Raw genomic sequence first — 57,671 nt, forward strand, 5'->3', positions numbered from 1 at the left:
GTACGACGATCTGCGCCGCAAGCTCGTGGCGCGCGGCGTGCCCGAGGGCGAGGTGGCGTTCATCCACGACACCGACACCGAGGCGAAGAAGCTCGCCCTCTTCGGGAAGGTGAACGCCGGAGCCGTGCGCATCCTCATGGGGTCCACGCAGAAGATGGGCGCGGGCACCAACGTGCAGCGCAGGCTCGCCGCCATCCACGACCTCGACTGCCCGTGGCGCCCCGCCGACCTCCAGCAGCGCCTCGGGCGCATCGAGCGCCAGGGCAACATGAATGCCGAGGTGGAGGCGTACCGCTACGTCACCGAAGGCACCTTCGACGCGTACCTCTACCAGCTCGTAGAGGGAAAGCAGCGATTCATAGCGCAGGTCATGACCTCGAAGTCGCCCGTTCGCACAGCCGCCGACGTTGACGAGGCGGCGCTTTCCTACGCCGAGCTCAAAGCGCTCGCCACGGGAAACCCGCTCGTCAAGGAGCGCATGGGCCTCGATGTCGAGGTGTCCCGCCTGCGGATGCTGAAGGCCGACCACCTAGCGCAGAAGTACGCGCTGGAGGACAAGGCCGCCAAGGACTACCCGCAGCGCATGGCGTCGCTGTCGGCGCGCCTCGAATCGCTGGAGGCCGATGTCGCGAAGGCAAGGGCGAACCCGCCGCCGACGAAGGAGGCATTTTCGATGGAAGTGCGCGGCACCGCCTTCCGGGAGCGTGCGGCGGCAGGCGAGGCGGTGCTCGCGGCGCGCGGCGAGATGACCGAGACGGGGGCCATGCCGCTCGGGTCGTACCGGGGGTTCTCCCTGGAGTTGACGTTCGACCGCATGAGCGCGGCGTTCGAGATGCGCATCGTCGGCGAAGCCGAGCACAAATGCGAGCTGGGCGGTGATGCGGCAGGCGCCGTGACGAGGCTGGACAACGCCATCGCCAAGATGGGCGCGGAGGCTGACGAGTGCCGCGCGCGCCTCGAAGAAGCCCGCAGGCAGATGGAGGCTGCGCGCACCGAGGCCACCAAACCTTTTCCCCACGAAGGCGAGCTGAAAGAGAAGTCCGCCCGCCTCGCGGAGCTCGACGCCCTGCTCGACGTGGGAAAAAGCGGCCCCGAGCAGCTGTGCGACGACGGTCATGAGCCGGAACGTGCCGAAAAGAAAAAGGAGTTCGAACGGTGAGGGCGCACACCGCGCCGCGCGAGATGCGCCTCATCGCCGGCAAACCGGAATCGGTCGATGGAGCGCCTTGGCGGCAACGCCGGGGCATTCCTTTTCGCGAAGGGGGAATGTTTATGAAAGTGCTCGAACTGTTCAGCGGAACGCGCTCCATCGGCGAGGCGTTCGAAAAGCGGGGCCACGAGGTGTTCTCGGTGGAGTGGGACGAATCGCTGCCCGCCGACCTCCACGCCGACATCGAGTTCCTGAAAGCGCCGGACGTCCTGCGCGCATTCGGCCGGCCCGACGTGGTGTGGGCGTCGCCGGACTGCGCCACGTTCTCCATGGCGGGCATATCGCGCCACAGGCGCAAGAACGCCAACACCGGCAACCTGGACCCCGTGAGCGACTACGCGCTCAAATGCGACCGGGTGGATCTGGCGATGCTCCGCCTCATCCGCGATCTGAGGCCGGCGCTCTACTTCATAGAGAACCCGCGCGCGGGCCTGCGCAAGCAGGACATGATGGCGGTCATCCCCCGCCACACCGTCACCTACTGCCAATACGGCGCGAGGGCCATGAAGCCGACCGACATATTCACGAACGCCTCCGACCCGCGATTCTGCCCGCCGTGCCGCAACGGGGCGCCCTGCCACGAGTCGGCGCCGCGCGGGTCGAAGTCCGGCACGCAGGGCCTGGCGAACGCGCGCGAGCGCGGGCGCATCCCCGAGAGGCTGTGCCTGCACATCGTTGACGTGTGCGAGCGCGAGGTGCCCATCCGAAAGGCGGCGGGGCTATGCCGGTGAAAAGCGCGGCAGCAGCGCCGCCAGGCGGCTTCACCGGCGCCGGCGGGGCGGCCTTCTCGTCGGCGCGCGACGACTGGGAGACCCCCGCGTGGCTGTTCTCGGCGCTCGATTCCGAGTTCCACTTCACCCTTGACGCGGCGAGCTCGGACGCCAACGCCAAATGCGAAAGGCACCTCACCAAACGAGACGACGGGCTCGCGGCTGACTGGGGCGGCGAGAGAGTGTGGGTGAATCCGCCCTACGGCCGGGGCGTCGGGGCATGGGCGCGCAAGGCGGCAATCGAGGGCGCCAAGCCGCGCACGACGGTCGCGCTGCTGGTGGCGGCGCGCACGGACACCGAGTGGTTCCTCCGTTACATCCTCGGCCATGCAGAGATAAGGCTCGTTCGCGGCCGCATCAGGTTCGAGCTCGCCGGCGTCGCTCAGGGCCCCGCGCCCTTTCCGAGCATGGTCGCCGTGTTCGGGGAGGGCGCCGCCCCCGGCAAGGTGTCGTCAATAGCCAACGCCGCAGCGCGCGGCGGGAAGGGGGCTTCGTGAGGTACGTGAGCCTTTTCTCAGGCATAGAGGCGGCGAGCTGCGCGTGGGGGCCGCTCGGCTGGGAGGCGGTCGCCTTCAGCGAGATCGACCCGTTCTGCAACGCGGTTCTCGCTACTCGCTTCCCGAGCGTGCCCAACCTGGGAGATATATCGAAGGTCGAGTGGAAGGAGATGCGTGGCGAGATCGACGTTGTCATCGGCGGAAGCCCGTGCCAGAGCTTTTCCGTCGCCGGAAAGAGAACGGGGCTCAAAGGCGAGTCGGGCCTCATGCTCGAATTTATTCGAGCTGTACGTGAGGTCATGCCGAGATGCTTTGTCTGGGAGAACGTCCCGGGAGCGCTCTCGAGCGAGAACGGGGAGGCTTTCCGATGCCTGCTCCGGGCGATGGATGAGGTCGGGTACGGTCTGGCATGGAGAATTCTGGACGCGCAATTCTTCGGCTTGGCCCAGCGACGCGAGCGTGTCTTTCTTGTCGGAGTGCTTGGAAGCGCCGCCCGTGCCTGCGAGGTACTATTTGAGCCCCACTGCATGCGCTGGGATCATCCGCCGGGCAAGGAGAAGAGGGCGCTCCTTGCCGCCGCAGCTGGAGGAGGCGCTCGAACGGCAGGCTTCAAGTACTCCGCCGCCCCCGCCAGCGGGTCGGTAGGCCACGCCGCCGAGCAATCGCCCACCCTCACGGCCGACTGGCACGCGCCCGCCGTCTACGGCATCGTTGGCAACTCCATAGGCCGAAAGCCTGAAAACGGGGGCAATGGCGCGGGCTTCTGCGACCCCGACGAGAAAGGCATGTACACCCTCACCGCCGCCGACCGCCACGCCGTGGCCCTGCCTGCGGGCGGGCCGCCGCGCGAGGCCCTGTGCCTCGCGTCCACCCATGCGAACGCGCACGTGGGCGACGGCCTGTGCGGGTGCCTCACGGCGAACGCCGCCAAGGGGCCGCCCATGGCGTGCCTTTCGGGGGACGCGGCCAACGCGGCGTGCGACGTGGACCTGGCGGGCACGCTGAAGGTGGGCGGCTCCCCGTCGTGCGTGGGCCCCGTCGCGGCGTTCGCCCAGAACACGCGCGACGAGGTGCGCTTCGTCGGCGGGTCGGGCAGCCACGTGGGCGCGCTCGCCGCGCATCCCGGCGTCAAGCAGGCGAGCCACGTCCTGCAGGGTCCGGCGGTCAGGCGGCTCACGCCGTTGGAGTGCGAGAGGCTGCAAGGCTTCCCGGACAACTGGACGAACGTGGAGTTCCGCGGCAAGCCGGCTCCGGACGGCCGTCGTTACAAAGCCCTCGGAAACGCCATGGCCGTCCCGGTCGTCAAATGGATCGGCGAGAGGGTGGAGAAGGCCGTTTAGCCTCGGCGAAAGAGCGGGCCTCTTCCAGGGTCCGCCTGTCCTTCGCTACGACGAAGCGGACGAAGTCCGCCTCGAAGTAGGCGGCGTTGAGCCTGACGACATCGCGCGCGCCGAGCAGCTCGCAACCTCCCATCCCCCGACGGGGGCCGGGGCCGTAGATGACGGCCGCATTCGGGCTGATAGGGCAGTACAGAGAGGAGAGGCGATCCCGCCCCCCTGTTTCCCGAACAACGGGGAGGACGGGGAAAGACGCGGTGGCGAACGAGGCGCACCCGGGCGCGCGCAGGACGATCCCCTCCATTTCGAGCAGCTCTCCTACGATGAGCCCTTGGTAGGACCCGTCGCCCGTATCTAGCAGCAGGCGGCGCGTGACGCCTTCCGCCGCCACCCCCTCGAACGCGCCCTCGTGCCCCAGAGCCCTCATAAGGTCGCGATACGGAGAGAGGTCTTCTTCCGAAGCCGACAACATAAGCTCATTCCGGAGGGGCTTGAACACGCTGGGATGGCGAGCAATCGCATTCGCCACAAAAGACGCGATGATTCTCGCGTCGTCATCGCCGACGCACGTGAACGGGGCGTTCGGCACGCACAGGGCCGCCACCCTTTTCAGGACGGGGGCAAAAGCGCTCTCCAGTTCGCAGAGGCCGTCCTCAGTGTAGTTCGGATAGACGAATTTCCCCTTGTACCAGTTGGGGTCGTTCGATAGGGATTCGTACAGGTACCTCTCCGCACAGAAATCGCCAACCGAGGGTGTAAATATTCCCCCCGACTCCTTATCTAGCGCGAACACCGTGTCGCCGCTCCCGCAAAACCCACGCAAGTAGAACTTCGGAACGTAATGCTGCTTCTTCTTTTTCGGCCCTTTTGTGTTCATGGAAGTCACCGCCAAACCGAGCTCCGCCGTCGGGCAAACGAGGGCGATCTGCCGGACGTCGGTTCGGAAGACGCAGTTGAAGCGACGTGAGAGCCAACCAAGCCCAAAAAACTAGAGCCAATCCCAGCGGGATTGGCCCATACAAAACCCGAAGGTTTTTGAATCTGAGGTTATGGTGCCATCAGCCGAGCGCCTTGTCAATGAGATTCGCCAGAAACCTCAGGTACGACACGAACCCGTTCTGGACGCCGTAGCTCTCGCACGTGCCGAGAAGACTCGCGCGCAGCCCTTCCAGCAGCGCCGTCGAACGGGGACAGAGCGCCGGCCCTCCCAATCGGTCGAACATCACGAGCGTCTCGAGGAGCTGCTGCATACGACGGTTCCTTAACTTGGCGCGGCGCGTCTTGCTGTTGCCGACGCCTTTCTCGGCGAGCCAATCGTAGACCAGGCTGGAAAGCGCGTAATCGCACTCGTTGGAGCCGTCCATCCCGTTGACTATGCAGCTGCCGTGGGAACAGCAGTTCCTCACGGCCTTCACGCCCTTGAGGATGTAGTGCTCCTCCCGCATGACGGCGTCGTCCCATCGCTCGGAGCAGAACAGGCAGAAGGCCAGCGCCGTTCCGAACGTGACCACCTCCAAAAACGCCCATACGGGCATCGCGTCTCGGTAATGGCCGATGATGCGCCCGGTGTAAACGTCGCCGACGATGCCGGCGGACATGCGCGAGGAGAGATCCCGCTCGATGTAGCTGCGGTATCTCCTCTGTTGCGCCCTCATGAAATCGGCGACTATGCCGTAGCCGTCCTCGTCGTCGAGCCTGGAGGCGCGCGTCACCATGGAGGTCTTGGCCAGCCGCTCCACGTCTTGCGAGACAGCTAGGAACGCCTTGCGGAGCTCGTCGTCGAGCGCATCGAGAGCCAGCAGGTCGGCGAAGTCAAGCCTCACGTACTTCCCCCGGTCGTCGCCGGACGCGTGCTTCTGGAACAGCCTGCGGCATGACGCGAGGTGCACGAAGGTTCCCCGGCGGGCCAAAGCGTCCGCGGCTTGCTCCTCGCCGCATCGCTCGAACGAGACGCCTTTCGCCTTCAGAAGCGCAACCTGCTCCTCCGGGTTCAGCATCGGCTTGAGCCCCGTCACCTCGTGCGCGCCCTCCCCGATGCTCCATGCAGTGTATGTTTCACTCGGATTCACCATGCCCGCCATTCTACCCCTTTCAGCGTCTCTTGGGCACGCCGCGTTCCGCGCATCTCGAATCGGCATGGCGAAGCGAAGGCGAATGGGGGCACGCCGCGCCGCTCCGGCGGCCACAGGCAAATCCGAAGACAAGAAAAGGACGAAAACATGCCATACGTCGACCCTGAAATCATCGCTGAAGTGAAGCGGGTTGACCTGCTTACTTACCTGCAAGAGCGCGAACCCGACGAGCTGGTGCGCATTTCGCCCGGCGTCTACTGCACGAAGGAACACGACAGCCTTAAGATCTCCAACGGCAAGTGGTTCTGGTGGAGCCGGGATCTCGGCGGCAGGAGCGCGCTCGACTTCCTCGTCAAAGTGCGCGACATGGCCTTCCTCGACGCCGTGGAGCATCTGCGGGCCGACCGCCCTGCCGTTGCGAGAGCATCCCCGCCCGCGCATGCCGCCCCACCGGCGAGCGCGCCGCGCCCGGCGTTTCGCCTCCCACGCCGGTGCGCCGACGACGATGCGATGCGGTACCTCGAATCGCGCGGCATCTCGCGCAGCCTGCTGAAGGGCCTCGTGGATGCCGGAGACGTCTACGGCACCATGCGCGGCGGGGTCGCGTGCGCGGTGTTCGTCGGCAGGGACCGCACGGGCGTTCCGAGGTACGCGGCCTTGCGCTCGTGCGAGGGAGGCTTCAAGGGCGAGGCTCCCAGATCCGACAAGCGCTTCGCGTTCTCCCTGCAAAGCGTCCGAAACAACGGCGTGCTCCATGTTTTCGAGAGCGCCATAGACGCGCTTTCCTACGCGACCATCCTCGAGCACGAGGGCAAGCAGACGGCCAGCTTGGGGATGCTGTCCCTCGGCGGGGTGTCGGTCCCCCATGCGCGCAACGGAGCCCCGAAGCTGCCGCTCGCCCTCGCGCAGCATCTTGACGACCGCCCATACATCGCCTCGTTGGCCTTGCATCTCGACAACGACGAGGCGGGCAGGCGGGCCGCCCGCGAGATCGCGCGCGCAGCCGCTTCTCGCGGCGTGGCGGCGTCGATGGAGCCTCCCCCGGAGGGTAAGGACGTGAATGAGTTCCTCTTGGCCCGCCGCTCCAGAGGCCGAGCGCCCGACAGGGGAAGGTGATCTTTCTTTCGGCGGGTTGCGAAGTCCGCCGCCGAGGCGGCGGAAAACCGTCGCGTACCAGCAAGCAACGCCGAGCGCTGGCGCTCGGCAGACGCAGGGGGCACCCCCTGCAACCCCGCGAAGGGAGGCGGCGAATGGAAAGGCGCACGCGCAAGGCCACGGTGAGGCTCACGGAGGAAGAGCTGGCGCGGCTCAAAGAGGCGGCGCGCAGGGCGGGCTGGTCGCAGGAGGCGTACCTGCGCGCGCTCATAGGGGGCATCGACCCGAGGCCGAAGCCGCCGCCCGACTACCTGGCGATGACCCGCGAGCTGCACGCCATCGGGAACAACCTCAACCAGATCGCGCGCAAGGCCCACGCCCTCGGCACCGTGGACGCCGCCCGCTACGACGCCGAGGCGCGAAGGCTCGAAGCCGCGCTCCGCGAGATCGTGGCGGCGGTCAAAGAGCCGGGAAGGAGGCGATGAGGTGGCCGTCACGTCGATTTGGAAGGTCGAAGGGCGCCTGGCGCGCGTGCTCGGGTACGCCGGGAACCCGGACAAGGCCGAAGGCTCGCCCGACGAGTGGGAGCTCCAGGGCGTGGGCGCCGCCATCCTCTACGCCGCCGACCCCGGCAAGACTGAGCGGCAGCTGTACGTGACCGGCGTCAACTGCCTGCCCGCCACGGCGCTGGAAGAGATGAACGCGACCAAGCGCCAATACGGCAAGACGGGCGGCATCGTGGCCTTCCACGGATACCAGGCGTTCGCGCCCGGCGAGACCGACCCCGCCACGGCCCACGAGGTGGGCGTCGCCCTCGCCCAAGAGCTGTGGGGCGGCCGCTTCGAGGTTGTGGTGGCCACCCATCTGGACAAGGCCCACCTCCACAACCACTTCGTGGTCAACTCTGTGTCCTTCGCCGACGGCAGGCGCTTCCACCGAGACGCCGCCTGCTACCGCGCGATGCGCGAAGCGTCCGACGAACTGTGCCGGGAGCATGGTCTTTCGGTGGTGGAGAGCCCCGGGCGCGGCGGCGCGCGCCACCACGCCGAATGGCGCGCCGAGCGCGAGGGGCGCCCCACGTGGCGCTCGCTCGTGAAGGCCGACGTGGACGAGGCCGTAGGGCGTGCGGCGAGCATGCGCCAGTTCCACGCGAACCTGCGCGCGATGGGCTACGACGTGAAGGTGGGCAAGGACATATCGGTGCGCCCGCCCGGCAAGGAGCGTTTCGTGCGCCTGCGCCGCAATTTCGGGGACGCGTACTCGCAGGAGGGCATCGGCGCGCGCATCCTCGCCAACAGCCGCCAGCGCCTGCCCCTCGGCAGGCCGAGGCCCGCTCCCAAGGAGCGCCCGCCCGTGCCGAAGGGCACGCTCGTGAGCCTGTACCGCAGGTACATGGCGCTGCTCAACGGCGCGAAGAGGCAGAGGGCGCCAGGCGGGCGGGCGCATTTCCTGCTGCGCGAGGATCTGCGCGAACTCGAAGCCATATCGGGGGAGCTCGCGCTGCTCGCGCGCGAGGGGATAGAGACGCGATCCCAGCTGGCGGCATACGAAAGAGCCTTGGCCGACAAGTCCGAGGCGCTGCAGGCCGAACGCCGCGCGCTGCGCAACGAGGCGAGGCGCTCCAAGGCGGCGGGATCCCCCGCGCCCCCAAACCCCCGCATCGCCGAGATAGCGTCGGAGCTGCGGGGCGCAAGGCGCGAGGCGCGCGCCTGCGCGCGCATCCGGGCAAGAAGCGCCGAGCTGCCGGCCCGCATCGCGCAGATCGAGGGCGCCGAAGCGAACAGAGAGGAAAGGCAGGTGGAAGGTCATGGACGCATCGAGCGAGGCTGCTGAGCAGATCGTGAGGATGACGCTCGAGGGAACCGAGGTGGCGCTGCGCATCACGGGCGCCGGCGCGAAGAACGCGGCCGCCATGCTGCTGGCGGCCGCGGCGAGCAACGAGAAAACCAAGGGCAGGGCGCGGCTTTCGGCGATGCTCAAATCGGGCCGTGAGCTGCGCGTGTTCCCCATCCGCTTTGACGATCTGAAAGGGTTCGCGAAGGAGGCCCGACGCTACGGCATCGCATACGCCGTCGTGAAGCAGAAGGACGGCGAATCCGTCGATCTTCTGGTGCGGACCGAGGACGCGAGCAAGGTGAACCGCATCGCGGAGAGGCTCGGCCTGTGCCGCATGAGAGACGACGCCCGCGAAGCGCCCGAGCCGCGCGAGGGGAATCGGCACGATGGGCGCGCGCACGCCGCGCAGGCGCCGCGCGCACCCGAACAAGCTGCGGCGCTCCTCGATGATTTGCTGGCATCGCCGGGCGACAGCGACGCCTCCCCTTTAGCGCAAGCCCCGGCGGAAAGCCGTCCGTCAGGGCCTACATCCGCGAGAAAACGGCTCTCAGAAAAGGATGGTGAGGCAGCGCGCAAGCGCTGCGGCAGGCTGTCCGTGCGCGCGGAGATGCGCGCCATATCGGCGGCACGCGAAATGAGCGGCGAAGCGCATGCGACTCGCAAGCCCATGGCGCGCGCCCTGGAGAAAGGAAGGTAGAGCATGCAAGATATCTACCGGATGATGGAAGAACGCAGTAGCCGGGAATTCGCGCCGGAAGGCGAGTTCGACAAGCAAGCGTGGGCGGAGCGGAAGCAGAGCGAGCGCCAAGAGGCATTCGACCGCGCCGACGCCGCCGCGCTGCGCGCGAATTCGGATCCAGCGGCGCTGGAGACGTACATGCGGGTGGCGGCGCAGCTGCCCCACCATTCCGCCACGAACATCCTGCTCATAGCCGACCGCATACCGAACGCGACGCGCGTCGGCACGGCTGAGCATTGGCGCAGGCAGGGAGCGTCGGTGAGGCGCGGGCAGAAGGCGATCCCCATCATCGAACCCGTCAAGGAGTACGTGCGCGACGACGGCAGCATCGGCGTCTTGTACGACGTGCGCAAGGTGTTCGACGTGTCGCAGACCACCGCGCGGCCATGCCTGCCGCGCAGAGTGGACCCTCACGCCGCGCTCGCGGCGCTGGTCGCTCGCTCGCCGACGAGAATAGAGCCGGTTGACGACCTCGGCGGCGTCCCCGCCGAGTACGATCACGCCTCGGGGGCCATACGGGTGCAGCGAGGGCTCGATGAGCCGCAGCTGCTCTCGGCGCTGATAGTCGAGGCGGCGCATGCCAGCATGGCGCTCGGCCTCGATGCCTACGACAGGGAGACGCACGCCGCGAAGGCCGACCTCGCGGCGGGCATAGCCGCCCGCCGCCTGGGACTCGAATGTTCGGGAGCCGTCGCCGCGCCCGCGCCACCGGAAGCGAGCGCGCGCGAGGTGAGGGACGCCTTGGGCGAGATCGGCAAGGCCGCGCGCGACGTGTCGGAGCGCATGGCCCCGCCCGAAAGGCGGCGCGACAGGTCGGAGGGCAGATGAGGCCCCCGACGGCTGGCGAGGCGGCAGCCGCCGCGCTCGCCGCGCCGCTGGCGGCGTGGGCGGGGTTCGTCGCCGCCCCCGCCTTGGACGGCGGGGGGTCGCTCGCCTCGCTCATCGCGGCGTTCTCGGATCCCTTTTCGACGAAGCCCACGGCGGGCGGCGCGCGATGGGCGCTGCTGTTCCTGGTCCTGTATGCCGCCTGCGCGGCGGCGTGGCTGCTCACCCGGCGCAACCTGCGCCCCGGCGAGGAGCACGGCAGCGCCCGGTGGGGTGACGCCCGCCGCATCTGCCACCGCTACCGGGGGCGCGACCCCGCAGGCGACAAGCTGCTCACGCGCAATTTTCGCATGAGCTACGACACCCACGCCCACAGGCGCTCGATGAACACGCTCGTGGTGGGCGGCTCGGGCGCAGGCAAAACGCGCGGGTTCAGCCTGCCCAACGCCTGCCAGGCCAACACATCGATGGTGGTGCTCGACCCGAAGGGCGAGATCGTGCGCGCCGTGGGCGGGCTGCTCGAATCGAGGGGCTACGAGGTGCGCGTGCTCGACCTCGTGCGCATGGAGAGGTCCCACTGCTACAACCCGCTTTCCTACATCGAGTCGGACGCGGACGCGCAGCGGCTCAACACCAACCTGTTCAAGGCGACGACTCCCAAGGGCGCGCAGAGCCAGGATCCTTTCTGGGACACGGCCGCCGGGATGCTGCACCTGGCGCTTCTGCTTTACCTCGTGCACGAGGCACCGCCCGAGGAGCGCAACTACGCCACCCTCATGGAGATGCTGCGCGCCGGCGAGGTGCGCGAGGACGACGACGATTACGCCTCGGTGCTCGACGAGCTGTTCGACCGGCTGGAGATGAGGGACCCTGGCCACATCGCGCTCAAATACTACCGCAGCTACCGCTCCGGCTCGGCCAAGACGCTCAAATCCATCCAGGTGACGCTCGCCTCCAGGCTGGAGAAGTTCAACCTCGACGCCCTGGCGTCGCTCACCGCCACAGACGAGCTCGACCTGCCGTCGCTCGGGGAGCGCAAGGTGGCCCTGTTCGCAGTCATACCCGACAACGACACCAGTTTCAACTTCCTGGTGTCCGTCCTCTACACGCAGCTGTTCCAGCAGCTTTTCGCGCTCGCGGACGGAAAACACGGCGGGCAGCTGCCCGTGCACGTGCACTTCCTCATGGATGAGTTCGCCAACGTGAGCTTACCCAATGATTTTGAGAAGATACTCTCCACCATGCGCGGGCGCGGGGTGTCCGCGTCGATCATCATCCAGAACATGGCGCAGCTGCGGGCGCTGTTCGACAAGCAGTGGGAGTCCATCGTCGGCAACTGCGACGAGTTCCTGTACCTGGGCGGCAACGAGCAATCCACCCACAAGTACGTCAGCGAGCTTCTGGGCAAGGAGACCATCGACCTCGACACGCACGGCAGGACCACCGGGAGGGGCGGCAGCTGGTCCACCAACCAGCAGATCTCGGGGCGCGAGCTCATGACGCCCGACGAGGTGCGCATGCTCGACAACTCCCGCGCGCTGCTCTTCGTGCGCGGCGAGCGCCCCATCATCGACTTAAAGCTCGACATAGCGCGGCATCCCGCCGCGCGGCTCACCCCCGAGGGCGGCGCGCCGCCCTGCGAGCACGGCGCCTGCCCGCTGGCAAGCGCCGCCGTGGCGCCCTACGAAGGCGTTGCCCCCGCGAGCGCGCAGGCCGCGCCTGCGGGCTGCGTCGTGCTCGACGGGGAGGAGGCCGAGGCAGCGCTCGCGGCGGAGGCGGCGGGCGGGAAAGGAGAACCAACGCATGAGAAAGACCACTGAGGGGAAGAAGGCCCGCCCCGCAGCCCGCGCGCGGCTCATGGCGGCAATCGCCGTCTGCGCCGCTTCGGCCTTGGCGCTGGAGCCGCCCGCCGCGTTCGCGGCGACCGACCCGATAGCGGCGGTGGACAACCTCTCCACGTTCATCTTCGGGCTCATCAGGAGCGTCGGGCTCATCCTGCTCGGCTTCGGCGTGGTGCAGGTGGGCATGTCGCTCAAGAGCCACGACCCGTCCCAGCGCGCCAACGGCTTCCTGACCCTGGCGGGCGGCGTGGTCATCACGTTCGCGAAGGAAATCTTGGATATCATCGTCGGATAGGCCCGTCGCGCGGGCCCCGAAAGGAGGCGGGCCGTTGGATTCGGACAACTGGGTGGTCAGCAACCTCCAGGGAGCGCTCGACACGTGGAACGAGAAGATGGGCGAGATCGTGGGGTTGCTCACGGCGTCGCCCGCCGACTTCCGGGGCGGCGGGATATGGGACGCGGTGCTCTCCATCCACGGCGCCGTGCAGGCGGTGGCGCTCGCGCTCCTCGTGCTGTTCTTCCTGTCGGGCCTCGTGAAGACCTGCGGCTCGTTCGCCGAGGCCAAGCGCCCGGAGGTGGTGTTGAAGCTGTTCGTGCGGTTCGTGCTGGCGCACGCCGCCGTCGTCTACGGGCTTGAGCTCATGATGGCGTTCCTCGACGTGGTGCAGGGGCTCATCGGCGACATGATGGATGCTGCGGGCTTTGCGTCGGCCGCGCCCGCCGCGCTGCCTGGCGAGATGGTGGAGGCCATCGAGGACGTGGGCTTCCTCGACGCCATACCCCTGTGGGCGGTGACGTTGCTCGGCGGGCTGCTCGTCACGGTGCTCTCGTTCATCATGATACTGGCGGTGTACGGCAGGTTCTTCAAGATATACATGTACACCGCGCTCGCGCCCATACCCCTGTCCACCTTCGCGGGCGAGCCGAGTCAGTCGGTCGGCAAGGCGTTCCTCAAAAGCTACGGGGCCGTGTGCCTCGAGGGTGCGGTCATCCTGCTCGCATGCGTCATATTCTCGCTGTTCGCATCGGCGCCGCCGGTGGTGGATGCCGAGGCTCCCGTGGTCACGCAGGTGTGGTCGTACGTGGGAGAGCTTGCCTTCAACATGCTGGTGCTCACGGGCATGGTCAAGATGGCCGACCGCGTGGTGCGCGAGATGATGGGGCTTTGACGCCCCTCCCCTTTCCCGAAACAACCGAACGAACACATTGCCCGCGCCGCGCGCGGGGCGCTTTACGCGCCCGCTTCGCCGCGCAGGCAGAGAGGAGCAAGAAGTGGAAGTGAAGGTCAACCGAGAGATACGCGAGTATACCGAGGGGGTGTTCTTCGGCATGTCGCTTCGGCAGTGCGTCTTCGCGCTGCTCGCCTGCGTCGCCGCCGTGGGGCTCTACTTCGGGCTGTCGCCCTTCCTGAGACTGGACGAGCTCTCCTGGGCGTGCATCGCGGGAGCGGCCCCGTTCGCCGCGCTGGGGTTCGTCACCTGGCACGGCATGGCGGTCGAACGCGCGGCGTGGGCGTGGGCCAAATACGCGCTTTTGACCCCCAAGGAACTGCCCGCGCGCCCGCAGAACCTGTACTACGAGGCCGTCTGCACGCCGCATCGCGCGAAGGGCATCCGCCGCGAGAAAGGAGGGCATCATGGCCGCACTCGCAGCTAGGCGGCGCAAAGGCGGCACGCGGTTCGTCCCGCCGAAAACCGCCGAGGACGCCGTGCCCGTGCGCCGCATCTGGCCCGACGGCGTGTGCCTCACCGACGACGGCGAGTACGCGAAGACCTGGCGCGTGAGCGACGTGAACTACGCGGCGGCGTCAAAGGAGGATAAGGAGGCCATGTTCCTGGGCTACTCGGACCTGCTCAACTCTTTCGACTCCGACGCGCGGGCCAAGGTCACCGTGGCGGTGCGCAGGCTCGACGCCGAAGCCCTCGGGCGGCGCATCCTCATACCGCCCAAGGGCGACGGGCTCGACCGCTACCGCGAGGAGTACAACGCCATGCTCATAGAGAAGGCCACGGGGGCGAATTCCATGGTGCGCGAGATATACCTTACCATCGCCGTGGGAGGGAGAAGCATCCAGGAGGCCCGCTCCTACTTCAACCGCGCGTCGGCGGAGACGGCCGCGCACCTCGCGCGCCTCGGGGCGCACTGCGAGGAGCTCGACGCAGAGGGCAAGCTGCGGCTTCTGAGGGGCTTCTACCGGGGCGGCGCCGACGACCTGCCCATCGACGTGCGCGCCTCGATGCGCCGGGGGCACTCGTTCAAGGACGCCGTTGCGCCCGAGGGCGCGGGCATTGAGGCCGACCGCCTGCGGGTGGGCGGCCGCTGGGCGCGCGCCCTGTACCTGACCGACTACGCGTCCTACATCAAGGACGGCTTTCTGGCCGAGCTTACCGACGCGAGGCGCGCGATGGCGCTTTCCATAGACGTCGTCCCCGTGCCCACTGACGAGGCGGTGCGCGAGGTGGAGCGGCGACTGCTCGGTGTGGAGACGAACATCACCAACTGGACGCGCCGGCAGAACGCCAACATGAACTATAACGTGGCCGTGCCCTACGACATGGAGCAGCAGCGCAAGGAGAGCCGCGAGTTCCTGGACGACCTCATGTCGCGCGACCAGCGCATGATGTTCGCCACGGTGACGCTCGTCCACTTTGCCGACACGCCCGAGGAGCTCGACGCCGACACCGAGGCGCTGCTCTCGTGCGCGCGCAAGCACCTGTGCCGCCTCTCGGTCCTGCGCTTCCAGCAGCTCGACGGGCTGTCAACCGCGCTGCCCATAGGCGTGCGTCGCATCGAGGCGATGCGCACGCTCACCACCGAGAGCCTCGCCGTGCTCATGCCGTTCCGCGTGCAGGAGATCATGGAGGAGGGCGGCATGTACTTCGGCGAGAACGCCATATCGCGCAACCTCATCCTGTGCGACAAGTCGCGGCTCCTGAACCCCAACGCGTTCGTGCTGGGCGTGCCGGGCTCGGGCAAGAGCTTCTCGACCAAGGAGCTCATAGCTATGCTTGCGCTCTCGACCGACGACGACATAGTGATATGCGACCCCGAGCGCGAGTACGCCTCGCTCGCCGAGGCACTGGGCGGCGAGGTGGTGCGCATCGCGGCGGGCAGCCCCCACCACATCAACGCCATGGACATGGTGGAGGGCTACGGCGAGGGAGGCAACCCCGTGGCCGACAAGAGCGAGTTCGTGCTGTCACTGTTCGAGCAGCTCGACCGCCGGGGACTGGGGCCGCAGGCCAAGTCGGTCGTGGACCGCTGCACCTCGGCGGTGTACGCCGACTACCTGCGCGGCGGCGAGGCGCCCACGCTCGCCCACCTGCGCGACAAACTGCTCGCCCAGCCCGAGCCGCAGGCGCGTGACCTGGCGCTTTCGCTGGAGCTGTTCACCTCGGGCACGCTGGACGCGTTCGCGCACCCAACCAACGTGGACACCCGCAACAGGCTCCTCGTCTACGACATCATGGACCTGGGCCGCCAGCTCAAGACCATGGGGCTGCTCGTCATCACCGACGCGATGCTCAACCGCGTGACGGACAACTGGCGCGCGGGCAGGCGCACGCACATCTTCATAGACGAGTTCCACGTGGTGTTCGAGAACGAGTACTCCGGCGCGTTCTTCAACAGCGCGTGGCGCCGCTTCCGCAAGCGCAACGCCTACCCCACGGCCATCACGCAGAACGTGGAGTACCTGCTCGATTCGGTCTTGGCCTCCACGATGCTCTCCAACTCCGAGCTCATCGTCATGCTCAACCAGGCGGCCGCCGACCGCGGGAAACTGGGCGAACTCCTCAACATCAGCCGAGAGCAGATGGGCTACATCACCAACGCCGAGGCGGGCTGCGGCCTCCTGCGCTACGGCGGCGCCATCGTGCCGTTCGCCAACCGCTTCCCGAGGGACACCGAGCTCTACCGCCTCATGACCACTAAGCCCGGGGAGTGACGAAGCAGAAAGGAGGCCGCCTTGCCGAGCGACATCAAGGAGCGCGTCGTCGCCAGGAACGTGAAGACCCTCGACCGCGCGGCGCTTCTCCAAAAGGCGGCGCGGCCCGCAGCGCTGCGCGTCGGCGAAACGGCGAAGGCGGCAAACCCCGCACACACACGCGAACGAAGGGGCGATGAAGCCGAAGGCGGCTGGGCGGCGGCGCGCGGCGAATCGGAGCGAACGGCGCACGAGGGCTTCGCGGCCACAGCGAACGGTGCGCGGGTCGCCCGCGCAATCCGGCGGCGCAATGTCCCCAAGGAACGCGCGCGCACGACCTTCCCGTCCGCAGAGCGCGGCGAACGTCGCACGCCGAGGGGTTGCGCGGCATCCTGCGGGTCAAGCCGCGAAGCATCGAGCCCTTCGCCGAGGGCGCCCCGGCCGGCGAACGCGCGCGCCCGAGAAGCCATGCGCACGAGGGCGCAGGCGGCGTCGCGCGCACGCGCGGCCCGGGCATCCCGCAAAGCTACGGCGAAGGGCGCGAACGCCGCCGCGCGGCGGGCGGCAAGCAGCGCGGGCCGGTTCGCGCGCATGGCCGCGCTCCAGGCGCGGGCGGCAACTGCGGCGCTCACCGGTCTTGGGTCGTCCGCTGCCGCAGTGGTCGTGGTGACATGCCTCGCGGCGTTCGTCGCCACCTCGGCGTTCGGCATCTTCCTCATGGGCGGCGACATAGGCGACGGCAACCCCCCGCTCCGCGAGGTGGTGGCGGAGATAGACGCCGAGCACGCCGCCAAGGTGGAGGAGGCCAAGGCGTCGGCGGAATGCGACGAGGTTTCGGTTTCGGGCGGCAAGAGCCCGTGGAAGGAAACCCTCGCCGTGTTCGCGGTCAAGCTGGCGGCAGACGCCGAGAACCCGCTCGACGTTCTGACGCTCGACGCCGCGCGGCAGGGCGCGCTGCGCGCCGTGTTCTGGGACATGAACTCCATAGAAACCGAGATAGAGGAAGCCGAGCCGAGCGATTCCGACGGCGAAGACGCCCCGCCCGCCAAGGTGCTGCGCGTCACGCTCTCGGCCAAGACGGCGGAGCAGATGGCGTCGGCCTACGGGTTCGACGCGGGGCAACTCGAAACGCTGCGCGAGCTTCTGGACGAGCGCCACGACGCCGCATGGCGGGCCGTACTCCACGGGATCGCGGGCGGCGCCGCCGACATCGTGGAGATCGCCTCGAGCCAGCTGGGCAACGTGGGCGGCAGGCCGTACTGGTCATGGTACGGGTTCGAGAGCCGCGTGGAATGGTGCGCGTGCTTCGTGAGCTGGTGTGCGAACGAGTGCGGGTACATCGATTCGGGCGCGGTGCCCAAGTTCTCCTACTGCCCCACGGGCGTGCAGTGGTTCAAGGCCGCAGGCCGCTGGCTGCCGGGAGGCAGCGCGCCGGCGCCTGGGGACATCGTGTTCTTCGACTGGGACGGAGACGGCGTCTCCGACCACGTGGGCATCGTGGAGTCGTGCGACGGCTCCACCGTGCGCACCATCGAAGGCAATTCGGACGATGCGTGCAGGAGAAGCGCCTACGGCGTCGGAAGCCCTTTCATTATGGGGTATGGGGCGTGCTCTTTCTAAGAAATCTCTATCCATCTTGCCAATAAAGGCAGCTCCAAATGACGCAAAACATCGTTGCACTCGTAGATGGTTAGGCTGTCGTTCATGGACAGCAACTCTCTGTATGCCTCATGAAGCTTACACCCTCCAAGGTAATAACCCGCCGCATTGAAAAGATTCTCGGATTCTTCCAAAGAGAGTCCGAGGCCTACGCAAAATTGCATCACTGTTTCTGGTTTAGGACGATCTGCAAGTTGACCATATTTGATTCGCTCGTAAGTTTTCTCCGACAGCAAAGTACGTCTGCAGAACTCGCTTTTTGAAATGCCAAGCTTCAAGACGTACTTCGCAGAAAGCAGAGAAAATGGTGCTGTCTCTCTTTCTGACCCGCTGCTATCGTGTTCGATTGACGCTGGAGTGCCATAAGCTTTCCCCATCGTCTTCTTGAAGAGGCGGTCTCTTAGTCGATAGCAACACTCCGTTACTTTTTGAGTAATGGCATCCTCCTTCACGGCTGGGCACCTACCTCGGTTGGCGCTGCCAGCGCAATAAGCCCTGGGGGATTTAGTCTTCAAGGTCGAACTCCCTCAAGCCAACCTCCTTTTGGCGCCTGCGTTGTTTTGCTCTCAAACCGAATTGCTCCCGGGATGCATGCTTTTCACTGTCTCCATCAGAAAAAGAAGAGGGCGTAATCGCAAGCTATTTGCAAAGCGTGCCTTTCTGACCACATGGCTAAAAAATCTTTGCCACCTGCAAGCAAAAAAGCGCGTGCAGGGAGCTAGTGGGCTGGAGAGACCGATTTGATTCTGAGGATATCAGGAGACCCCCTTCGTCGCTTCAAATACACTTCTCTACTACTCGCTTACGACATATTGCCGAGCCGGGTATCAAACCAGTTTTTCTGTTAATCAAACTAAAACTGATTTGTAAAACACGGCTTTAAAAGAACGGTTGTGCAGGTTTCAATCGAAAGCCACCAACAAAAAAGTTAGACATAGAAACCTTTTATCTTTATAATGTCCTTGTTCTAATTGGACAGTGTCTATCTAAATATAAAGGAATAGATGCTGATGTACGGGATGATATGAAAAAATGATTGGAGCGGATATGTCACAAGATGAAACAATGCTGGGGAAAGGGGTTCTTTCTCGCCGTGACTGCGTGAAGCTGATGGGAGGCTTCGCCATCGCCATGGGCACGGGGTCGCTGCTTGCTGGCTGCTCGTCGGGCACCAGTGATTCCGGCGAGGGCGCTTCTCAGTCGGATGAGACGCCCAAGACGTTGCGGGTTGCCATGATGGGCAGCTCGACGGACACGTTGGATCCAGCCACCTTCAGCACGCTTCTTCCGTTGGCGATTGCGCTCAACGTGTACGACTCGCTTATCCTCCTGCGCAACGGCGTGGTGGAGAACTCGCTTGCCGAAAGCATCGAACCCAACGAGGATGCGAGCGCTTGGACCGTCACCCTTAAGGACGGTGTGAAGTATCATGACGGCGAGACCGTCACGGCTGAAGATGCGCTCTACAGCCTCCAGTACGCCGGCACCTCACCCATGTACTCGTCGTTCTACGCGAACGTCGATTGGGAGGGCAGCTCGGTTGTGGACGAGCGCACGTTCACGCTCCAGCTTCTCTCGCCGCAAGCCACCTTCTGGGACGAGGTCGTTTCCGCCGTCACCTTCGTGTTCCCGGCGGGCAGCGCCGGCGACGATTTCTCTGGCGACATCGGCAGCGGGCCCTTCAAGCTCGTTTCCTTCTCTCCCGACACTGGAGCCGTGCTTGAGAAGAACGCCGATTACTGGGGAGGCGCTCCGGCCATCGACACGGTTGAGATCGTCCCCATCACCGATCCCGAGACGAGGTACACGGCGCTCACGAGCGGCGAGGTCGACTTCGCCCACCAAATCTCGACGACGAACGCGGCCACGCTCGAAGGCCAGTCCGGCTTCAACGTTTTGAACGGCGGCATCGAGAATTCGAGTTCTTTCCGCTTCTGCCTCAACGCGTCCGCCGCGCCTTTCGATGATCCCGAGGTACGCGAGGCCCTCAAGCTTATCGTCGACCGCCAGACCATGAACGACACCATCTTCCGCTCTGCGGGTGTGGTTGGCAATGATGTGCTTGGCCAGGGTATGCCGGGCTACAATGATTCCCTCGAGCAGCGTGCTTACGACTTCGACACCGCCAAGAAGGTGCTCGAAGAAAAGGGCGTGACCGAGCTCGAGATCACGACCGCCGAAACCACCACCGGCGTCAACGATTCTGCAGAGATGCTCAAAGCCCAGCTGGAGAAGGCGGGCATCACGGTGTCGGTGAAGGAGATCGATCCGACGACGCTGTTCTCCGACATGAACAACATCTACGGAGCGCAGATTTTCGCAACCTATCTCATCAATCGCCCGTATATCGCTTCGGCCGTCATGTACACCGGTGGCAGCTCGCCGTACAACTTCAGCCAGTGGAAGGATGACGAGTACGATTCCCTCTTGGCCCAAGCAACCTCGGCAGTGGATGAGGCCGACCGGGCGGAACTCCTCAACCAAGCACAGGAGCGTCTCTGGGCCGAGGGCGGCGATATCGTTTGGGGATACTGCGCCGATCTGAGCGGGCAGGTAGATGGCCTCGACGGCATAGACATCACGCTCTCGGTGCCTCTGTTCGCCAAGGCAACCCTCTCCGCTTAGCGAATCGGACGAAGGGCATGTCACCGAACGCCGACCGTACGGGAGGGCACCGCGCACTGCGGATACTCTCCCGTATTCTCCTCTTCGCGATCTCGCTGATCTTCACGTGTCTGCTCGTGTTCCTCGCCCTTGAGGCTCTGCCCGGCGATGCCGCCACGCAGCGTCTCGGATTACAGGCGACTCCCGAGCGTGTGGCCGAGCTCACGCAGCAATACGGCCTCGACAAGCCGGTACTCTATCGTTTCGTTCTCTGGTGCGCTCATGCGCTGCAGGGCGACTTCGGAACCGTTCTTGCGTCGGGATTACCCGTAGCCGACGCTATGGTCGGCCCTCTTGCGCGAACTGGAGTGATTTTTGCGATCTCGCTTGTTTTGGTGATTGTGGTCGGCACGGCTGGTGGCATTTTCGCGGGTCTTCATGGCGGCAAGGCGGCAGACAAGATTGTGAGTACGCTTGCGCTTGCTGTTGTGGGAACACCCGAGTTCGTTGTCGGATTCTTTCTCATCTTGGTGTTCGCGACGCAGCTCGGGTGGTTTCCCGCCGTATCGCTTCTTCCCGTTGGGAGTGGCTCGATGTTCGACAAGCCCATCATCATGGTGCTTCCCATCGTCGCCATATCCCTCATCGGGGCTTGCACCCTTGTGCGCCCGGTGCGCGCCGTGGTCGAGCGGGAGAACCAAACGCTTCATGTCGAATCGGCCCGACTTTCTGGTCTGCCGGAAAGAAGGGTGATCGTCAAAAACCTCTTGCCCGGAATCGTCGCCCCCGTTGCGCAGTCGGCGGCTTCGGTCGTACCTTATCTTATTGGCGGCACGGTCATCATTGAATCCCTTTTCAGCTTTCCCGGCTTGGGCACGCTTCTTGTCAACGCCGTGCTCAACCGCGAGCCCGATTTGCTCATGGCTTGCTCGGCGGTTGTCATAGCGGTGTCGCTTGCGGCTTTCTGGATTGCCGACGGGTTGGGAAGGAGGCGGTCCCGTGAGATCGAAGCGTAGCATTAGCGAGAAGCTGCTCTCTTGGCCCGATCTTGTGCTTCTCGTCTTCTTCATCGCTTTTCTCGCTCTTGCGCTCGCCGGATCGCTTTCCCCGGCAGACGGGACAAGCACCGTGGGGGCCGCGTTCATGCCTCCGAGCGCCGAGCATCCTTTGGGCACCGACGGGCTTGGCCGCGATGTTTTGGCGCGCCTCATGCACGGCGGCGCGCACCTTATCGCCGTTGCCGCTGTTTCCACCGCCGTCGCCGCTGCCGTGGGCGTGGCTCTCGGGTTCGCCGTGAGTGCGAAGGGCAGGTTCGCCGATGTGTTATCGTACCTGCTCGATCTGCTGCTGGTCATTCCTTCGATACTCGTAGTCATGGTTCTTGTGTTCGGGCTTGGTTCGGGAGTGGGGACGATGATCGTGGTGACCACGGCGGTGTCGGCACCCTACATAGCTCGGTACACGCGCTCGCTCGTCCGTCCCGTGGCCGCATCGCCTTATGTGACGGCGGCGCGCCTTTCCGGCGATTCGGCGGCGAAGACGGCTGTGCGCGAGGTGCTTCCGAACTTGGCGGTTCCCTTGGCAACCACGGTGGGCATGAGGTTCATCAACTCCGTCTATCTTGTTGCGACGGCCGCTTTTCTCGGGTTCGACCCCCTCGGAACGGGCTCCGACTGGGGAACCATGATACAGACGGGCGTCACGGGCATCAGCCTGAACCCGTGGGCCGCGCTTGCTCCCACTATCGCGATTGCCTGCATCACCATATCGGGCAATCTTCTGCTTGATCGAATAGGGAAAAGGAGCAACCTGTGACGAACGGATCGGACGCGATTGTCGAGATAGCGGGCCTTTCGATTGCAACTCTCGGGGGTAAACGCGTTATCGACGATCTGTCGATAGAGATTTTGGCCGGAGAAAACCGCGCTCTCGTCGGAGAATCGGGGTCGGGCAAAACCACGCTCGCCCTCGCGCTCATGGGACGCATCCGCAGCGGCCTCGTCCACGAGGCCGGAACGATCTTCGTCGACGGGGCGAACGTGCTTTCTCTCAAAGGCTCATCGCTGAGGCGCTACCGGGCGGAAACGGTATCGTGGCTGTCGCAGGATCCCGCTCTCTCGCTCACGCCCCACATGACGGTGCGCGCGCTGCTGTCAGAATCCGTCCCGATGGACGACGAGGACGCGCTCGGCTTGCTTGGCAGGGTGGGCCTCTCGGGTGTCAAAGGGCTGCTCGACCGGAGGCCGCGCTCGCTTTCCGGAGGGCAGCGTCGACGTGTGGCCATCGCCAAGGCCATCGCGTCGAAACCTCGCGTGCTTATACTCGACGAGCCCACTGCCGGCCTCGACGGAGCCACCGCCGATGAGGTCGTGGCCACCATCAAGGGAATCTGCGCCGAATCGGGAATGAGCGTTGTCGCCATCACCCACGACCTTGATGTGGCCGGCAAGTTCGCCGAATCCGTCACCGTCCTCAAAGAGGGCTGCGTTCTCGAAACGGTTTCGCATTCCGAGCTGATGAACAACCCTGGAACCGATTACGCCCGCAAACTCGTTGACGCCCAGCGGCTTGAACGGCGTCCCGGCGATGAAATGGATTCATCCGCCGGTGCCCCTGTGTTTTCAGCATCAAGCTTCGATGTCGTGACGCCCGACGGCAAGGTTGCAACGAGGAATGCCGCGTTTTCGATCAATCATGGCCGGGGGCTTTCCCTTTTCGGGCCTTCGGGGTCGGGCAAGAGTACGATTGTCAGGGCCATCACGGGAGAGCGCCCTGCGGAAAGAGGTTCTGTGGCGCTCGATTTGGGCGATGGGGATATGCATGTTCTCGCGCGCTCGTTCAAGGATCGGTCGCAAACCGAGCTTGCCGCCGTGCAGATGGTGCCGCAGGATCCTGCGACAAGCCTCAATCCCGCGCTTTGCGTGGACACCCAGCTTTCTCGCGCCGTCAGGCGGGTGCATCCTCGCTGGTCGAGGAAAGAGGTGAGGGAGCGGGTCTCGGAGCTTTTGGCCTTGGTGCGTTTGCCCGACGAGATCAAACGCCAGCACCCCCGCTCGCTTTCGGGTGGACAGGCCCAGCGCGTTGCCATCGCCCGGGCCCTCGCCCATGAGCCCAAGGTGCTTGTTTGCGACGAATCGACCTCCGCCCTCGACCCCACCACTCAAAAGGACATCCTCGATACGTTGAACCAGCTGAAACGAGACGAGGGCTTGGCGCTTGTCGTTGTCACCCATGCGGAAAGAGTGGCGCGCTACACCTGCGAGGAGGAAATCGCCGTGCCTTTCGAGGGTTAGTGTGGCGATCTAGACGCTGGATTGTCTGTTGTTGTGCAGCGTTTCGACTAGAGCAGTGGCGACTTGGGAAACATCGTCCATGAAGTAAAAATGCCCTCCTTGGAAATGCCTCATCTCGAAGAAGCCTGTCGTAACGTTTGCCCAATCCCTCATTTCATTCTCCAGAGCTTCCGGATCGTCCTTCCCTAAGAAAGCCGTAACGGGACAGTCGATGCCCATCTCATAATTTTCTGTAGGAACGTACTCTTCTATCAGTTTGTAGTCGTTCCGAATGATCGGCAAAAATATATCGCAGAGTTCGTCTATCTCGAGCACCTCGGGAGATATTCCGCCTACGCGAAGCAATTCTTCCCTAAATTCGGCATCGTCATAGAGGTGGACGTGGGCCTCTCTGATGCTCGAAGGAGCTTCTCGGCTTGATACTATCAAATGCGAAGGGCCATGCAGTTTATCCAGCGCTGCGATTCGAGCTGCTTCATGGGCAAGGGAGGCCCCCATGCTGTGTCCGAAATAGGCAAAAGGTCGATCTTCAAAATATGCGGACGCTGCTTTGGCGATTCCCTCTGCTACAAACGAGAAATCGTCTACGAGAGGCTCCGATATTCTATTTTCATGACCTGGATAGCAAATAGCGTAGACAGGAAGTTTCCTGCGAATCTCGCGTGCGACAGATCTGAATGCATTGGGTCCTCCGCCCGCATGGGGCACAAATACCAAAGCTGTTCCTCTCGCTTGCTCTTTCTGATTGAGATCGACTATCCAATTGTTCACGCTTGTCCTCCTAGGAGCGATCCTACAAAACGTCTGCAAGAAAAAGCCAGCCAGTCACGAGTACCTGCTGAACAAGCGCAAGGCAAGTCATGGGAGCGCCAAGCTTCATTACGGTCTTTTCGCCGTACCCAGCAAGCTCCATGCCAGAGGCAATCGATGCCTGATGCATCGAAAGAAAAAACTGGCTGGCAATCATTTGGTATGCGATCAGAACAGCGCCCGCATCGCTTACGCCCAATCCCGCTACATCGCCGAACGATATCAGTATGGGAAAAATAACGACAGCGGTGGCCAACACTGATCCTATCAAAGTATGGATGGCCAATGATATTGCTGATATAAAAATGACGGTTGACAGAATATCGCTTGGTAAAGAAGCTGGGAGCGCCGTATCGGCAATCCACTGGCTCATACCTGTGGCTTCGCCTACAGATCCGATCGACAACGCACAGGTGAGGAATACAAGAGTTCCCACGGGAACGTCTGCAAAAGCTTTTGCGTCAAGTACTCCGATTCGAGGTAGGAACATAAGCGATGTGAGAAGCATAGTTCCCCACGCTATACCTATTCCCATGAAAGGGTAAAGCAACCAGAATGCAATCATCAGAGAGAGCCACAAAGCCATCTTCTTTTCTTTAGGGCTCAATCTGCCAAGGTCTTCTAACGAAGCGCGGCTTTTTACCCCATCTACAAAGACCTTTCCAGACGGCTTAAACACTCTTATAAACAGAACTGTCACTAAAAATAAGTAGATGATGTTGGGAATGCCTATAGTGCTGAACCAGCCAACCCAGCTCAACCCTAATTCGGAATATTCAACAACGAGTGTATTGAGGGCTGGTTCCGAAGTCAAAAAGATAAGTGTCGTGGGAACTGCAAGCGCAAAACATGCAAAATTGATTACAGCGGCATCCGTCTCAGATACGCTATTTTCTTTGCACACTTCTTTTGCAACTGCCAATATGACGAATGTTCTTGCAAAGGCGCTTGGAATGATCAGTGCGAACAACAGCTCTATGACGGCTATCGCTGCAATGAGCGATTGAAAACCTTTGACTTGACCGGATGCGCAAATACTCAGAGCTGCTCTTCTAGCAAGTCCAGACCTTTCAACTCCAGAAGCTATGAGAAACGCGCAAAGCACCAGCCATAGACCGCCTCCTTCGTTCGTCCAGCCAGAAAAAACTGTTAGCGGATCAGAGGAGTTCGTGATGAGCAGTAGCCCCATATACAGCATGCCCGTAATTGGGGCCGGCATCACTCCGCTTGCCCAAAACGATAAAGCACCGAGAGTGAGAGCAAGCTGAATACGTGCTGGGCTTTCCAACTCCGGCAATGGAAATATCAAAACGAGAAGCCCAGCGGTCAAACCTACCGAAGCAACAATGCCTTTTAAATGAAGCTTTCCAAATGACGCTGTTCGCTCGACTACCATTAACGACGTTGCCTCAATTCGCTTGGGGCACCTAAGGCCGAAGTAAACTCTTGCCAGGCTAGGCATGCGGAAATCTGGAATTGGGTTGTGGCAAGGGAGTTGCGCTCTCCAAGTCTCTCCGAGAGCATATTGGCAATCCCCTTCGGCCACTGTTCAGCGAGGATAGAATTATATGCCTCTGCTCTCCTATGAAGAACGTTAATACTTGCGCTTTCGACGGTTGAGAGATTCGAGCTGTCGGCTGCTGCCTTTCCGACATGAAACCGTGGCGTCCAAAGAACATCTCCGTAAACGTCGCATAGGGACAGAATGCCTTTATCCGAGCAAACATCCATCCGCATCAGGGCTATGGCATTATTGTCTGGGTCACTGGAATCCATTTCGTTTTGGAATCGAACGGAAAGGGGAACTCCTCCTACTTCTCCGACTAGGATGTCAAAAGGACCGGCATCTGCTATCTTCTCCAATCTGAAAGGATGCAAGCTTCCGGCCACTTTCCCAACCACCTCTACAAAAGGGTATGCTACTTGTACGCATGTAGTCACATCTATGCTTAGCAATTCGTGTTCCTTGCGAAGGGAAGCTGCGGCATCAATGAAGCGCTTAACCGAATCGAGATATGGATAGAAACCGTTAAGCATGAATTTGCAATCATGTTCTGCAGCGCATCTGGTCAGCTCAAGAACCTCGCTGCTATGCATGGGCTGCTCTTGGATTACGTGAATGCCCTTCTCGAGGAAGGAGCGAGATATTTCAACTCCATCTCCTCCAACCATGGCTGATCTTACCACGACACAAGCAAGATCTATGTTTGCCGGAACGGCATTAGCCCCTTGATACAGAGGAACTCCGTATGATGCAGCCAAGGCGGCGCTTCTCTTGCTCCCCCTGCCTACAATACCAGCCAGCTCTACATCGTCGGCAATCTTAATGCCCTCGGCATATACGCTTCCGAACGTGCTCCCCACAACCACGGCTTTCATAACTCGCCTTCCTCGACTTCAAACAAAGACTTTGACGGTGCAATTTCGATTCGAGCACTCTTAGACAAAGATAGAATTCCGTATATCGCCAGTTCTGGATCAAGCAGATCGGGCAAGTTGTATACGCCATTGGGGATGCTCCCAGCAAGGAAACTCTCTATGGCATAGCATGCCACTGCTGCAGTTAGCTCATAGCTGTCGGCCGATTTAACAATGTAGGCCATTTCTCCAGAAGTTGCAGCCAACGTATAAAATGCCTGTCTACCCATAGCATCGATGGATGCGGCTATGCTGATTTTCTTGCTTGCTTCTTCGAGGCTCTGGGTTTTCGACAACTGTGCGTCGACAAGAGCCTTGCAAAACAGATCACCTACAAATACGTTATACCATTCAAGTCTTGGAAGTGCCTCCTTCTCGGCTATGACTCTCGCCTCTTCTGACAAAAAGGCTCTGCAAAACGACCCTTCGGGAAAGCAAGAGGGGGCGGGGGTTGGATCGTGGTCAAGTTCGCGGACTGCGCCGCTACGCCACATGGAGCCATTGTTGCCATATCCCGACGTATCGGACATGCTCAAAACTAGATCCGCCGCAGCACCCAGAGAGATATCTTGGACTCCCCCGGCAAAGCCAACAATATCCTGTCCTTTGTTTGCGGAAATAGCCATCTTTAGTAGAAGACCCGAGAGCCCCGGCACCATTCCTGCAGAAAATACAACCGGTGTTTCCGCCGATTCGTCAGCTAGGGTTTTGCACAGGTTTTCGCAGCCGGCAACGTCAAAGTATGCAACGCCTGAGCTTATGGCGGTTCTTGCTGCTGGTTCGCTCAGTAGATACGCGGGGCCAGCGCAGTTGACCACCGCATCGCATCCATCGAGAAATCTTGACAAAGAACTAGGGTCTGTCATGTTGACGATGAATCCGGCCGAGCGAGAACCGAGGCGAAGCTCGTACCCCTTAGCTTTCAGCATGTCGGCAAGCAGTGATCCAACATGCCCGCTCGACCCAAGCACTCCGATCATCGAAGCCCCACTCTCTTTGCGACATCTTTTGCGTGTTCTCCGGATATGCAGGTAAAGTGATCTCCTTCTATATCTTGGGTGTCTATCCCCATGAGGGCGACGCTGTTCCAGAAAACCGTTTCATCACCACCGATGTTCTTGAATAGCCCCATTCTTCCACTGTCTCGCAAAAAGTGGATAGGGCCAAGATAGGGTTTTGATTCGTATTCCATTACTGCAATCAAATTATGTTTGAACGTCCTGTAAATTTGGGTCAATCTTTCTACGACGTTGCTATCGGCGGTCACGGTTGAAAGTATCCTACGCATGCGCTCGTTCGAATCTAGGGAGGCAATCTTCTTCAGTTTTTCGACAACAGGGCCTTCACCATCGAGAAGATCCAATACTCCGGGGTGTCGGATCTGGGCATCAGCGATTGCGTTGGCGAAGGCTTCGTCGTCTTTCGGATACCCGAGGTCTTCAGTTGGGGCATTAAGTACGCGAGCAAAAGCATACTCAATCATTACGTCTTCGGTGATTTTGAACGGGAACCCATATGAGCTGATGACAAAGAGATCGGCAACGGTTTCTCCCTGCTCCATCAGGTTTCTTGCAATCTCTGTTGCGATCAAACCTCCCATGCAGTATCCCACTATCCTAAAGCTGCATCCATTCCATTCCGAGAGGCGGTCGGCATACTCTCTTCCGAGGGTTTCTATAAGAGATCGGGTGTCATAATCCAAGGCTTTTTGCATGTCGGGCATTTGCACACCGATGATGAGTTTGTCACCCGAAGCGCTAATAAGGTCGCGGTATGGGTCAAGAGTGCCTGTTCCGTCATGCACCAATACGTTAACGACGCCATCTCCGTTTCCGTCTTTCAATACGACAACAGGCGCCATCTGCCCTTTGGGCGCGGCCTTTTCTGCTTCTTCTGTACTGGAGAGCGCGAGTGCGAGTGAGCTGACCGTTGGGCTTTCCATCATCTTTCTCAAAAGCCACTCCCATTCAAGCTCAGCCGCTTCGTCTACGTTCTTCTTTATCTGGGCTGCGAGTTTGGTGGCCAAAAGCGAATCGCCTCCAAGCTCAAAGAAGTCATCATCCCTCCTGACGCTATCTGCTCCGAGTACTTCAGAAAACTCTACAGCTAGGCGTGCTTCCAAATCGCTACGGTAGCTGTCTCTCTCATCTCCGATGCCCGCAGTTTTCGACTGCGTTCTTCCGAGCAGTGGTAGGCGTTTAAGCTCGGCTCTGTCAACCTTTCCGTTTCTCGAAAGGGGAAGGGTGTCGATTATCCCAATGGCTTCAGGAATCATGTATGAGGGAAGGGTTTCTTGTGCGGCTGATACCACATCATCGACCGAAAGCGCGGCTATATCAGCCTTTGCTTGTGCGACTATCAGGTGCTGGCCAAAGAGATCCGGTTCTTCGTTCGTAGGAGAGCAGTCCGTCAAGCCAAAACCTGCTTTTGCGAGGATTCCGCTCCATTCGTCGAGGTTAAGGAATACCTTGCTGGTTCCTGCACGCAAATCCGAGTACTCCATCCCGAGGGCATCTTGGAAATCCATGCTGACCATAAGGGGAAAGCTCTCGCGCGTGGCCTCAATAAAGGCCAAAATGCCTCCCGGAGAAAGAAGGGATTTGATTTGCCCCAGCCCTGCAAGGACATCGATGCAATTATGGAGTACGTTTGCGCCTACGATGAGATCAAATGAGTTGTCTGCAAGTCCCTGAGTTCTGGCATCCTTATTGACATCGTAGATGGCGTAGCCAATCCAGTTTTTACCTTCGTAGCGATTTCGGGCTTCAGAGAGGAAGAATTCAGAGATGTCAGTAAAAAGATATGTGCTCCCCGTTCCCTCAAGCGCATCGATGAGCGAGTCGCTGCTGCCTCCCGTACCGGCCCCGACCTCAAGAACTCTCAACCCACCCTTGATGCGCGCAAATTCCGAAACCATGCTAACTAGTGTGGAGTTGAGAGTTTTGGAGGCTAGGTTGTCCCTGTAGGTTGAAGCGGCTACATCAAAACCACCTTCGGGAAAAAGTATGGATAAATGATCCACTTTCCCCGACACGAGGCCGGATAAGGAATCTATGCATGTGTGCAAAAACGACAAAAGCCCTTTGCTGTACTCGACTTTCAGTTCCAAGGATTCGAGCTGTTGCCATAAAGCTTCAATGTCGCCTCTCTTATAATCGTCCGAGAAGCAAAACGAGTCGCCCTTTGCATTGAGCGCTTTCATGTCGACGAGAGACTTCGCCCATCTCTCTAGGAGCCTTCTGTTCCTCTCTTTGGCATTGAGTCCATGCATCATGTCATCCATTGAGAAGCCATCTTTGCTAACGGCATCTGCTATCAAATTCATCATGGCCGACAAGCAGACCTCGTCAACTTTGCGGCAATACTCTGCAACTTCGTTGACAGCCATTTTGCTGAAGCGATCTCTCATACATTCTTTCATGGCGACCGTAGATCTCTTGAACAAGGATTCTGCCTTGTCGGGATTGACCTTTTCGGCGATGACTGCGGCGAGAAGATGCTTGTCGGTTTTATCGTTGTCGGCAGCAAATGCGACAGCCTTGTCCACTCCCGGTGCCTTTTCTAAAGCGGCTTCCACTTCGCCTAGCTCGACGCGGTAACCCCGTACTTTAATCTGCTGATCTGCACGCCCGAGAAACTCGATGTCGCCGTTTTCCAGGTATTTGCCCATGTCGCCGGTTCGATAGCATTTCACTCCATCCCGCATTATAAAACTCTCGGATGTTCGAACAGGGTCATTGAGGTAGCCCGAAGCAAGGCTCTTTCCGCTAATGATGATTTCACCCGGAACGAGAAGAGGCAGCGATTCAAGTTCGCGTCCTACGATATCAAACTCCTGGTTGGCAAGAGGCTTTCCGTAGGGAATGCTTGCCTTTTCCGAATCCGATGGATTGATTTCGTGGAAGATCGACCAGATTCCTCCCTCGGTGGCACCGCCGAGGCTCACCATTTTCAAGTGAGGGATTTTATCTGCGATATCGTTGGGTAGAGAGACGGGTATCCAGTCGCCAGACAAGAGAGCGAGCCTCAAGGAAAGAGAGGGGACATCCGGAGCCGTATCAAGGTAGTAAGAAAGCATTTGCATCTGCTGGGGGACAGAATTCCATATCGTTACCTTGCGTTTAACAACTACGTCGCACCAGCTCGACGGATCATTAAGTGATGAGGGTTCGGGGAAGATAAGCTCTCCTCCGACGGAAAGGATTCCAAATATATCATATATAGCTAGGTCGAAGGTTAGCTCGGCCAATCCGATGATCTTGTCGCTCTGCCTAACGTTGAATCGAGAATTTATGTCGGCGATGGTGTTCCACGCGGCGGCGTGGCTCACCGCCACCCCCTTCGGCACCCCGGTGGAGCCGGACGTGTAGATCACGTAGGCTTCGTCAGATGGCAAAGTCCGATCCTCGAAGTTAGCGGAAATGTCATCGCTTAGGATAAGGTCGATATCCATAGCCTCTTCTTTGCCGGCCAAGTCAAGCCTTTCGAGGGTTTCAGCTTTGGCGAGAACCGCGCCCACTTCCGCATTGCCCATAACGGTGTCGACTCTTGATCGAGGATGGTCAGGGGATAGAGGAATAAAGGGAGCGCCGGCAAGGCTGCAGCCGATCACCGCAACTACTTGTGCAATGCTCTTCTCAAGAATGATCGCAGTCCGAACTCCTCGCTTTAACTTATGGGCCACTTTGAGGGAAAGCGCCCTCAGCTCCGCATATGTCACAAACTCATCTCCCAATCGCACGGCGGGGAGCTCTGGATGAGAGAGGGCTGTCTTCATAAAGTCTGAGTGGAGGGTACTCGACACTATTTCTTTGCCGGTGTCGTTTGCTGCGATACGAACAAGTTTCTGCTTTTGAGGTAAATGGACTATTCGTGTCTCTTCCCATGTCGCTTTGCTCGAGGCAAGACTTCTAAGGGTCTGTTCGAAGGATGAAAAGGCATCTGAAACCAGACCGTCAGGGAAGACTCCAGCGCGCTCATCCCAATTGATTACAAGAGACCCATTCCACTCCATCGCTTGGCAGTCAAGCCATACTTGGGGGGTTTGTGAAAGTCCGCCGATGACTCGAGAGCCACGAAAGAGGCTTGTTTCACTCAAGGACGATCCTCCGCGTAGGCCGATGCTGCTCGTGAAAACGAACGGCATGAGCGCCCCACCGCCCGCACGTCCACGTCGTCGCGCGATCTCTCTCAGCACGGAGACTCCGGAGAAGCTTCTATGTTCAAGATCCGACCATAGCTGTGATTGCGCTGCACGAGCGCGGGAGAAGAAGGGCGCGCGCTCGTCACGAATCAATCCCAATAGGCTTGACATTGTGAAATCACCGACCGTACGCATGATTCCAGGAATGTCGTCCCCCCTGTTCAACATTGTCATATTGATCGTGAAATCCGATGATTCCGCCCACAGCGCCAAAGTGTCCGAGAATGCAGCGACCAATGCAGCTGTGGGGGTAACCCCTTTCTCTGCGCTTGTGCGACGGAATTCTGCCCATTCGTTATCGGTAAGGCTCATCTGGTGCCTAATGAATCTAACTCCCGTTCGCACGTCAGGATTCGGCCCCATGGGAAGCATAGGGGCGGGAGGCAATTCGTCAATGCGTGCCGACCAGTATTCCTCATCTGCTTTTAGAGAAGGGCTGGAAACTCCTCGGGTTTTTGCATCCATGACAAAATCTCTGAAGGAAATCTCGTCGCTGCTATCTAGTTGCTCGCCGTCATATGCCCGAGCCAGATCATTGAGGATTATGGTAATGCTCAAAAAGTCACAAAGAGCCAAGTTGACTGATATGTGGAGGATTGACTTAATCCCATCAGTACTCACTTTCAGTTCGTACGGATGGACCGAGGTTGCATAATCCTTGTGATCCATGGTTCTACGACATTCGGAAGCGACCTCTTCTAAGCTTCGCGATTCGGCTTCGACGAATTCAATCAATCCCACATCATATTCTTCCAGCACCTGCTGATAACCGTCTTCAGAAATGACCGAGTGAAGTACGTCATGCCGAGCCACCACTTTTCGCCATGCGTTGTTCAATCGCTCGAATTCAACGCCTCCCAAGCTAATCTCCATGTACCCTTGGCATCCCACTCCGCCGTAGGGATAAGCTTCGCTCTTGCCAAGCTGATAAGCTTGCTGTATGTCTGTAAGAGGATAAGGATCGTACCTTTTCTCGGGCTCGCGCTTTATCGGGCGAGGTTCGTTGAGGGCTGCGATTACAGCATCCCTGTTCTTCTTTATCAGGTTAGCCCTTTCTACCGTCATGGCTCCAGATGGCGCTCTGAATTTTAGCTTTCCGTCCTCGACCCATAAACGTATTCCCGCATCTGCCATCTCTTCAAGAAGGCATCGGATCTCGTCCATCATAGGGTTCCCTCCTCATATGTGTCCCCGCATGTCGTATCTATCTTTTGGCAGATTCCGGCTACAGTCGGATCGGATATAAATTCTTGAAGTCCAATTTTGAATCCAAGACGCTTTTCCAAAGCGCTCGTCATTCTCATGGCCATGAGGCTGTCGCCGCCCAGCTCGAAGAAGTTCGACTCCCTTCCGACGGGCCCCGCATCGAGCAGCTCCTCCCACACCGACGCCACGGCGCGCTCCGCTTCGGTGGCCGGTTCGGACAGGGAGGATGCGGACGGGGCCGCTTCGGGGGCCATGCCGGCCAAGGCCTTTCGATCGACCTTCCCGTTCGCGCTCAAGGGCCACTCGTCTAGGACCGTCACGTCATGGGGGACGAAGTAGGAGGGAAGGAGCCCGGCCACGCGGGACAGCACCCCGGCCGGATCCACGTCAGCCCCCTCGTCGGCGACCACGAACGCATGCACCACCGAGCGCTCGCGCTCGCCGGCCACGACGGCCACGGCCCCCTTCACCCCGGGGCATCCGGCCACGGCGGCCTCGACCTCGCCCAGCTCCACCCTGTGGCCGCGTATCTTCACCTGCTGCTGGGAATCCTTGCGACCGAGGAACTCCAAGACGGCTCCGGGCCAGTAGCGGCCCATGTCCCCCGTCCGGTACCAGCGCCCCCCGTCCTCGACGAAGGAGGCGGCCGTCTTCCCCGGATCGCCCAGATACCCGTCGGCCAGGCTCCCCCCGCCGATCCACAGCTCGCCGGGCACCCAGTCGGGGCAGTCGAGGCCGTCCTCGCCCACGACGCGGAAGGACTGGTTGGAGAGGGGTCTGCCGTAGGGGATCGAGCTCCACGACGGATCGACCTCCCCGACCTCGAAGTAGTTCGACCATATGCCGGCCTCGGTCGCGCCGCCCATGGCCACGAGCAGCACCCCCTCGGGCAGCTTCGAGCGCAGACCCAGCGGCACCCAGTCGCCGGAGACGAGGGCCAACCGCAGACCGGCCGCGGCCCCGGGGCCGTCGTCGAGCATCACGTCCAGCAGGGCGGGGGCCGAGTTCCACACCGTCACGCCCCGGGACGAGACGAGCTCGCGCCACGCCGATGCGTCGCGGCGCTCCTCCTCGTCGGGCAGCACGACGGCGGCTCCGAACGAGAGGGCCCCGAAGATGTCGAACACGGAGAGGTCGAAGTCAAGGGCCGACACGCCCAGGACCGCATCTCCCGGCCCCATGCCCCATCGGCGCACGACATCGGCGATGGTGTTCCACGCGGCGGCGTGGCTCACCGCCACCCCCTTCGGCACCCCGGTGGAGCCGGACGTGTAGATCACGTAGGCCAGCGCGCGCTCGGAGGGGCCGGCGGGCGCGGGGAGGGGGTCGGCCGCCTCGAGGCGGGCCAGCTCGGTGGAGTCGACGCACAGGGACGCGCCCGCCTGTTCGAGGATGAGCGCCGCGCGGGCCTCGGGCTGGGAGACGCCGACGGGGACGTACGCCGCCCCGGCGGCCAGCACGCCCAGCACGGCTGCCACCTGGCCGGGCCCCTTCGGGAGCCTGACGGCCACGCGGTCGCCCTCGCCCACGCCGGCGGCGGCGAGCCCCCCGGCGATGCGCAGGGCGCGGCCGGCAAGCTCCCCGTAGGTCGCCTCGCCGTCGGCTCCCCACCGCAGCGCCGGGGCATCCGGCTCGGCCTGGGCGCGGGCGAAGAACCGTCCGTGGAGCGTCCCGCCGCCGAGGTCGGCCCCCTCCGAGTTCGCCTCGGCGCGCGCCGCGCGCTGCGAAGGGGGCAGCAGGTCGGGGAACGGCTCCGACCAGTCTGAGGCCGCCAAAGAGGAGACGGCCGAGCAGTACGCATCGAACATATCGGCGATCATTCCGTCGGGGAACAGCTCGGACACGTAGTCCCACGAGAGCATGACGCCGCCGCCTCTCTCCATGGCTTGGTGGTCGAGCCACACCTGTGGAGTCTGGGACAGGCCGCCCAGATAATCCATGAAGCCGCCGTCGAGATCGAACCTACTCAGGCCGAGGGCGCTTGTGAACACCACGGGCAGAACCACTCCGGAGGTCCCTGCGGAGCGCGCCAGCTCGCGCTGGACCCACACGGCCGAGACCGCCCTATGCTCCAATCCTCCGGCAAGCTCGTTCTGGACGCCCCTCATCTGGGCCTCGACGGACGCGTCGGCCGAGGGGCGGCATGCCACCGGGAGAAGGGTGGTGAAGTCGCCCACCACCTTGTCTATGTCGGGATGGACCTCGGGGCGGTCGAAGATGGTCAGGTTCAGCGTCACGCCGCCCCCTCCGCTCCAGGCTGACAGCACCCTCGCGTAGCAAGCAAGCAGGACTGCCGAGGGTGTGATGCCGTGCAGCCGGGCCTTTTCCTTGACCGCCGACCATTCGGGCTCGGCAACCGTCCGCCACAGGCGCTCGAACCTCCCTTCCCCGACCGTCGAGGGGTCGGCGGCGAGGGGGAGCTGCGGCGCGGGCGGCAGCTCGGGCAAGCGCGAGCGCCAGTAGCCCTCCGCCTCTTCAACCTCGCGACCGTCTCTCCGGTGCCCGACGACGAAATCCCTGAACGTCAGGCCGATGCCGGGGAGGTCGGCCCCGGGGTTCTCGTAGAGTTCGGCCAGTTCGGCGAGAACGGTGCTCATGCTCACGCCGTCTACCATAGTGTTGTCGAAGCCAATACCGACAACAGCACCGCTGCTATAAACTGCCGAGAGAGCTTCAAAGCCGGGAGATTTCGTTAGATCTATCGATCTATGCGACATTGCTTGTTCGACTATTTTACGAGCATCTTTTGAATCCATTGCATTTTGGACAGCCAGAGGTAGATTCAGATCAGATGATCGATACACCTGCTGCTTCTCGCCATTCTTGACTAGAAGAGTGCGCAAGGCTCCGTGACGCTCGAGCAGAATCCTCCATGCTGATGCAAATCTGTCGTGACTGTATTCGCTAGTTTCAAACATGAAGAAGCAATAGGATCCTACCTTGCCCAAGTCGAGACCGCTGGTCCTTCCTATGGTGTATGCCCTCTGTACCTCGGTGAGGTCGAACGGCTCAAATCTCAACTCTTCATTGATAGTGATTGCCTTGGAGTTATTAGGAGACGAAATGGAAAGCCCTTTGCAGAAGTCTGCAAGATTTCCTGAGGCGAAAAGCTCCTTTAGACTTGCTTTGATGCCAATTTTTGAAAGAGCGGAAATCATCCGCGTAGCACTTAGGCTGTCTCCTCCGTATTCAAAAAATCCATCGTAGCGGCCGACACGCCTTCCTCCAAGGAATTTTGACCATATAGACGAAACCTTTTTCTCGATTTCTCCATTTGGCTCAATATAATTGTCAGATGCATCACAGAAAGAGCAATACAATTCAGCCCAGTCTTTAACGCTTCCTTTATCCACTTTTCCGTTTCTGGATAGCGGCTGAGAAGGTAGGATTCCAAGATGCTCGGGAACCATATATGCGGGAACTTCTTTTTCTAGAGTAGAGCGGAGAAGTGTGAGGTCGATAGGTGGAGAAGTTCGGCTGGACAGAGAGATGAACAGGCCATCGTCGATTTTTACCCAGTCGGCACGCAATCCTTTCTCCGAAAGAGAGTCGATCCATTTCTCGGGAGAAAGCAGACCGCTCGGTTCCCCATCGCCAAATGCGCACTGGGCAATTGCAGCTGTTACCATTGCGGAAGGGGCAAACTCGGTGGGATCCACAATGAAAGCCCTGCCGTCTGCTGCTAGGGTTTCTCCAAGAGCACTTATTGCCTCAGAAGGTTCTTCCATGGTGTGAATTGCGTTTATCGACACCACAACATCGAAACGTGCATGAATATCTTGATCGACAACTTTTGTAAGCTTTGCTGTTCTCACTTTTTCTGAAAAGTCGTCTAGCCTTGTTTTGGCCATATCTAGCATAGATTGAGAAGTGTCGAGCAGATGGTATTCCGAGATAGTATCTGCGACCTCGGGGAGCAACAGGGCTGATATGCGTCCACTTCGGCATCCGAAATCAGCGACTTTAAGTTTGCGGCCAAGCGTTTCAGCCATTGCCTTGATTGTGGCGATTGCGTCCTTGATGATTCTTTGGGACGAGTTGCGAGAGAGAAAGAGGGCTTCAGGAGAGAACCTGTCGCTTTCGTACAACGTGGAAGGGTCTGCGGCTTCTGTCAGTATCTTTTCATAGAAATCAGCGGCTTCTTCCAATGTGTTGTCTCGGCATACTGTTGAGCAATTTGAAGTGTTGCGAGAGAGCATTTCCATAACCGCGTGATATCGTGAAGAAGATTCGTCACTCTGCTCGTTCGTAAAAAGCCTGTCATTCGACAAGCCTCGCTCTTTGATAAGAATATTAGAAAGCGCAGTGAGCCGCGTGTGTTCAGCTTCCCTGTTCTCGACTGGCGATCTCTCGCTAATCGAGGCGATGGGGGCTTCGCTGATGGCAGGGATTGCGACAGCAAAAAGATGCTCGCGCTCGCCGGCCACGACGGCCACGGCCCCCTTCACCCCGGGGCATCCGGCCACGGCGGCCTCGACCTCGCCCAGCTCCACCCTGTGGCCGCGTATCTTCACCTGCTGCTGGGAATCCTTGCGACCGAGGAACTCCAAGACGGCTCCGGGCCAGTAGCGGCCCATGTCCCCCGTCCGGTACCAGCGCCCCCCGTCCTCGACGAAGGAGGCGGCCGTCTTCCCCGGATCGCCCAGATACCCGTCGGCCAGGCTCCCCCCGCCGATCCACAGCTCGCCGGGCACCCAGTCGGGGCAGTCGAGGCCGTCCTCGCCCACGACGCGGAAGGACTGGTTGGAGAGGGGTCTGCCGTAGGGGATCGAGCTCCACGACGGATCGACCTCCCCGACCTCGAAGTAGTTCGACCATATGCCGGCCTCGGTCGCGCCGCCCATGGCCACGAGCAGCACCCCCTCGGGCAGCTTCGAGCGCAGACCCAGCGGCACCCAGTCGCCGGAGACGAGGGCCAACCGCAGACCGGCCGCGGCCCCGGGGCCGTCGTCGAGCATCACGTCCAGCAGGGCGGGGGCCGAGTTCCACACCGTCACGCCCCGGGACGAGACGAGCTCGCGCCACGCCGATGCGTCGCGGCGCTCCTCCTCGTCGGGCAGCACGACGGCGGCTCCGAACGAGAGGGCCCCGAAGATGTCGAACACGGAGAGGTCGAAGTCAAGGGCCGACACGCCCAGGACCGCATCTCCCGGCCCCATGCCCCATCGGCGCACGACATCGGCGATGGTGTTCCACGCGGCGGCGTGGCTCACCGCCACCCCCTTCGGCACCCCGGTGGAGCCGGACGTGTAGATCACGTAGGCCAGCGCGCGCTCGGAGGGGCCGGCGGGCGCGGGGAGGGGGTCGGCCGCCTCGAGGCGGGCCAGCTCGGTGGAGTCGACGCACAGGGACGCGCCCGCCTGTTCGAGGATGAGCGCCGCGCGGGCCTCGGGCTGGGAGACGCCGACGGGGACGTACGCCGCCCCGGCGGCCAGCACGCCCAGCACGGCTGCCACCTGGCCGGGCCCCTTCGGGAGCCTGACGGCCACGCGGTCGCCCTCGCCCACGCCGGCGGCGGCGAGCCCCCCGGCGATGCGCAGGGCGCGGCCGGCAAGCTCCCCGTAGGTCGCCTCGCCGTCGGCTCCCCACCGCAGCGCCGGGGCATCCGGCTCGGCCTGGGCGCGGGCGAAGAACCGTCCGTGGAGCGTCCCGCCGCCGAGGTCGGCCCCCTCCGAGTTCGCCTCGGCGCGCGCCGCGCGCTGCGAAGGGGGCAGCAGGTTGGGGAACGGCTCCGACCAGTCTGAGGCCGCCAAAGAGGAGACGGCCGAGCAGTACGCATCGAACATATCGGCGATCATTCCGTCGGGGAACAGCTCGGACACGTAGTCCCACGAGAGCATGACGCCGCCGCCTCTCTCCATGGCTTGGTGGTCGAGCCACACCTGTGGAGTCTGGGACAGGCCGCCCAGATAATCCATGAAGCCGCCGTCGAGATCGAACCTACTCAGGCCGAGGGCGCTTGTGAACACCACGGGCAGAACCACTCCGGAGGTCCCTGCGGAGCGCGCCAGCTCGCGCTGGACCCACACGGCCGAGACCGCCCTATGCTCCAATCCTCCGGCAAGCTCGTTCTGGACGCCCCTCATCTGGGCCTCGACGGACGCATCGGCCGAGGGGCGGCATGCCACCGGGAGAAGGGTGGTGAAGTCGCCCACCACCTTGTCTATGTCGGGATGGACCTCGGGGCGGTCGAAGATGGTCAGGTTCAGCGTCACGCCGCCCCCTCCGCTCCAGGCTGACAGCACCCTCGCGTAGCAAGCAAGCAGGACTGCCGAGGGTGTGATGCCGTGCAGCCGGGCCTTTTCCTTGACCGCCGACCATTCGGGCTCGGCAACCGTCCGCCACAGGCGCTCGAACCTCCCTTCCCCGACCGTCGAGGGGTCGGCGGCGAGGGGGAGCTGCGGCGCGGGCGGCAGCTCGGGCAAGCGCGAGCGCCAGTAGCCCTCCGCCTCTTCAACCTCGCGACCGTCTCTCCGGTGCCCGACGACGAAATCCCTGAACGTCAGGCCGATGCCGGGGAGGTCGGCCCCGGGGTTCTCGTAGAGTTCGGCCAGTTCGGCGAGAACGGTCATAACGCTAAGTGCGTCAAGCACCGTATAGTCGAAGCAGAATACAAGTCGAGTTTGCTTTCCTGATTCTTCATGCCAAGAAATTGAGACCACGCGATGAAGAGGGGGTTTTGCCAATGCGAATACAGTACGTTTAATCTCTTCGAGTTGCTGCTTTGCTTCAGAGCTATTTGCGCATTCAGCTCGCTCTATGTGTCCGATTTTGGAAGACGGTGCAATGGATTGAGTTCCGTCTTCTTCGACCGATGCTCTCATCATTCCGTGTCTCTTCTGCACTTTGCCCCATGCAGCATCAAGCCGATCAAGATCGATTTCGTCTACTGCGAATATCTGGCAGTAGGTTGTGCCAACGGTGGCTTGGCTGGATGAGTCTCCGCGGCTCACCAGATAAGCGTGTTGTATTTCCGTCAAAGGAAAACTCTCGTATTCTTTTGACGGATCTACCTCAATGAGAGCTTCCTGCTTTGGGGGAGCTTCTCTTTTCCTGAGCGTCTTGCAAAACTCACTTAGATTTTCCGTATCAAAAAGAAGCTGAAGGCGAGCATCCTCGTATCCGAGTGCCCGCACTCTGCCGATGACTCGTGATGCCATGAGGCTGTCGCCGCCCAGCTCGAAGAAGTTCGACTCCCTTCCGACGGGCCCCGCATCGAGCAGCTCCTCCCACACCGACGCCACGGCGCGCTCCGCTTCGGTGGCCGGTTCGGACAGGGAGGATGCGGACGGGGCCGCTTCGGGGGCCATGCCGGCCAAGGCCTTTCGATCGACCTTCCCGTTCGCGCTCAAGGGCCACTCGTCTAGGACCGTCACGTCATGGGGGACGAAGTAGGAGGGAAGGAGCCCGGCCACGCGGGACAGCACCCCGGCCGGATCCACGTCAGCCCCCTCGTCGGCGACCACGAACGCATGCACCACCGAGCGCTCGCGCTCGCCGGCCACGACGGCCACGGCCCCCTTCACCCCGGGGCATCCGGCCACGGCGGCCTCGACCTCGCCCAGCTCCACCCTGTGGCCGCGTATCTTCACCTGCTGCTGGGAATCCTTGCGACCGAGGAACTCCAAGACGGCTCCGGGCCAGTAGCGGCCCATGTCCCCCGTCCGGTACCAGCGCCCCCCGTCCTCGACGAAGGAGGCGGCCGTCTTCCCCGGATCGCCCAGATACCCGTCGGCCAGGCTCCCCCCGCCGATCCACAGCTCGCCGGGCACCCAGTCGGGGCAGTCGAGGCCGTCCTCGCCCACGACGCGGAAGGACTGGTTGGAGAGGGGTCTGCCGTAGGGGATCGACCTCCCCGACCTCGAAGTAGTTCGACCATATGCCGGCCTCGGTCGCGCCGCCCATGGCCACGAGCAGCACCCCCTCGGGCAGCTTCGAGCGCAGACCCAGCGGCACCCAGTCGCCGGAGACGAGGGCCAACCGCAGACCGGCCGCGGCCCCGGGGCCGTCGTCGAGCATCACGTCCAGCAGGGCGGGGGCCGAGTTCCACACCGTCACGCCCCGGGACGAGACGAGCTCGCGCCACGCCGATGCGTCGCGGCGCTCCTCCTCGTCGGGCAGCACGACGGCGGCTCCGAACGAGAGGGCCCCGAAGATGTCGAACACGGAGAGGTCGAAGTCAAGGGCCGACACGCCCAGGACCGCATCTCCCGGCCCCATGCCCCATCGGCGCACGACATCGGCGATGGTGTTCCACGCGGCGGCGTGGCTCACCGCCACCCCCTTCGGCACCCCGGTGGAGCCGGACGTGTAGATCACGTAGGCCAGCGCGCGCTCGGAGGGGCCGGCGGGCGCGGGGAGGGGGTCGGCCGCCTCGAGGCGGGCCAGCTCGGTGGAGTCGACGCACAGGGACGCGCCCGCCTGTTCGAGGATGAGCGCCGCGCGGGCCTCGGGCTGGGAGACGCCGACGGGGACGTACGCCGCCCCGGCGGCCAGCACGCCCAGCACGGCTGCCACCTGGCCGGGCCCCTTCGGGAGCCTGACGGCCACGCGGTCGCCCTCGCCCACGCCGGCGGCGGCGAGCCCCCCGGCGATGCGCAGGGCGCGGCCGGCAAGCTCCCCGTAGGTCGCCTCGCCGTCGGCTCCCCACCGCAGCGCCGGGGCATCCGGCTCGGCCTGGGCGCGGGCGAAGAACCGTCCGTGGAGCGTCCCGCCGCCGAGGTCGGCCCCCTCCGAGTTCGCCTCGGCGCGCGCCGCGCGCTGCGAAGGGGGCAGCAGGTCGGGGAACGGCTCCGACCAGTCGTTTTCGCAGTAGAAGCGCACTGCTGTGCAATATGCCTCAAACATCTGTTTGGCTATTTTGTCATCAAGCAATTCGGAAACGTAATCCCACGCCAAAAGCAACCCGTTTTTATGATCGTATATCTGATGATCCAGCAATACCTGTGGTGTTTCTGCTAGCATCTTCGACAAGGGACCGAAAACATCTTCCACTTTGTTGGAGATAAATTGGGTGCCGATATTGCTAGCGAATACAACAGGGGCTTTCTTGGGATCGTTTGGGCAACGGTGAGAAAGCTCTCTCAAAACCTCTACAGCTCCAAATGAAGAGTGCGCAACATCCTGCTGAAAGCGTCCTTGCATTTGAGAAGCTAGTTCAAGAAGGGAAATTGCGTTTGCGCAATCAGCCTCAAGAAGGATAAGAGAGGTGAAGTCGGATACGATCTTGTCAACGTCTGGGTGAATTGGTTTTCTGTTGAACAGCGGAAGGTTGAGAAGAAATTTCTTGTCTTCGCTCCATCGAGAAAGAGCCTTGGCATAAACAGCGGCGATGCCCATAGATTGGGTAACCCCGATTTGCCGTCCTTTCTCGGTGAAGTTCTTCCAAGACTTAGAATCAATTAAGTACTCCATACGAGTGAATTGAGATCTTTTGACACTCTCCATAGGGGCTTTCAGTGGCAAAGAGGGGCCGCCTGGCATGTTGTCTATTCGATTCAGCCAGTATTCTCTATCCTCGTTTCGTGCGTCTTCTCCGATTCCGGTTCTTCTCGCATACTCCATGAAGTCTATCTCGATGGGGGCGAGATCCGTTCCGTCGTAGAGATGCGCTAGATCCTCTAAGAGAACTTGGATGCTAAGCACATCAGCTGCAAGAAGATCGACGTTGATATGCATGATAGTGCGTTTCGGTGATACGACAGTAAGGCGTACATCTATGAGATCGTCTTGCTCGATGTCGAAACGTAGGTGACTTAATTCTTGGCGAATACCTTCAATCCTCGAGTCGGGATTGCCTGCTCCTTCCACTCTGTAGGTGGTTAGTCCCTTCCAAGTTACTTTGTCTTCGATGCGGGCTGTTCCGTCATCAGAGAACCGGGCGCGCAGCATGGGATGCCTTAGAATAAGAAGTTCCACTGCGCGTTCGAGTTTGGCCGCATCGAGAGATCCGCATTCGAATTCCATATAAGCGTGACAAGCGGTTCCCCCTAGCTCCTGTCCGTCTCGCCTTCCAACCATATAGGCATGTTGGACGGACGTGATCGGAAAGGGGTCGCCTTTGCTGTAATTTGCGGAACCGAGGAGAGGGCTGCCATTAGACGAGCTTCTCGCAGACCTCTCTCTTGCAAAATTTACCCAAGAAGCCATACAGGGATTCGAAACCAATTCTGAAAAGGTAACATTGCAGCCATTCTTTGTTAGCAACCCAGCTATTCTCATAATGTCAAGAGATCCTAGCCCCAAACTGATAAGATTATCCGAAGGGCTTAGTTCTTCTTTTGACAGTCCGAGCATTTCCCCAACAAGCTTTCCAACTAGCTCCACGCATACTTCAGACATGCCAACCGCCCTTTCAAGCAATAAGTCTTTGAATATAAGGCATACTAACATAATGTTAGCTATAGTATACTTATAGCGAAAGGGTTGTTGTTTGCAAATATTGCGCAAATATCTTCTAAGGCTTCGGATGGCAGAAGGGGGTTTTATGAGAAGGGCAACCGACGTTGGTTTCACTCTTGTTGAACGTATTGCGCAATGGGAGCGTGAATATGGGGCAAATATTGCGGTTCGCGACAGAGAAACCACGTATACTTACACTGAGCTATTTGATGCGGCAAGGCGATTCGCCTCTTGCCTTGCTTCGGAGGGGATAGAAGCTGGGGACAGGATCGTCCTTCAGCTTCCGAACAAAGCTGAATCTCTTATAATCTTGTTCGGGTCAGTAATGAGAGGATGCATCCCCGTACTTGCTTTGCCGACTCATCGCAAAGCGGAAATCTCTCATTTCTGCTCAAAGTCAAATGCATCCTGCCTAATTGTTCCGTGTTCTTCCCCGGCTTATGATTACGAGTCCTTAGCAAAAGCCATCAAAAAGGACAATCCAAGGCTAAAATGTTTTGTCATCGGATCTTCCGATCAATATCGATCAGTTTCGGATATGCGCGGAGAGCTCTGGCAAGCCACAGCACCCCACTCCTCATCAATTTTGTTCCTGCTTCCGTCGGGTGGTACAACAGGACTCCCTAAACTTATTCCTCGCTCAAATTTCAGCTATGTGTACAATTTCGTGGAAGCGGCTTCCCGATCGCTTTTTTCCGAAAAAACAAAATACCTAGCAGCTTTGTCGATATGCCATAATTTGCCGCTCGCATGCCCCGGCGCACTTGGTGCGCTAGAAAAAGGAGGCACCGTCATTTTGGCGGAAAGCGTGAGTCCCGATGAAGTGTTTCCATTGATCTCTTCTGCAAAAGTGACGACAATAACAGCAGTTCCATCGGCGGTAAACCTCTGGATGGACGCACTCGACTGGTATCCTGTTGATCTTTCAAGCCTTGAGTCCATCCATGTAGGAGGTGCGCGATTTACCGCAAAAGATGCCAAGAGGCTTTCTGCCGCTTTCTCTTGCGCTGTCCAGCAATCATACGGCATGACTGAAGGAATATTGACGCTGACAAGCCCTGAAGCGCCAGAGGAAATCGCCTTTACCACCCAAGGCTTCCCCCTTTCCGAAAACGATCGCCCTCTTATCATCGGACAAGATGGGCAACCTTGCGCAGACGGCGAAGAAGGGGAATTGATATGGAAAGGACCGTATCTGATGAGTGGATATTACGAAGATGAATATTCTACTCTGCGCTCTTTTGATTCGGAAGGATTTTATCATACGGGGGATTTAGCGGTGAGGGATCCCTGCGGCAACTTCAAAATCACGGGACGTCTGAAAAACACAATAAACCGTGGCGGTGAGACTTTCTCGGCGGAAGACGTAGAGGCAAGTCTTAGAGAAATGCCCGGCATCGTAGACGTAGCCGTCTGCGGGATACCGGATCAAGCCCTTGGCGAAAAGACGTGTGCGTTTATCGTTTGCAGCGGCGATGCGCCCAACTTGGAATCCATAAGGGAGTTTTTAAACAACATAGGAATCGCCCCATTCAAGCATCCAGACAGAGTAGAGATTCGTGAGTTGTTGCCCCTGACCCCCATAGGAAAAATTGATTTAAATGCTCTTAAGACCTCGATACGCTAGTCAGCCCTTTAAAAAAATCTCTTCCAATCCGCCGAGAAGAGCATCGAGAAGGACTGAGAACTGATGATCAAAAAAACTTCTCCTCAGGCTTTCTTCTTCGGTCAGGAGTTTGACCGTTTTTGCCAAAGCGGCAATACCGGGATCGGACGCAGAAAGCGCACTCGCATACGAACCCCCCACCTCTTTGCGCACATCGTCCATTTTGTCCCTGTCATCCTCGGTAGCAACGAACGCGCAAGTTTGGCAAAGCAAAACGGAATAAACAAGAGTGGACCAATCGCCAAACCCAGCATCTCTCAGCACTTGAATGCCGCAATTGATAATGCGGTCGGATTCCCCAAGGCCAGGACCTACGGCAGCGAGTCTACGAGCGACTCCGGGGTACTTTCTCAGGGTGGAACGCATCCCCTCAAGAAGAAGCTTGAACCATCGTTTCCAATTCTCGCGAGGCTCAGGAAGGTCGATTTCGGCATTAACGTGCTCGATAACAAGATGTACCACATCTTCTCTTCGACCAACGTGGTAATTAATGACACCTGGGTACGCGTTAATTTCTTTAGCCAGTTGACGAATAGACCAACCATCTATGCCAAATTCTTTGGTGAGCTTCAAGGCGGCATCGCAGATAGAAGTCACGTCAATTGCTGGCAAGCTGGCTGTCTGGCGCGTCGACCCCATATTCAGCACCTTTCTATTTGCTGGTTGCGACAGAATACCATTTTTTTGCACCCCCAGCGTAACGCGGTCAGTTTGCGGAAATATTCAAGTCGCTGCAAGTGCAAAACAACGTCCTGGTAATAGAGCAGGAGGAGAAATGACGGAACAAAGCCCAGAGAACAAAAAGTCGAAACGCAAAGCACCCCATCCGCTGTTCAGGTTGCTTGACTTCGCAGGGCCTTACAAAATCCTCACCGTGGTGGGCTGCGCCTTGTCTGGTCTGCATTCGTTGCTTGCTGTGATGCCCCTTGTGTGCGTCTGGTTTATCATGTCGCAGTTTGTCGCAGTGGCTCCTCAATGGAGCGAAGCGAGTGGCGCGGCCTTTTACGCATGGCTGGCAGTCGGATTCGCGGTGGCCGGAGTGGTGGTGTACTTCGCGGCGTTGATGTGCACTCATATCGCGGCATTCCGAACCGGCAACAACATGAGGAAGGCCGCGACCCACCATCTCTCCAAGGTTCCCCTTGGCTACTACGACGAGCATTCGACCGGCGAACTAAGGAGGGTGATCGACGGCTGCGCCGGCCAGACCGAGTCCGTGCTTGCCCATAAGTTCCCTGATTTCGTGGGAGCCCTCATCACCCCCGTTGTGTTTGTCGTCGTGATGTTCATCTTCGACTGGGCCATGGGTTTGGCGTGCCTGGTTCCCATCGCGGTGTCCTTCGCGTGCATTTGGAGGATGATGGGAGGGGGAGGCAGCGATGAGAACTCAAGCTATCTGACTTTCGTGTCGAACTACCAGCAGGCATTGAACCGAATGAACGCCGCTGCGACCGAATATGTTCGAGGCATGCCCGTCGTCAAAGTGTTCCAGCAAACGGTCGATTCGTTCAACGCATTCAAGGAGGCCATCCTGCAGTACCGGGATATGGCCCATGGCTATTCGAAGTTGTGCGAAAAACCGCAGGTCGTGCAGATCGTGGCGATCAACTCGACCTTTGCTGTGCTGGTTCCCGCCAGCATCCTGCTTGCGGGGGCAGCAGGGGACTTCGCGTCGTTCTTCACGGACTTCCTCTTCTACGTGGTGTTCAGCGCGGTGACGACATCGATGATGACCAAGATACTGTACGCCTCTGAAGCTGCGGCGATGGCCCAAGATGCCGTGATGCGAATCGAGGGGATCCTATCCACGCCGGAGATGCCTTGCTGTTCTGCGAAAGGCGGGAGGGCGAGCGGGACGTGCGATATCGTTTTTGAAGGGGTGTCTTTCACGTATCCGGGCGCTGACGCACCTGCCGTCAAGAACGTGAGCTTTGCGATTCCCGAAGGAGAAACGATGGCGCTCGTCGGGCCGTCGGGAGGAGGCAAGAGCACCATTGCAAGCCTTGTTCCGAGGTTCTGGGACGTCGATGAAGGACGGGTGCTTGTCGGCGGTGTTGATGTGCGGGATGTTCCCCGTTCGGAACTGATGGATTCCGTTTCCTTCGTCTTCCAAAACACACGGCTTTTCAAGCGCAGCCTCATTGACAACATCAGATTCGCGCGCCCGTCGGCTACGCGCGCGGAGGTGGAGGCGGCCGCGCACGCGGCGCAATGCGACGACATCATCGCGAAGCTGCCCGAGGGCTTGGACACGGTGGTCGGCGCGAAGGGCGTCTACCTGTCGGGCGGCGAATGCCAGCGTATCGCGCTTGCCCGGGCCATTCTGAAAGATGCGCCTATCGTGGTCTTGGACGAGGCCACAGCGTTCGCCGATCCGGAAAACGAAGCCCTTATCCAACGTGCGCTCGCGCGTCTTACGCACGGCAAGACCGTTCTCATGATTGCACACCGGCTATCGACCGTGGTGGGCGCGGACAGGATCTGCGTCGTGGAGAACGGGGCCATCTCGGAATCGGGATCCCACGGGGATCTTGTCGAAAGCAAGGGAGTGTATCGCCGGATGTGGGAGGACTATCAGAAATCAGTCTCTTGGAGAATCGGAGGGGGTGCCAACGATGCTGCGTGAGAAGTTCGCTTTGACCGAGCGGGGTGCTTTCGAGTTCAAGAGAGGCGCGTTCTTCTGCGCTCTCGCCAACCTCGTCATGATGGCACCCATTGGCGTGCTGTGCATGGCGACCAACGACTACCTGGATCATCTGCTCGACCCCTCGAAGCCCCTCCCTGCTCTTGGTGGCTATCTTGCAGCCATCGTCGTCATACTCCTGCTCATGCTGCTGACCCAATGGCTCGAATACCATTTCACCTACAATGTCGTGTACGGCGAGAGTGCCAGAAAGCGGATCGAGCTTGCCGAGGTGCTGCGCAGATTGCCCCTTTCCTTTTTCGGAAGGCGCGACCTCTCGGACCTCACCACCACCATCATGAAGGACTGCGCCGATCAGGAGCGCATGTTCTCCCATATCATGCCCCTTTTGTTCGGAACCGGCGCGTCGACCATATTGATCTCGATCATGCTTCTGCTCTTCAACTGGAAGATGGCCATCGCCGCCCTCTGGGTTCTTCCCATCGCCTTGCTCATCATCGCCTTCTCTCGGAAGAGCCAAGATGCGAAGGGGCAGTTTCTCATCGACCGCCAGCTTGACGTTGCGGACGGCTTGCAGGAGTACCTCGAATGCGCCCAAGAGATCACGGCGGCGAACCAATCGGAAACGTATCTCGAGCAACTGGATCAGAAGATCGATCGCGCGGAGAAGGCCCAGATCGTCTCGGAGCTTTCGAGTGCCGTTCCCGTGTCGGCCGCGCAAGCGTTCCTCAAGCTCGGAATAGCTTCGACCGTCCTCGTCGGAGCCCTGCTTTTGGCATCGGGGGAACTAGAGTTCATGGTGTACTTCTGCTTCCTTCTCGTGGTGACGAGATTCTACGATCCGATCAACACCGTGCTTGAAGTTGTGACGGAGCTTCTCAATCTCAAGCTCGGAATCAAGCGCATGCACTCCATCGAGCACGAGCGGCCTCAAACCGGGTCGATGGAATTCGAGCCGGCGAATCACGACATTTCTTTCGACAACGTGACTTTTTCGTACGAAGGAGGCGAGAAGGTTCTCTCGAACGTCTCATTTGTTGCGAAGGAGGGCGAGGTGACCGCCTTGGTCGGTCCGAGCGGGGGCGGCAAGTCCACCGCGGCCAAGCTGGCTGCCCGTTTCTGGGATGCCGACGATGGCGTTGTGAGCATCGGAGGCGTGGACGTTTCGACCGTCGACCCCGAGGCCCTTCTCGTCGATTTCGCCCAAGTGTTCCAGGATGTGGTTCTGTTCGACGACACGATCATGCAGAACATCCGACTCGGTAGGCCAGATGCCACGGATGAGGAGGTGTTTGCGGCGGCTCGGGCGGCGAACTGCGATGATTTTGTCTCCCGCATGCCGAAGGGCTATGAAACGAGGATAGGCGAGAACGGCGCGCTTTTGTCCGGAGGCGAGCGCCAGCGCATATCGATTGCCCGGGCGATCCTCAAAAACGCCCCCATTGTTCTTCTGGATGAGGCGACCGCTTCACTTGACGTTGAAAATGAGACGAAGGTGCAGGAGGCGCTATCGTGTCTCCTTGAACGCAAAACCGTGCTGGTCATCGCGCACCGGATGAGAACCGTGATGAGCGCCGACAAAATCGTGGTGCTGGATGGAGGCCGCGTTGCCGAGCAAGGAAAGCCGTCGGAGCTCATGGAGCGCGAAGACAGCCTGTTCAAGAAAATGGTGGAGCTTCAGTCGTCGACGGGTCGGATTTTGAATTAAGTGAGGTGGAACTGATGACTTTGAGTGAGTCAAGGGAAGACTATCTAGAAAACCTGCTTATTCTCGAAACTCGTTCTGGTGGTTTTGTAAGGCAAGTGGATATGGCCAGTAGAATGGGTTTTTCCAAGGCGAGCATATCAAAAGCTATGTCCTCCTTGAGCGCGGAAGGATATGTTGAATTTAGGCCTCGAGGTTTGGTTCGCCTTTCAAATGGGGGACGCAAAATCGCTGAAAGAGTTTACGACCGCCATTGCTTCTTCTTCAAGGTTCTTACCAACCTTGGCATTCCGACTGAAATTGCACAAAGGGATGCCTGTCGCATGGAGCACGCAATGAGCGAAGAGTCATATCAGGCTTTAAAAAAGGAGCTGTCGAGCAAGATGGACGTCCAATAAGGGTCATCAACCTAAATAAGCTGGATAATGGGCAATCTAAAGTATAGAGAGAATTGAAATGACGATAGAGCAAAGGCCAAGCTTATCGATCGCTTTGCCAAAATCCTACCTGTTCACGTCCGAATCCGTCACCGAGGGGCATCCCGACAAGATGTGCGACCAGATATCGGACGCCATCTTGGACGCCATCATCTCCAAGGAGATAGAGCTCGAGCGCGAGGGCTACATCGCCCCCAGCGGGCAGCCCGCCGACGTGTCGCGGATGCGCTGCGCGTGCGAGACGCTTGCGACCACGGGGCTCGTGGCCGTGGCGGGCGAGATCCGCACGCAGGCGTACGTGGACGTGCCGGCCATCGTGCGCGAGGTGGTGTGCGGCATCGGCTACGACCGCGCCAAGTACGGCTTCGACGGCACCACCTGCGGCGTGGTGAACGCCATCCACGAGCAGAGCCCCGACATCGCGCAGGGCGTGGACGAGAGCTGGGAGGCGGCCCACGGCGGGGCCGCGGACGACCCCTACGAGCGCATCGGCGCGGGCGACCAGGGCATGATGTTCGGCTACGCCTGCGACGAGACGAGCACCCTCATGCCCATGCCCATCTACCTGGCCCAGCGCATGAGCGAGCGCCTCGCCGCCGTGCGCAAGGACGGCACGCTCGACTACCTGCGCCCCGACGGCAAGACCCAGGTGAGCGTGCGCTACGAGGACGGCGCGCCGAAGTGGGTGGAGAAGGTGGTCGTGTCCACGCAGCACGCCGAGGAGGCGCCCTACGAGCGGCTGCGCGCCGACGTGGTGGAGCAGGTGGTGCGCCCGGTGCTGGCCGGCGAGGGCGTGGCGCTCTCGCCCGACGCGGAGATCCACGTGAACCCCACGGGCCGCTTCGTCATCGGCGGGCCGATGGGCGACTGCGGCCTCACGGGCCGCAAGGTCATCGTGGACACCTACGGCGGCATGGGACGGCACGGCGGCGGGGCCTTCTCCGGCAAGGACTGCACGAAGGTGGACCGCTCGGCGGCCTACGCGGCGCGCTGGGTGGCGAAGAACGTGGTTGCCGCGGGCCTGGCCGCGCGCTGCGAGGTGCAGGTGGCCTACGCCATCGGCGTGGCGCGCCCCGTGTCGCTCATGGTGGAGACGTTCGGCACCGAGAAGGCGGCGGTGGGGGCCATCGAGCGCGCGGTGGCCGAGGTGTTCGACCTGCGCCCCGGCGCCATCATCGACGCGCTGGATTTGCGCCGCCCCATCTACCGCAAGACGGCCGCCTACGGCCACTTCGGCCGCGAGCTGCCCGAGTTCACCTGGGAGCGCACCGACCGCGCCGAGGATCTGCGAAAGACCTGCAGGCTAGCATAAGGGGCTAGCACCCCCTTGGAAGGAGTTCCATGATTTACGATAATGTGCTGCAAGCCATGGGGCATACACCTCTCGTTCGTCTCAATCGGTTATCTGAAGCGAATGCCGCACAGATACTCGTTAAGTTTGAGGGCGTTAATGTAGGAGGCTCCATTAAAACGCGCACGGCATTACAGATGATTGAATCCGCCGAACGCCGCGGCGAAATTGGGCCAGATAGTATTATCGTTGAACCTACAAGCGGCAATCAAGGTATAGGGCTCGCGCTTGTGTGTGCTGTGCGCGGTTATCGTGCGCGCATCATTATGCCAGACAGCGTGTCGGAAGAGCGTCGTAAGCTTGTTCGCCACTATGGTGCTGAGGTAATTGTCGTACATGATGCTGGCGATATTGGAGAGTGCATATCCAAATGCATCGCTCTGGCTAAGCGTATGGCTAGCGAGGATCCTCGTGTTTACGTGCCACAGCAGTTCGAGAACAGGGATAATTTACTAGCGCATCGCTATCATACAGCACTTGAGATCTTAGAGGACGTGAAGGGGCCCATACATGGATTCTGCTCGGGCATTGGTACAGGTGGTACTATTTCCGGTATAGGGCAGGCACTCAAACGTCTTTTTCCTGATGTATGCATTTGGGCCGTTGAGCCGGAGAGCGCAGCGATTCTTTCGGGAGGAAGCGTCGGAACGTATTTGCAGATGGGTATCGGCGATGGGCTTATTCCCGATATCCTTGATCAGGGCATCTATGACGATATCTGCGTGGTTTCCGATGAGGAAGCTATCAACGAGGCTCGCGCGCTTGCTCGTGAGGAGGGTTTGCTTTGCGGCGTATCGGGCGGTACAAATGTGGTTGCCGCACGTCAGCTTGCTCGGCAACTTGGTTCGGGCAAGACAGTGGTTACTTTACTGCCCGATACGGGCGAACGATATTTTTCCACTGAATTGTTTGAGGATTAATCGACGCCAAACCAGACATAGGATCAGTCGATAACATAAGAAAGAAGCGCCATGACCGAGAGCTACGACATCAAAGACATCGACCTTGCCGACGCAGGGCTTGCCCGCATCGAGTGGGCGGCGCGCGACATGCCCGTGCTGGCGTCCATCCGCGAGCGCTTCGCGAAGGAGCGCCCGCTTGAGGGCGTGCGCATCGGCGCGTGCATGCACGTGACCACCGAGACGGCGAACCTCATGCGCGCGCTGGCGGCCTCGGGCGCCGAGGTGGCGCTGTGCGCCAGCAACCCGCTTTCCACCCAAGACGACACCGCCGCCTCGCTCGTGCGCGACTTCGGCATCAAGGTGTTCGCCGTCACCGGCGAGGACATGGACACCTACCGCCGCCACATCGACGCGGTCATCGCCACGAACCCGCAGATCATCATGGACGACGGCGCCGACCTGGACACCGCGCTGCACACCACCCACATTGACAAGCTGGAAGGCGTCATCGGCGGCACCGAGGAAACCACCACGGGCGTGGTGCGCCTTGTGTCCATGGCGAAGGAGGGCACGCTGGGCTACCCCGTGTTCAACGTCAACGACGCGAACACGAAGCACTGCTTCGACAACCACTACGGCACGGGCCAGTCCACGCTCGACGGCATCGTGCGCGCCACGAACCGCCTTTTGTGCGGGCGCACCATCGTGATCTCGGGCTACGGCTACTGCGGCAGCGGGCTCGCCCTGCGCGCCAAGGGCATGGGCATGCGCGTGATCGTGTGCGAGGTGGACCCGCTGAAGGCGCTGGAGGCGCACATGGAGGGCTACGAGGTCATGCCCGCCGCCGAGGCGGCGCGCTTCGCCGACGTGTGGGTGACGGTCACCGGCAACTGCAAGGTGGTGGACGCGCCCGCGTTCGAGAACATGAAGGACGGCGCCATCGTGTGCAACTCCGGGCACTTCGACAGCGAGATCAACCTGGAGTGGCTGCGCGAGCACGCCGTGAAGGTGGAGGAGATCAAGCCGCTCGTGGAGGAGTACACGCTTGCCGACGGGCGCACGGTCATCGTCCTGGCGCAGGGGCGCCTCGTGAACCTGAGCTGCGCCGAGGGGCACCCGGCGTCCGTCATGGACATGAGCTTCGCGAACCAGGCGCTCGCGGCCGAGTACCTCTTCCAGCATGCGGGCGAGCTGGAGAACAAGGTGTACGACGTGCCCGCCGCCATCGACGACGGCGTGGCGCGCGTGAAGCTGGAGACTCTGGGCGTGAAGATAGACACCCTCACCGAGGAGCAGATCGCCTACATGAACAGCTGGAACTTTTAAAGTGTATACAAGGGTGTATAGTTCATACTAGGGGTGGTGCTGTGATTGGCTTTCCTAAATTCAATTCCGGTTTTTTAGCCTCCTTACTACCAGAGGAAGTGTTTTCTTCAGAATACCTGGGGTCTTTTTACGGTTTTCCTCTTATTGGGAAAGAAAAGGAAATATCACGAAGTTTTTCTTCTAAACGCCTGAAAGAGTTTTCCGTTGGGCGCAAATGTGCTCGCAACGCTCTCTCGCATCTGGGCTTCAATGACCCTCCTATCCTCATCGGTACCAACCGAGAACCGATTTGGCCCAAAAACATATGCGGGAGCATTACGCATTGCAGAGGATATGCCGCTGCCGCAGTCACCTCAGATTACCGATTTCGAACTATCGGGATTGACGCCGAGCCGAATAACCCCATTGAATCAGAGATATACAGTTTGATAATGAGCAAGAAGGAGATAAAACAGATGGGTGAGCTTACCTGCAGTCAGCCAAATATATCTTGGGATAGGCTGACTTTCAGCGCGAAAGAATCTGTCTACAAGGCATGGTTTCCAACGTATGGGAAGTGGCTCGATTTCACTGATTGCGAGGTCATGTTTTATCTGGATTCACATCGTCCCAACAACCAACCCAAAGAACTGGTTGTTGGGCGCTACCATGCCCAACTGCTTAAATCAAAAAGATCATATTCCTGCAACGGACAATGGGCATTTGTGCCATTTTTCAATCTCCTCATAACGACAACAGCAGGCTCTTTGACGGAATCTTGATTCGATACGTCACTCCGTATTATAACTGTCGACATTCGCAGTTTAGCGCAAGTCGCAGATTTCACCCTCAGATTAAAGTCGCGCTTTGTACTTCGTTCATCAGGACTATCGCTTGGCTCTTTGCATCATAATGCAATTCATTTCTTTCTTGTTAAAGCTTGTCGAAAAGGATATCGAGTTAAACTCCCGCTCGATATTCCGTTCCAGCTTCATGCCAAAGACCGAAAAGTAGCAGAATCGCTCCAACAACCTTTAAGACAAAATATTGGATATTTATGCATTGTGCTGCAGCATGACGCCCAAGGGGTTGTTGTGGCGTAAGCAAAATCTCCCGCAACAACCCTAAACACTTGCGAACCGATAGACCGAGCGAGAATCTTCCGTCAGTTTAGCGGTGACGATGCATTACCCATCCGTCTCGTAGAGCACCCCAAGATCGACAGTCTGCGGAGCACCATTGTCGAACCAGACAGAATTTTGACTTTTCAAGTCGGGACGCTATGTGGTCAAACATGACATCATGCTCCGTCAGAGAGGAGGTGGCTGTATGCAAGACGTAAGGAATGCGCTCGGCAAGCTCGTCTGTCGGGCAGATAGAAAGCTGCGTCGCGTAGAAATAGTACGCAAGGGCCAGCTTACCGTGCTTACGTTCGAGAGCAATGGGACTATGCGCATAACGAATTTGCCCAAAACGTAGCACATCCTTGAGGATGTAAATAAATACCCGCCGATCCGCCAGACGGACAGGAGCCAAACGTCCTGCCCGTCCTTTTTTGCGCTTTCGGCCGGTTGCTCCTGCGGGTCTGAACCGAAGGAGCAATATATGGCCCGATTTTACGAAAGCAGGAACATTGACGACTCCCAAGCCCAATATCGCATTGTGGTGAGGACGCCTGACGGCAAACGAACCGAGATAAATCTGCCCAGGCAAGTATTCGAGGGCATAGAGGAACTTCAGCGTGAGTTCTGGCGAACGGAGCGCCGCGAGACAAGACACTCACTACACTTGGCGTCGATGGACGAAGCCTCTCTTGCCCCCAACAATCCCGAAAAAGACCCAGAGTTAATCTTTATGGAGAAGCTGGAATCCGAAGCGCTGTTTCAAGCGTTCCAGCAGATACCCGCCGCACAACGCAGGCGTTTTCTGATGAGGCACTTGCTTGGTATGCCCACGGCGAAGATAGCCGAAGTAGAGAGGTGCTCCGATCGCGCAGTGAGACGCAGCATCAGTCTTGCGCGAGAGAACCTGAAAGAGATTCTCTCTTCCGGTTTCTAGTGTTTTTCTCCGTGCGGGGTTCCGTTTCGCCCACCTAGCTGTCCGTCTCTATGAGGGAGGAAATCCCTCGATGGAACCTTGACAGCCCCATACCCGCCCGCCCTTGCAAGGTCAAGAGCGCGCCACGCCATGAGGGGCCTCGTGGGCGAGCGGGAGCCGCGGAAGCGGCGTTTCAGGCGGCCGCGGGTCGGACGACCCCGACTCTCGGCCGCAGTTACATATTGAAACGAAGGAGGTGCCTCATGGACGACCATCCGCGCAGGGGCGATGTGTTTTTCGCTTTCCTCGACCCCGTTCTGGGATGCGAGCAGGGAGGCACGCGTCCCGTCCTCGTCGTGCAAAACGATGCGGGCAACAGGCGCAGCAAAACTATCATCGTCGCCGCCATAACCGGCAAGCCCAAGGCGAACCTCCCCGTGCACGTACCCGTGCCCGCGTCGGCCGGGCTCAGGGAGGGCTCGGTCGCCCTCCTGGAGCAGCTGCGCACCATCGACAAGCTGCGCCTGCGCGGGAGGGCGGGGCACATCGGCGCCGAGCAGATGAGGCTTGTGGACGCTGCACTCGCCGTGAGCCTGGGGCTCAAAGGGCCGGGAGACGACTTCATGCTGCTCACGCTGTGCAGGAAGTGCCATCAGACGTTCTGCGACTCGGACGACTACCTGGTGTGGCGCGCGGACTTCGAGCAGGAGCAACGCGAGCCCTGCACCATCTGCAATACCCGCACGGGCTACGACTACAAGGTCGTGAGGAGATGACCGCGCGGCCTTTCGTCCCTTGTCAAGCATGCGATGCGGAAAATCGCATCGTTTCGCGCTCTGCCGAAATGGCTCATTATGAGCGTCGCGCGGAGGCGGCGTTTGACGACGAGGCGCTTTGCGGGGCCGACCCTGGCGGGCTGTTCCTGCCCGCGCTCGAACCGTACCCCTACATGATGACCCCCTGCCAGATAGCCGAGTTCACGGGCCTCACGTCGCAGGGCGTGAGGAAGCTGTTGGCGGCGGGCGAGATGCGCGGGGTCAAGTTCGGGTCGAAGTGGCTGGTTCCCAAGCTCTGCCTCCTACGCTATCTGAACAGGCGCGAAGATGGAGGAGAGAATGACGAAGACGCTCAAATGCGACAAGCCCGTGGATCTCGATGAGGCGAGGAAGGCGAAGGGGCTTCCCCGCAGGAAGCGCGACGACCCGAAAGCGACCGCCTACGAACTGCGCATCAGGGTGCCCGCCGAGTTCCAGGGGGTCATGGGGCGCAAGAAGCTGTCGCGGACGGTGTTCGCCCGCAACAAGCGCGAAGAACTCAGGGCGCGCATCGCCGAGTTCGAGGAAGATGCCAACAGAATGCTTGAAGATAGGACGACGGGGGTGGGCATTGGGGCGCAAGACGTTTCACCGCTGAGTCCCGCAACGCCTTTCGGAGAGTACGTTGAGCGTTACATTGCGCTCCGCAGCAATGGGGCCATAGGAAGGCAAACCCTAGCCAACGAGCGGCGATACGCCGAGTACCTGCGTGAGGTAATAGGGCTTATCCCCCTTCGCGATTTGACGGCGATGGACGTGGAGCGATGCCTGCTTCAGGTGCCCGAGATTTCGCGGCGGTGGGCAAACGAGCGCGTGGAGGAATGGAAAAGGAAACGCGAGCAGGCGGTGCGCGAGGGGAATCGACGGAAGAAGAAGCCGCTCGGCTCCCCGCGCGTTGCCGGGCCCGATATGCAGCACAAAATCCTCAAATTCTGCCGCGAGATCCTCAACGACGCGCTGGATAGGGAGCTCGTGCAGAAGAACGTGGCGAAGGCGCGCTTCCTCTCCAAGAACTTCAAGAAGAGCCGCCCGCTCATCGACCCTCTCATGGAGGAGGATGCGGCGCGG

The 57,671-nt window shown here is 60.5% G+C and carries 42 protein-coding genes and 1 pseudogene (2 of these 43 cut by a window edge); 31 read left to right on the top strand and 12 right to left on the bottom strand.

Going from position 1 to position 57,671, the window contains the following annotated elements; genetic code table 11:
• The 4 genes from AEQU_RS00230 to AEQU_RS00245 form a co-directional block, all read left to right on the top strand.
• On the top strand, positions 1 to 1,159 hold the 3' end of the coding sequence (locus AEQU_RS00230; protein WP_367619601.1) for an N-6 DNA methylase. It extends 3,446 nt beyond the left edge of the window; only the last 1,159 of its 4,605 coding nucleotides appear in the window; its start codon lies off the left edge, out of view; the stop codon is at positions 1,157 to 1,159.
• A gap of 113 nt (positions 1,160 to 1,272) precedes the next feature.
• Positions 1,273 to 1,941, top strand: coding sequence for a DNA cytosine methyltransferase (locus AEQU_RS00235; RefSeq protein WP_173011775.1), 669 nt, complete (start codon positions 1,273 to 1,275; stop codon positions 1,939 to 1,941).
• The gene (locus AEQU_RS00240) at positions 1,932 to 2,477 is read left to right on the top strand and encodes a DNA N-6-adenine-methyltransferase (RefSeq protein ID WP_009305534.1); all 546 of its coding nucleotides are present in this window, start codon (positions 1,932 to 1,934) and stop codon (positions 2,475 to 2,477) included. Before AEQU_RS00235 ends, AEQU_RS00240 begins: the two co-directional genes overlap by 10 nt.
• The gene (locus tag AEQU_RS00245; RefSeq protein WP_009305533.1) at positions 2,474 to 3,817 is read left to right on the top strand and encodes a DNA cytosine methyltransferase; all 1,344 of its coding nucleotides are present in this window, start codon (positions 2,474 to 2,476) and stop codon (positions 3,815 to 3,817) included. The genes AEQU_RS00240 and AEQU_RS00245 overlap by 4 nt, the downstream gene beginning before the upstream one ends.
• Here AEQU_RS00245 and AEQU_RS00250 read toward each other — a convergent pair.
• Together AEQU_RS00250 and AEQU_RS00255 are read right to left on the bottom strand one after the other, a co-directional pair.
• Entirely contained in the window at positions 3,780 to 4,700 is a 921-nt protein-coding gene (locus tag AEQU_RS00250; RefSeq protein WP_223901145.1) for a DUF4238 domain-containing protein, read from the bottom strand. The genes AEQU_RS00245 and AEQU_RS00250 overlap by 38 nt on opposite strands.
• Positions 4,701 to 4,872: 172 nt before the next feature.
• Positions 4,873 to 5,895 carry an Abi family protein gene (locus tag AEQU_RS00255; RefSeq protein ID WP_009305531.1) on the bottom strand — a complete coding sequence of 341 codons (1,023 nt, stop codon included), beginning with the start codon at positions 5,893 to 5,895 and terminating at the stop codon, positions 4,873 to 4,875.
• A 138-nt stretch (positions 5,896 to 6,033) separates the two neighbouring features.
• Between AEQU_RS00255 and AEQU_RS00260 the strand changes: the two genes are divergently transcribed.
• The 11 genes from AEQU_RS00260 (at position 6,034) to AEQU_RS00310 (ending at position 17,767) form a co-directional block, all read left to right on the top strand.
• Positions 6,034 to 7,002: a toprim domain-containing protein gene (locus AEQU_RS00260; protein WP_009305530.1), complete on the top strand. Its 969-nt coding sequence runs from the start codon at positions 6,034 to 6,036 to the stop codon at positions 7,000 to 7,002.
• Positions 7,003 to 7,136: 134 nt separating this feature from the next.
• Positions 7,137 to 7,466, top strand: a complete 330-nt coding sequence (locus AEQU_RS00265) for a MobC family plasmid mobilization relaxosome protein (RefSeq protein WP_009305529.1) — start codon at positions 7,137 to 7,139, stop codon at positions 7,464 to 7,466.
• Position 7,467: 1 nt separating this feature from the next.
• Entirely contained in the window at positions 7,468 to 8,814 is a 1,347-nt protein-coding gene (locus tag AEQU_RS00270) for a relaxase/mobilization nuclease domain-containing protein (protein WP_009305528.1), read from the top strand.
• Complete coding sequence (locus AEQU_RS00275; RefSeq protein ID WP_009305527.1) at positions 8,789 to 9,514, top strand: PcfB family protein; 726 nt, start codon at positions 8,789 to 8,791, stop codon at positions 9,512 to 9,514. The genes AEQU_RS00270 and AEQU_RS00275 overlap by 26 nt, the downstream gene beginning before the upstream one ends.
• 3 nt (positions 9,515 to 9,517) lie before the next feature.
• Positions 9,518 to 10,384, top strand: a complete 867-nt coding sequence (locus tag AEQU_RS00280) for an ArdC-like ssDNA-binding domain-containing protein (protein ID WP_009305526.1) — start codon at positions 9,518 to 9,520, stop codon at positions 10,382 to 10,384.
• On the top strand, positions 10,381 to 12,201 hold the full coding sequence (locus tag AEQU_RS00285) for a VirD4-like conjugal transfer protein, CD1115 family (RefSeq protein ID WP_022738126.1): 1,821 nt from the start codon (positions 10,381 to 10,383) through the stop codon (positions 12,199 to 12,201). The genes AEQU_RS00280 and AEQU_RS00285 overlap by 4 nt, the downstream gene beginning before the upstream one ends.
• Positions 12,185 to 12,517: a hypothetical protein gene (locus AEQU_RS00290; RefSeq protein ID WP_009305525.1), complete on the top strand. Its 333-nt coding sequence runs from the start codon at positions 12,185 to 12,187 to the stop codon at positions 12,515 to 12,517. The genes AEQU_RS00285 and AEQU_RS00290 overlap by 17 nt, the downstream gene beginning before the upstream one ends.
• Positions 12,518 to 12,551: 34 nt before the next feature.
• A complete protein-coding gene (locus AEQU_RS00295) occupies positions 12,552 to 13,391 on the top strand; it encodes a VirB6/TrbL-like conjugal transfer protein, CD1112 family (RefSeq protein ID WP_009305524.1) in 840 nt (279 codons plus the stop codon).
• Between the two features lie 103 nt (positions 13,392 to 13,494).
• Positions 13,495 to 13,878 (top strand): PrgI family protein, encoded by a 384-nt coding sequence (locus AEQU_RS00300; protein ID WP_009305523.1) that lies wholly within the window; start codon positions 13,495 to 13,497, stop codon positions 13,876 to 13,878.
• Entirely contained in the window at positions 13,859 to 16,168 is a 2,310-nt protein-coding gene (locus AEQU_RS00305; protein ID WP_009305522.1) for a VirB4-like conjugal transfer ATPase, CD1110 family, read from the top strand. The genes AEQU_RS00300 and AEQU_RS00305 overlap by 20 nt, the downstream gene beginning before the upstream one ends.
• A 447-nt stretch (positions 16,169 to 16,615) precedes the next feature.
• Positions 16,616 to 17,767: a C40 family peptidase gene (locus AEQU_RS00310; protein WP_022738130.1), complete on the top strand. Its 1,152-nt coding sequence runs from the start codon at positions 16,616 to 16,618 to the stop codon at positions 17,765 to 17,767.
• On the opposite strand, the gene AEQU_RS12195 is transcribed toward AEQU_RS00310, so the two are convergent.
• A complete protein-coding gene (locus AEQU_RS12195) occupies positions 17,764 to 18,258 on the bottom strand; it encodes a helix-turn-helix domain-containing protein (protein ID WP_175282520.1) in 495 nt (164 codons plus the stop codon). The genes AEQU_RS00310 and AEQU_RS12195 overlap by 4 nt on opposite strands.
• 613 nt (positions 18,259 to 18,871) lie before the next feature.
• Between AEQU_RS12195 and AEQU_RS00315 the strand changes: the two genes are divergently transcribed.
• The 4 genes from AEQU_RS00315 to AEQU_RS00330 are packed head-to-tail and all read left to right on the top strand — an operon-like array spanning position 18,872 to position 23,703.
• Positions 18,872 to 20,431: an ABC transporter substrate-binding protein gene (locus tag AEQU_RS00315; protein ID WP_009305519.1), complete on the top strand. Its 1,560-nt coding sequence runs from the start codon at positions 18,872 to 18,874 to the stop codon at positions 20,429 to 20,431.
• Between the two features lie 17 nt (positions 20,432 to 20,448).
• A complete protein-coding gene (locus tag AEQU_RS00320; RefSeq protein WP_009305518.1) occupies positions 20,449 to 21,426 on the top strand; it encodes an ABC transporter permease in 978 nt (325 codons plus the stop codon).
• Complete coding sequence (locus tag AEQU_RS00325; RefSeq protein WP_009305517.1) at positions 21,410 to 22,225, top strand: ABC transporter permease; 816 nt, start codon at positions 21,410 to 21,412, stop codon at positions 22,223 to 22,225. Before AEQU_RS00320 ends, AEQU_RS00325 begins: the two co-directional genes overlap by 17 nt.
• Positions 22,222 to 23,703, top strand: a complete 1,482-nt coding sequence (locus AEQU_RS00330; RefSeq protein ID WP_009305516.1) for an ABC transporter ATP-binding protein — start codon at positions 22,222 to 22,224, stop codon at positions 23,701 to 23,703. Before AEQU_RS00325 ends, AEQU_RS00330 begins: the two co-directional genes overlap by 4 nt.
• A 9-nt stretch (positions 23,704 to 23,712) precedes the next feature.
• Here AEQU_RS00330 and AEQU_RS00335 read toward each other — a convergent pair whose 3' ends face one another.
• The 7 genes and pseudogenes from AEQU_RS00335 to AEQU_RS13000 all read right to left on the bottom strand — a co-directional run.
• The gene (locus tag AEQU_RS00335) at positions 23,713 to 24,474 is read right to left on the bottom strand and encodes a thioesterase II family protein (protein ID WP_013981123.1); all 762 of its coding nucleotides are present in this window, start codon (positions 24,472 to 24,474) and stop codon (positions 23,713 to 23,715) included.
• A gap of 22 nt (positions 24,475 to 24,496) precedes the next feature.
• The gene (locus AEQU_RS00340) at positions 24,497 to 25,909 is read right to left on the bottom strand and encodes an SLC13 family permease (protein ID WP_244874829.1); all 1,413 of its coding nucleotides are present in this window, start codon (positions 25,907 to 25,909) and stop codon (positions 24,497 to 24,499) included.
• Complete coding sequence (locus AEQU_RS00345) at positions 25,909 to 26,892, bottom strand: Gfo/Idh/MocA family oxidoreductase (protein WP_009305512.1); 984 nt, start codon at positions 26,890 to 26,892, stop codon at positions 25,909 to 25,911. Before AEQU_RS00345 ends, AEQU_RS00340 begins: the two co-directional genes overlap by 1 nt.
• Positions 26,889 to 27,911, bottom strand: coding sequence for an NAD-dependent epimerase/dehydratase family protein (locus AEQU_RS00350; RefSeq protein WP_009608947.1), 1,023 nt, complete (start codon positions 27,909 to 27,911; stop codon positions 26,889 to 26,891). The genes AEQU_RS00345 and AEQU_RS00350 overlap by 4 nt, the downstream gene beginning before the upstream one ends.
• Positions 27,908 to 33,301 (bottom strand): non-ribosomal peptide synthetase, encoded by a 5,394-nt coding sequence (locus AEQU_RS00355; RefSeq protein ID WP_009608914.1) that lies wholly within the window; start codon positions 33,299 to 33,301, stop codon positions 27,908 to 27,910. The genes AEQU_RS00350 and AEQU_RS00355 overlap by 4 nt, the downstream gene beginning before the upstream one ends.
• Entirely contained in the window at positions 33,298 to 41,145 is a 7,848-nt protein-coding gene (locus AEQU_RS12820) for a non-ribosomal peptide synthetase (RefSeq protein ID WP_084280247.1), read from the bottom strand. The genes AEQU_RS00355 and AEQU_RS12820 overlap by 4 nt, the downstream gene beginning before the upstream one ends.
• Positions 41,146 to 41,203: 58 nt before the next feature.
• Positions 41,204 to 43,732, bottom strand: a pseudogene (locus AEQU_RS13000) (AMP-binding protein); the annotation flags it as partial.
• 94 nt (positions 43,733 to 43,826) lie between these two features.
• Here AEQU_RS13000 and AEQU_RS00365 point away from each other — a divergent pair.
• Positions 43,827 to 45,368, top strand: a complete 1,542-nt coding sequence (locus tag AEQU_RS00365) for a (2,3-dihydroxybenzoyl)adenylate synthase (RefSeq protein ID WP_009305505.1) — start codon at positions 43,827 to 43,829, stop codon at positions 45,366 to 45,368.
• Here AEQU_RS00365 and AEQU_RS00370 read toward each other — a convergent pair whose 3' ends face one another.
• Entirely contained in the window at positions 45,369 to 46,046 is a 678-nt protein-coding gene (locus AEQU_RS00370; RefSeq protein ID WP_041714260.1) for a TetR/AcrR family transcriptional regulator, read from the bottom strand.
• A 136-nt stretch (positions 46,047 to 46,182) separates the two neighbouring features.
• On the opposite strand from AEQU_RS00370, the gene AEQU_RS00375 reads away from it, so the two are divergent.
• The 9 genes from AEQU_RS00375 (at position 46,183) to AEQU_RS00410 (ending at position 56,564) form a co-directional block, all read left to right on the top strand.
• The gene (locus AEQU_RS00375; protein ID WP_009305503.1) at positions 46,183 to 48,033 is read left to right on the top strand and encodes an ABC transporter ATP-binding protein; all 1,851 of its coding nucleotides are present in this window, start codon (positions 46,183 to 46,185) and stop codon (positions 48,031 to 48,033) included.
• On the top strand, positions 48,023 to 49,759 hold the full coding sequence (locus tag AEQU_RS00380; protein WP_009305502.1) for an ABC transporter ATP-binding protein: 1,737 nt from the start codon (positions 48,023 to 48,025) through the stop codon (positions 49,757 to 49,759). The genes AEQU_RS00375 and AEQU_RS00380 overlap by 11 nt, the downstream gene beginning before the upstream one ends.
• Before the next feature lie 14 nt (positions 49,760 to 49,773).
• The gene (locus AEQU_RS00385) at positions 49,774 to 50,154 is read left to right on the top strand and encodes a metal-dependent transcriptional regulator (protein ID WP_013981116.1); all 381 of its coding nucleotides are present in this window, start codon (positions 49,774 to 49,776) and stop codon (positions 50,152 to 50,154) included.
• 58 nt (positions 50,155 to 50,212) lie between these two features.
• Entirely contained in the window at positions 50,213 to 51,505 is a 1,293-nt protein-coding gene (gene metK, locus AEQU_RS00390) for a methionine adenosyltransferase (protein WP_009305500.1), read from the top strand.
• A gap of 29 nt (positions 51,506 to 51,534) precedes the next feature.
• Positions 51,535 to 52,464, top strand: a complete 930-nt coding sequence (locus AEQU_RS00395; protein ID WP_041714262.1) for a PLP-dependent cysteine synthase family protein — start codon at positions 51,535 to 51,537, stop codon at positions 52,462 to 52,464.
• A gap of 51 nt (positions 52,465 to 52,515) precedes the next feature.
• Positions 52,516 to 53,772 (top strand): adenosylhomocysteinase, encoded by a 1,257-nt coding sequence (gene ahcY / locus AEQU_RS00400; protein ID WP_009305498.1) that lies wholly within the window; start codon positions 52,516 to 52,518, stop codon positions 53,770 to 53,772.
• 41 nt (positions 53,773 to 53,813) lie between these two features.
• A complete protein-coding gene (locus tag AEQU_RS12205; RefSeq protein WP_009305497.1) occupies positions 53,814 to 54,533 on the top strand; it encodes a 4'-phosphopantetheinyl transferase family protein in 720 nt (239 codons plus the stop codon).
• Positions 54,534 to 55,356: 823 nt separating this feature from the next.
• Positions 55,357 to 55,809 (top strand): RNA polymerase sigma factor, encoded by a 453-nt coding sequence (locus AEQU_RS12210; RefSeq protein ID WP_013981114.1) that lies wholly within the window; start codon positions 55,357 to 55,359, stop codon positions 55,807 to 55,809.
• Positions 55,810 to 56,051: 242 nt separating this feature from the next.
• Complete coding sequence (locus AEQU_RS00410) at positions 56,052 to 56,564, top strand: type II toxin-antitoxin system PemK/MazF family toxin (RefSeq protein WP_009305495.1); 513 nt, start codon at positions 56,052 to 56,054, stop codon at positions 56,562 to 56,564.
• A 169-nt stretch (positions 56,565 to 56,733) separates the two neighbouring features.
• Here the strand turns inward: AEQU_RS00410 and AEQU_RS13005 are convergent, their stop codons facing one another.
• Positions 56,734 to 56,856, bottom strand: coding sequence for a hypothetical protein (locus tag AEQU_RS13005; protein WP_255346938.1), 123 nt, complete (start codon positions 56,854 to 56,856; stop codon positions 56,734 to 56,736).
• Between AEQU_RS13005 and AEQU_RS12830 the strand changes: the two genes are divergently transcribed.
• Both AEQU_RS12830 and AEQU_RS00420 read left to right on the top strand, forming a co-directional pair.
• On the top strand, positions 56,798 to 56,947 hold the full coding sequence (locus AEQU_RS12830) for a hypothetical protein (protein ID WP_227791079.1): 150 nt from the start codon (positions 56,798 to 56,800) through the stop codon (positions 56,945 to 56,947). The genes AEQU_RS13005 and AEQU_RS12830 overlap by 59 nt on opposite strands.
• Positions 56,904 to 57,671 carry the 5' portion of a tyrosine-type recombinase/integrase gene (locus AEQU_RS00420; RefSeq protein ID WP_009305493.1) on the top strand. 603 nt of this gene lie beyond the right edge of the window, so the window shows 768 of its 1,371 coding nt (coding positions 1-768); it begins with the start codon at positions 56,904 to 56,906; its stop codon lies off the right edge, out of view. Before AEQU_RS12830 ends, AEQU_RS00420 begins: the two co-directional genes overlap by 44 nt.

This window comes from Adlercreutzia equolifaciens DSM 19450 (genome assembly GCF_000478885.1).
Classification (GTDB): domain Bacteria; phylum Actinomycetota; class Coriobacteriia; order Coriobacteriales; family Eggerthellaceae; genus Adlercreutzia; species Adlercreutzia equolifaciens.

Coding starts and splice junctions, on each gene's coding strand:
- AEQU_RS00290 (WP_009305525.1), top strand. CDS start 12,185: ATGAGAAAGACCACTGAGGGGAAGAAGGCCCGCCCCGCAGCCCGCGCG.
- AEQU_RS00285 (WP_022738126.1), top strand. CDS start 10,381: ATGAGGCCCCCGACGGCTGGCGAGGCGGCAGCCGCCGCGCTCGCCGCG.
- AEQU_RS00385 (WP_013981116.1), top strand. CDS start 49,774: ATGACTTTGAGTGAGTCAAGGGAAGACTATCTAGAAAACCTGCTTATT.
- AEQU_RS00375 (WP_009305503.1), top strand. CDS start 46,183: ATGACGGAACAAAGCCCAGAGAACAAAAAGTCGAAACGCAAAGCACCC.
- AEQU_RS00240 (WP_009305534.1), top strand. CDS start 1,932: ATGCCGGTGAAAAGCGCGGCAGCAGCGCCGCCAGGCGGCTTCACCGGC.
- AEQU_RS00320 (WP_009305518.1), top strand. CDS start 20,449: ATGTCACCGAACGCCGACCGTACGGGAGGGCACCGCGCACTGCGGATA.
- AEQU_RS12210 (WP_013981114.1), top strand. CDS start 55,357: ATGGCCCGATTTTACGAAAGCAGGAACATTGACGACTCCCAAGCCCAA.
- AEQU_RS00255 (WP_009305531.1), bottom strand. CDS start 5,895: ATGGCGGGCATGGTGAATCCGAGTGAAACATACACTGCATGGAGCATC.
- AEQU_RS00355 (WP_009608914.1), bottom strand. CDS start 33,301: ATGATGGACGAGATCCGATGCCTTCTTGAAGAGATGGCAGATGCGGGA.
- AEQU_RS00350 (WP_009608947.1), bottom strand. CDS start 27,911: ATGATCGGAGTGCTTGGGTCGAGCGGGCATGTTGGATCACTGCTTGCC.
- AEQU_RS00315 (WP_009305519.1), top strand. CDS start 18,872: ATGCTGGGGAAAGGGGTTCTTTCTCGCCGTGACTGCGTGAAGCTGATG.
- AEQU_RS00410 (WP_009305495.1), top strand. CDS start 56,052: ATGGACGACCATCCGCGCAGGGGCGATGTGTTTTTCGCTTTCCTCGAC.
- AEQU_RS00395 (WP_041714262.1), top strand. CDS start 51,535: ATGATTTACGATAATGTGCTGCAAGCCATGGGGCATACACCTCTCGTT.
- AEQU_RS00235 (WP_173011775.1), top strand. CDS start 1,273: ATGAAAGTGCTCGAACTGTTCAGCGGAACGCGCTCCATCGGCGAGGCG.
- AEQU_RS00380 (WP_009305502.1), top strand. CDS start 48,023: ATGCTGCGTGAGAAGTTCGCTTTGACCGAGCGGGGTGCTTTCGAGTTC.
- metK (WP_009305500.1), top strand. CDS start 50,213: ATGACGATAGAGCAAAGGCCAAGCTTATCGATCGCTTTGCCAAAATCC.
- AEQU_RS00340 (WP_244874829.1), bottom strand. CDS start 25,909: ATGGTAGTCGAGCGAACAGCGTCATTTGGAAAGCTTCATTTAAAAGGC.
- ahcY (WP_009305498.1), top strand. CDS start 52,516: ATGACCGAGAGCTACGACATCAAAGACATCGACCTTGCCGACGCAGGG.
- AEQU_RS00345 (WP_009305512.1), bottom strand. CDS start 26,892: ATGAAAGCCGTGGTTGTGGGGAGCACGTTCGGAAGCGTATATGCCGAG.
- AEQU_RS00370 (WP_041714260.1), bottom strand. CDS start 46,046: ATGGGGTCGACGCGCCAGACAGCCAGCTTGCCAGCAATTGACGTGACT.
- AEQU_RS00275 (WP_009305527.1), top strand. CDS start 8,789: ATGGACGCATCGAGCGAGGCTGCTGAGCAGATCGTGAGGATGACGCTC.
- AEQU_RS00305 (WP_009305522.1), top strand. CDS start 13,859: ATGGCCGCACTCGCAGCTAGGCGGCGCAAAGGCGGCACGCGGTTCGTC.
- AEQU_RS00260 (WP_009305530.1), top strand. CDS start 6,034: ATGCCATACGTCGACCCTGAAATCATCGCTGAAGTGAAGCGGGTTGAC.
- AEQU_RS00365 (WP_009305505.1), top strand. CDS start 43,827: ATGAGAAGGGCAACCGACGTTGGTTTCACTCTTGTTGAACGTATTGCG.
- AEQU_RS00265 (WP_009305529.1), top strand. CDS start 7,137: ATGGAAAGGCGCACGCGCAAGGCCACGGTGAGGCTCACGGAGGAAGAG.
- AEQU_RS00310 (WP_022738130.1), top strand. CDS start 16,616: ATGCGCACGAGGGCGCAGGCGGCGTCGCGCGCACGCGCGGCCCGGGCA.
- AEQU_RS00280 (WP_009305526.1), top strand. CDS start 9,518: ATGCAAGATATCTACCGGATGATGGAAGAACGCAGTAGCCGGGAATTC.